This is a genomic window from Streptomyces sp. NPDC028910 (assembly GCF_055564955.1).
The window spans coordinates 1-57671 of sequence record NZ_JBVHVF010000003.1 but is presented as its reverse complement, the minus strand read 5'-3'; the positions used below and the strand labels follow the sequence as shown (position 1 = coordinate 57671).

The following is a 57671-nucleotide window of genomic DNA, read 5'->3' as shown; positions in this document are numbered from 1 at the left end:
AGCCTCGGCGGGCCGCTGATGTCGGTGGGCCCGGATAACCTCGTAGACGTGTCGTCCCTTGCGCTGTACCGCCGCTATCGCCCCGAGTCGTTCGCCGAGGTCATCGGGCAGGAGCATGTCACTGCACCGCTGATGCAGGCCCTGCGGAACAACCGGGTCAATCACGCGTACCTGTTCAGCGGCCCGCGCGGGTGTGGAAAGACCACCAGCGCGCGCATCCTCGCCCGGTGTCTGAACTGTGTGCAGGGTCCCACCCCCACCCCCTGCGGGGAGTGCCAGTCCTGCCGGGACCTGGCCAGGAACGGGCCGGGGTCCATCGACGTCATCGAGATCGACGCCGCCTCGCACGGTGGTGTGGACGACGCCCGTGACCTGCGGGAGAAGGCGTTCTTCGGGCCGGCGTCCAGCCGCTACAAGATCTACATCATCGATGAGGCCCACATGGTCACCTCGGCGGGCTTCAACGCCCTGCTGAAGGTGGTCGAGGAGCCGCCGGAGCACCTCAAGTTCATCTTCGCCACCACGGAGCCGGAGAAGGTGATCGGGACCATCCGGTCCAGGACGCACCACTACCCCTTCCGGCTGGTGCCGCCCGGGACCCTGCGCGAGTACCTGGCCGAGGTCTGCGGGCGGGAGGGCGCCCGGGTCGAGGACGGCGTGCTGCCGCTCGTCGTGCGCGCCGGCGCCGGGTCCGTGCGTGACTCGATGTCCGTCATGGACCAGCTGCTCGCCGGCGCCGCCGAGGACGGTGTGACGTATGCCATGGCCACCGCGCTGCTCGGGTACACCGACGGCTCGCTGCTCGACTCCGTCATCGACGCCTTCGCCGCCGGGGACGGGGCGGCCGCCTTCGAGGTCGTCGACCGTGTCGTCGAGGGCGGGAACGACCCGCGCCGGTTCGTCGCCGACCTGCTGGAGCGGCTGCGCGACCTGGTCATCCTGGCCGCCGTGCCCGACGCCGGGGAGAAGGGGCTGATCGATGCCCCCGCCGATGTCGTGGAGCGGATGCAGGCCCAGGCGTCCGTGTTCGGGGCCGCCGAGCTGTCGCGTGCCGCCGATCTGGTCAACACCGGGCTCACCGAGATGCGCGGCGCGACCTCGCCGCGGCTGCAGCTGGAGCTGATCTGCGCCCGCGTGCTGCTGCCCGCCGCCTTCGACGACGAGCGGTCCTTCCAGGCCCGCCTCGACCGGCTGGAGCGCAGCGGGGCCGCCACCTTCGCCGCCGCGCCCGCCATGGGGTACGTACCGGGGCCCGAGGCGCATGCCATGGCGCCCGCCGGTCCCGCTGGTGCGGCGGGAGGCGCCGCTGCCGCGCGTGCCGCCGCCGGGCCGGCTCCTGCCTCCGTGCCGGCTCCCGCGCCGGTACGGGCTCCCGCGCAGCCGGAGGCGCCGGTTCAGGCCACCCCCGCGCCCGCCGCACCCGCACCCGCACCCGCCCCCGCGGCCGGCCCCGCCCCCGGGGCGTGGCCCGGAGCCGCACAGCCCGGGGGCGGCGCCCCCGGTGCCTGGCCCGGAGCGGCCGCCCCGGCCGCCCCGGCCGCCCCCGCCCCGGCCGCCCCCGCCGCAGGGGCCTGGCCCAGCGCGGCCGCCCCAGGTCAGGGCGCCCCCGCACCGGCTCCGTCCGCCCCGGCCGCCGCCCCGGCTCCGGCCCCCGCCCCGGCCGCGGCACCCGCACCCGCCCCCTCCCCCGGCATGGCCGCCGGCGTCGGGCAGGTCCAGGCGATGTGGCCCGGCGTCCTGGAGGCCGTCAAGAACCGCCGCCGCTTCACCTGGATCCTGCTCAGCCAGAACGCCCAGGTCACCGGCTTCGACGGCACCACCCTCCAGCTCGGCTTCCCCAACGCGGGAGCCCGCGACAACTTCGCCAGCAGCGGCAGCGAGGACGTGCTCAAGGCGGTCCTTGCCGAGCAGTTCCAGGTCCACTGGAAGATCGACGCCGTGGTGGGCGGTGGCGGCCCGGCTCCCGTGGCCTCCTCCTCTTCCTCCTCCTACGCGGCTTCCTCCTCCTACGCGGCGCCGTCCGCGCCCGCCCCGGCCTACAGCCCGCCGCCCCCGTCGCCGTCCGCCCCCGCGCCCCAGCACCCGCAGCAGCCGCAGCAGCAGTCCCATCAGCCCCACCACCCCCAGCAGTCGGCTTCCGCCCCGCAGCCCCCCGTACAGCAGGCGCCCCCGCCCGTCGCCCCCGAGGACGACTTCGCGGAGGAGGACGATCCCGACCTCGTCGAGAGCGCCCTGACCGGACACGACCTGATCGTGCGCGAGCTCGGAGCCACGGTTGTGGAGGAATACACGAACGAGTAGCCACGCCTGGTTGGGTGGCCGCACGAAACCGGCCGCTCCGTCCCGGCTAGGCTGAGCAGCGTGAAGGTCCTCGTCATCGGCGGCGGCGCCCGCGAACATGCCCTGTGCCGCTCTCTGTCCCTCGACCCCGACGTCTCCGCGCTGTACTGCGCTCCCGGCAACGCCGGCATCGCCGAGGTGGCCGAACTCCGCCCGGTCGACGCCCTCGACGGCGCTGCCGTCGCCGCTCTCGCCACCCAACTCGGCGCCGGCCTGGTCGTCGTCGGCCCGGAGGCCCCGCTGGTCGCCGGCGTCGCCGACGCCGTGCGCGCCGCCGGTATCCCCGTCTTCGGCCCGTCCGCCGAGGCGGCGCAGCTCGAAGGTTCCAAGGCCTTCGCCAAGGACGTGATGGCCGCGGCCGGGGTCCCGACCGCGCGCAGCTACGTCTGCACCACCCCGGAAGAGATCGACGCGGCCCTCGACGCCTTCGGTGCCCCCTACGTCGTCAAGGACGACGGCCTCGCGGCCGGCAAGGGCGTCGTGGTGACCGAGGACCGGGCCGCCGCCCGCGCGCACGCGCTCGGCTGCGACCGCGTGGTCATCGAGGAGTACCTCGACGGCCCCGAGGTCTCCCTCTTCGCCATCACCGACGGCGTCACCGTGGTCCCCCTCCAGCCCGCACAGGACTTCAAGCGTGCCCTGGACGGCGACGAGGGCCCCAACACCGGCGGCATGGGCGCGTACTCCCCGCTGCCCTGGGCCGACCCGAAGCTGGTCGACGAGGTCATGGAGCTCGTCCTCCAGCCGACCGTCGACGAGCTCCGCCGCCGCGGCACCCCCTTCTCGGGGCTGCTCTACGCCGGCCTCGCGATCACCGGCCGCGGTACGCGGGTGATCGAGTTCAACGCCCGCTTCGGCGACCCCGAGACCCAGGTGGTCCTGGCCCGGCTACGCACCCCGCTCGCGAGCGTGCTGCTCAACGCCGCCAACGGCACCCTGGCCGACGAACCCCCGCTCGTCTGGAGCGAGGACGCGGCCGTCACTGTGGTCATCGCCTCCCACAACTACCCCGAGACCCCCCGCACCGGGGACCCGATCGAGGGGCTGGCCGACGTGGCCGCCGAGGACGCGCCCGACGCCTACGTGCTGCATGCCGGGACCCGGATCGAGGGCGAGGAGGTCGTCAGCGCGGGCGGCCGCGTGCTGTCGGTGACGGCGACCGGTTCTGATCTGGCGCAGGCCCGGGCGAAGGCGTATAAGGCGGTGGCGCGCATCCGGCTGGAGGGCTCGCAGCACCGTACGGACATTGCGGCCAAGGCGGCCGAGGGTCGCTGACCAGCGGCTCCGCAGACCCGCGGGCCCGGTGCGCAGTTTCTGCGCCCGGGCCCGCGGGCGCGTTCGCGTGCGATTGCATCCGGCCGCGTTCGAACGCACCCACCTTTACCCAAAGCCATTCCATCGGGTGATCGTCACCCCGTCTGCCTGACGTCCGGGCGAGCCCCAACTAGGGTGCGGCGCAAGCATTCCGGCACTTGGCCCACCGGCATTGCGATGTCAGTGGCGGGTGTCACAGTGGGGGAGTGAGCAATGCCGCCGCAGGGCAGAGGGGGTGAGGTCCGGCCGTGTCCGGAACCGGTTCGATCATGGAAGCTGGCGTGCCGTCCGCGCGTTCCCGCGCTCTGGCCGTGCTGCGCGTACGCAGCAGGGCCTTGGCCGTCGGGCTGCTGCCCGCCGCCCTCGCGGTGGTGCTGGTGGCCGCCCGGATGACGGGCCGGCTGGCCGCTGAGCCCTGGCCCGCCGTGACGCTCGTCGTGTGCGCGGTCGCCGCGCTGGTGCTGCTCGTCGGCGGGATCTTCGCCGCGGTGGTGCTGCGGGCGAGCCCCGCGGTGACGCCGACGGTGCCCCTGTCGGAGGCCGCCGCGCCCGATCTCTACCGGCTGGTGCGGGATCTGGCCGACCGGATGGACGTGCCGCCGCCGTCCGCGATAGCCCTCACGCCCGACTGCGACAGCTGGCTGGAGGACCGCGCGCACGCGGCCCACCGCCGAAGCGGCATATCCGCCGGTCCGGAGACCGAGCCGGGCGCGGCTCCCGTGCTGGTGATCGGCTCGCCGTTCCTGTGGTGGATGCGGGTCGCGGAGCTACGGGCGGTCCTCGCGCCGGTCGTCGCCGGTACGGGTCCCTCCGCGCACCCGGACATAGCCGACGCGCGCGGCTTCGTACGAGGTCTGGACGCGGCCGTGGACGTGGGCGGCCGGCGCGGCCTCGGCTGGATCGCCCCGCCGGCCAGGCTGCTGCTGCGGCTGTGCCGCACGGACGCGGCCGAGATGGAGCGCGGGGTGGCCGCGGCCGCCTCGGAGCGCGCACAGGGTGTGGACTACGGGCTGCGCATCGTCGCCCAGGAGCAGGTCGGCCTCGCCTATGCGGGCTGGGACCGGCTGCTGACCCGGGTCGCGCTGCCCGCCTGGCGGATGGGCCGCTGGCCGGCGCACCTCGACGCCGGGGTGGTCTCCGCGCTGACCGAGCTGTCCCGGCGGGACCGGCTGGCCGAGGGATTCACCTCCCGGCTCGGCGAGCGCCCCGCCTGCGACCTGCTGGAGCAGCCCGGCGTGGTCGACGAGGCGACCTCGCTGCTGGCCGCCCGGCTCTTCCACGGAGGTCCGGCCGAGCCCGGGCCGGATTGGTCCCCGGTGGACTGGGCGGCGTACCCGGAGGAGGTCGTCGACCGCAAATGGCGCACGGAGGCGGCCCGCCTGCACGCGGCGCTGGACGCCCTGGCCGTCCCGGCGGGCCTGCCGGCCGGCCCTTCGTCCCCCTCCGCCGACCCGGCCCCCTCCGCCGGCCCGGCCGCTTCAGCTGGGCCCGCCGGAGCCGGAGCCGCACCCCTCCCCGGCACGACGAGCACGGCCGGCACGACCGGCACGACGAGCACGACCGGCGCGTCCGAAGCGACCGGCACGTCCGGAGCGGCGGGATCCGCCGCGATCGCGACCGACGGCTCCCCGGCCCACCCCGCGTCACCGGCCCGCCCCGTGGACGGCTTCACCGGGCCCACGCTGGAGCGGGTGCTGGGCTACCTCACGGACCTCGCCGGCGAGGGCGCGGCCGGGGAGGCGCTGGCCGGACGGCTCAGCGGGGACCTGGCCCGCGAGGAGCGGGCCGCCGGTCCGGCCCCCGGCGTCGGGAAGGCGCGCGGCGCGGACGCCGTACCGCTGTTCCCGCTCCAGCCCCCGCGCACCGGCCGCGACCTGCTGGCCGACCACGTGACGGCGATGGTGTGCTGCGCGGCCGTGGACTCGGCCGGAGCCGCACCCGGGCTGGACTGGCTCGACGGGCCGGTCCTGCTGGTCGGCGGCGACCGCCGCTCCGACCTGGCCCCGCACGTGCTGTGCCTGGTCGAGGACGGCGATCCGGGACCTCTGCGGGACTGGCTGGCGGCCATCGGCGTCCGCCCCGAGAAGCCGGTCCGCCTGGTCTGAGGCGGCTCCCGGCCGCACCCCGGGAGAGCGATCGCTCGCACGGATAAGCGGATGCCATTGTTCCGGTCTCGTCAATTCGCGACGAACGGTGACGAAGTGCGTGCGTTATGTGATGTGCTGGGACCGGTCGCGGCTGGATGTCGGGGGAGCGAGGGAGGGGAGCGGTTATGGGTACGGACCAGATCCGGCGTTGGGAGTCAGGTGCGCTCGCGCACGCGGTGTCCGATCCCTTCGGACAGGGTCCCCTGCCCTGGTTCCGGGGCAGTGAGCTCTACTTCGACGACACCGGCCAGGTCGTTCCCTGGTACGTGGACCCGGCCGCCGCGGCCGCCGGCACCGGCCAGGTCCCCCGCCCCCGCGGCAACGGCGGTCCCCGCACCGCCGACGACGTGCACCGCCAGATCAAGGGCTTCGCCTCCACCGGCGCCGTGACCCCCGGCGAGGCCATCGACTTCCACATCACCGTCGACCCGCCCCAGCAGTTCTCCGTCGACGTCTACCGGATCGGCCACTACGGCGGCGACGGCGCCTCGAAGATCACCACGAGCCCCCGCCTCTCCGGCATCGTCCAGCCGGCTCCCCTCGCCGCCGACCGCACCGTCTCCTGCCACCACTGGTGGCTGTCCTGGCGCCTCCAGGTCCCGTCGTACTGGAGCGTCGGCGCGTACGTCGCCGTCCTCACCACCGCCGACGGCTACCGTTCCCACATCCCCTTCACGGTCCGCGACGACCACCCCGCCGACCTCCTGCTCCTGCTCCCCGACATCACCTGGCAGGCGTACAACCTCTACCCGGAGGACGGCCGCACCGGCGCCAGCCTCTACCACGCCTGGGACGAGGAGGGCCGGCTGCTCGGCGAGCAGGACGCGGCCGTCACCGTCTCCTTCGACCGCCCCTACGCGGGCGCGGGCCTGCCCCTCCACGTCGGCCACGCGTACGACTTCATCCGCTGGGCCGAGCGTTACGGCTACGACCTCGCCTACGCCGACACCCGCGACCTGCACGCCGGCCGCGTCGACCCCACCCGCTACCGCGGCCTGGTCTTCCCCGGCCACGACGAGTACTGGTCGGCCCCCATGCGTCGTGCCGCCGAGCGCGCCCGCGAGCACGGCACCTCGCTCGTCTTCCTCTCCGCCAACACCATGTACTGGCAGGTCGAGCTCTCCCCCTCCCCCTCCGGGGTCGACGACCGGCTCCTCACCTGCCGAAAACGCCGCGGCCCGGGCCGCCCCAGCCTGTGGCGCGAGGTCGACCGCCCGGAGCAGCAACTGCTCGGCATCCAGTACGCGGGCCGGGTCCCCGAGCCCGCGCCCCTGATCGTGCGCAACGCCACGCACTGGCTCTGGGACTCCACCGGCGCCGGCGAGAACGACGAGCTGCCGGGCCTGGTCGCGGGCGAGGCCGACCGGTACTTCCCGCGCACCCAGCTCCCCGAGCACCAGGACCGGATCCTGCTCGCGCACTCCCCGTACCTCGACGGCGAGGGCCACCGCCGGCACCAGGAGACCTCCCTCTACCGGGCGCCCAGCGGCGCGCTGGTCTTCGCCTCCGGCACCTTCGCCTGGTCCCCGGCCCTCGACCGCCCCGGCCATGTGGACGAACGGGTGCAGCGGGCCACCGCCAACCTCCTCGACCGGATCTGCAAGCGGGACTGAGCCGCGACCGAGCCGCGACCGAGCCGGGCCCGAAGCCGCGACCGAGCTGCAAGCGGGACTGAGCCGCGACCGAGCCGCGACCGAGCCGGGCCCGAAGCCGCGACCGAGCTGCGACCGAGCCGGGCCCGACCCGCCTCGCCGACACCCGACGTACGCCCGGCCGGCGCACGACAGGCACACGGCTGACCCACCCCTGTCCACAGGAGTGGGCCAAGGTGCGCGAGAATCGGGGTGCGCTCATACAGAACCACAGGGAGACCCCGTGTCCGGATTCGTCGAAAAGCCCGAGCCGGTTCAGGTTCCGGGCCTCGTCCACCTCCACACCGGCAAGGTGCGCGACCTCTACCGCGACGAGGACGGCCACCTCGTCATGGTCGCCAGCGACCGCATGTCCGCCTTCGACTGGGTGCTGCCCACCGAGATCCCGGACAAGGGCCGCGTCCTGACCCAGCTCTCCCTGTGGTGGTTCGACCAGCTCGCGGACCTCGTCCCGAACCACGTCATCTCCACCGAGCTGCCCGCCGGCGCCCCCGCCGACTGGGCCGGCCGCACCCTGATCTGCCGCAACCTGGAGATGATCCCGGTCGAGTGCGTGGCCCGCGGCTACCTCACCGGCTCCGGCCTCGCCGAGTACAACGAGACCCGTACGGTGTGCGGCCTCGCCCTCCCCGAGGGCCTCGTGGACGGCTCCGAGCTGCCCGCCCCGATCTTCACCCCGGCGGCCAAGGCCGAGGTCGGCGAGCACGACGAGAACGTGTCCTACGAGGAGGTCGCGCGCACCACCGGCGCCGAGACGGCAGCGATGCTGCGGCAGGCGACCCTGGCCGTCTACAGCCGCGCCCGCGATATCGCCCGCGAGCGCGGGATCATCCTGGCCGACACCAAGTTCGAGTTCGGCTTCGACCCGGAGGACCACAGCCTGGTCGCCGCCGACGAGGTGCTGACCCCGGACTCCTCCCGCTTCTGGCCGGCCGACCAGTGGGAGCCGGGCCGCTCGCAGCCCTCGTTCGACAAGCAGTACGTCCGCGACTGGCTGGCCTCCGCGGCCTCCGGCTGGAACCCGAAGAGCGAGCTTCCGCCGCCGGCCCTGCCGACGCAGGTCGTCGCGCAGACCCGCGCCAAGTACATCGAGGCGTTCGAGCGGCTCACCGGCCAGACCTGGTCGTAGACACGAAGAAGCCCCCGGTCGTGATGACCGGGGGCTTCCCCCTGCGGAGCGGACAACGAGACTCGAACTCGCGACATCCACCTTGGCAAGGTGGTGCTCTACCAACTGAGCTATGTCCGCATGCGCTCTAGCGCGGGATCCACTATACCCAACCTCGCTCGCGCGCGATGCGCACCGCGGTGTGCCGGTTCTCGGCCCCCAGCTTCGTCGCCGCCGAGGACAGGTAGTTCCGTACGGTCCCCTGCGACAGCGCGGCCCGCTCCGCGATCTCCGCGACCGGCGCCCCGTCCGCCGCGAATTCGAGCACCTCGGCCTCCCGGGCGGTCAGCGGCGAGTCCCCCGCGCTGATCGCGTCGGCCGCCAACTCCGGGTCCACATAACGGCCTCCCGCGTGCACGGTCCGGATCAGCTCCGCCAGCCGCTGCGCCGAGACCGTCTTCGGCGCGAAGGCCCGTACCCCCGCGGCCAGCGCCCGCTTCAGATGCCCGGGACGGCCGTGACTGGTCACGATCATGGTCTTGCAGCCGGGGAGCTCGGACCGCAGCGATGTGGCGACCGTCACACCGTCGGCGCCCGGCATCTGCAGGTCCAGCACGGCCACGTCCGGCCGGTGTGCCCGGGCCATCGCCAGTGCCTCGGGACCCGATGCCGCCTCCGCGACGACGAGCAGGTCCTCCTCCAGCGCGAGCAGCGCCGCCAGGGCCCCGCGGATCAGATGCTCGTCGTCGGCGAGCAGCACGCGTACGGGGCTCACGCCCGCACCTCCAGTCGTTGTACGGGGCTCACGCCCGCACCTCCAGTCGTTGCAGTTCCCGGTCCGGTATCTCCGCGCGCAGCCGGAACCGGCCGTCGCCCACCGGTCCCGCCTGCAAGGTCCCGTCCAGCGCCGCGAGCCGCTCGCGCAGCCCGGCCAGGCCCGAGCCCGGCGGCCCGGTGGGAGTCTCGGGCGCCCCGTCGTTCTCCACCACCAGCGTCACGGTGCCCGTCCGCGGGGCCGACAGCCGGATCAGGCAGCTGTGCGCGTCCCCGTGCCGCAGTACGTTCGTCGTCGCCTCGCGCACCACCCAGCCGAGCGCCGACTGGACCTCGGCGGGCAGCTCGCGTCCGGCCCGGAAGTCGACCCGGCAGTCCATTCCGGCTGCGCTGAGCACCCCGCGCGCGCCCTCCAGCTCCACCGCGAGGTCCGCCTCCCGGTAGCCCCGCACCACGTCCCGTACCTCCCGCTGGGACTCCTGGGCGATCCGCTGGACCTCGATCATCTGCTCCACCGCCTCCGGCCGCCCGCGCCGTGCCAGCTGCACCGCCAGCTCGCTCTTGAGTGCGATCACCGCCAGATTGCGGCCCATCACGTCGTGCAGATCACGGCCGAACCGCAGCCGCTCCTCCGCCACCGCGAGGCGCGCCTGGACCTCGCGTGCGCGGTCCAGCTCGTGCACCGTCCTCAGCAGCCAGGCGGAGAACCCGCAGGCCAGGGTCATCAGCAGGCTGACGAAGAAGACCCCGACCCCGTAGCCGAGGACCTCCGGGGCGGACGCCCCGGCGGCCAGCGCCACGCCCGCCGTGGCGGCCGCGGCACCGGGGGCCACCAGGACCATGTGACGGACCTTGGTCAGGTTCAGCGTCAGGGAACCGGTCGCGAAGCCCACCATGTTGATCACGAGGGCGGGCGCGACGCCTTCCTTCTCGATGACGCCCGTCGCGCGCAGGGCCAGCACGGTCACGCAGGTCATGGCCGTCAGCGCCAGCAGCGCCACCGTCAGCCGCACGGGGCGCTCACGGCGGCCCAGCACCCAGTCCAGCGCCCTGGAGGACAGCACTCCGCACAGCGCGACCTGGCTACCCAGCGGCAGGACCAGCGCGGCGGCGGCAGCGCCCCCGCCGGTCGGAGCCAGCCCGGCCAGGACCGCGAAGGCCTCGATCACCACGAAGAAGTGGAACGACCACCGGGTATAGAGCTCGACCTTCCCCGCACTGCTGCGGTTCTTCCACCACCCCGTCAGCTTCGACACGGTTCCCGTCCCCCGACTCGCTCTACCGGCGCGGTTCCCAGCGGAACCACCGCTGGACAGCAAACACGGTGATCACGATCCAGGCCAGCGCGCCCAGCTCGGCCCCCAGCAGCTCCCCGCTCTCCGCGCCCCCGCCCCAGCCGGCCCGCACGAGGGTCATCACCCCGCTCAGCGGCAGCAGTTCGCACACCGAGGCCACCAGGTGCGGCAGCGAGTCCATCGGCATGAACAGCCCCGACCCGAGCACGCAGGGCCATCGCCAGGTCCAGGCGCCGCCGTTCGCCGCCGGACAGCTGCTTGACGCGTACGGAGGACCGCGCGCCCAGACCGACCAGTTCCAGCACCTCCACCGCCGGGCGGGCGCCGGTGGTGACCCCGCCCCACATCCGGACGGTCTCGACCACCGTCAGGCCGGAGGGGAAACCGCCCTCCTGGAGCATGACTCCGGTGCGCGGGCGGACCGCGGCCCGCCGGGTGTACAGGTCGAGCCCGAAGACGCGGACCTGCCCGTCGCTCGGCGCGGCCAGGCCCTCCAGCAGTTCGACGGTGGAGGTCTTGCCGGCGCCGTTGGTGCCGAGCAGGGCGAAGATGTCGCCCCGCGCCACGGTGAAGGAGACGCCCCGCACGGCCTCGTAGCCTCCGGCGTAGCCGCGGCGCAGGCCCTCGGCTTCGATCACGGTCTCGGTCATGACCCAAGCCTCGCGGCGCCCGCGCCGGGCCGGCAGTGCGCGCTGTCATGGCCCCCGATGACATTTGTCAGGATGTCCACCGTCGCGCGCGCCGTGGAAACAACGCAGGAAACATCACGGGGAAACACGAAGAAGGCCCCGATCGCAATGATCGGGGCCTTCTGCATACAGAGCGGACGACGCGACTCGAACGCGCGACATCCACCTTGGCAAGGTGGTGCTCTACCAACTGAGCTACGTCCGCATGCAGTGCACTGCCGGGGCAGTGCGTGCATCACTCTACCCGATCCACCGGAGTGGTCGGAAAGCGATGCAGAGCGGGTGACAGGAATCGCACACTGCGCCTTCCCTCTGGAAGAGGGATGTTCTGCTACTGAACTACACCCGCACGACCTCGGAGGCTTCGACCTGCGGCCTGGCCCCTTGGCGTGATCCACACACTAGCCGACGGATGGGGGTGGATGGCAAATCGGCTCTCAGTGAGCCGCGTTGTAGGCCTCGTAGATCCTCTTGGGGATGCGGCCGCGCGGCGGCACGTCGTACTGGTTCGACCGGGCCCAGGCCCGCACGACCGCCGGGTCCGGCGCGACGGAGGTGTGCTTGAAGGCCTTCCCCGAGCGGGACTGGCGGCGGCCGGCGGCCACGAAGGGGGCCAGGCTCTTCCGCAGTTTCTTTGCGTTCGCCGCATTGAGGTCGATCTCGTACGACTTACCGTCCAGAGCGAACACGACCGTTTCCGCCGCTTCCCCGCCGTCGATGTCATCGGAGAGCGTGACTACTACGCGCTGCGCCACGGATATCGGTCCCTTCGTGCGACGTCGCCGCCTGTTGACGTGCGGCGATGTCGCCTGTGTGGATGTTTCGGGGCAATGCATCTTTCACCGGGAATCCCGGGTGTTTCCTTTGTACCCCGATTCCCATTGCAATGCGAAGCCCAGTTAATTATCTCCGCGTGTCCCGCCGCAATCCCGGGCGCGTGGTTTTCCGGGGGATTTTGCGAAGCGTTGGTGAAGCCGAAACGGCCCGGTGATCAAGGCAGCGGGATATCTACCCGCGTAGAAATTTTGGCCGGGTACGCTGAGGGAACCGCCTTCGCACCAACCACCACACGGGAGTGCCCGATGGCACGCGTCGTAGTCGACGTCATGCTCAAGCCGGAGATCCTCGACCCCCAGGGCCAGGCGGTGCAGCGTGCACTGCCGCGCCTGGGCTTCGATGGGATCGCCGACGTCCGCCAGGGGAAGCGCTTCGAACTGGAGGTGGAGGGACCGGTCGACCAGGCCGCCCTCGACCGCATCCACAAGATGGCCGAAACGTTCCTCGCCAACACCGTCATCGAAGACTTCACCGTGAAGGTCGAGGCCTGACGGTGACCACTCGCATCGGAGTCGTCACGTTCCCCGGAACGCTCGACGACCGTGACTCGCTGCGCGCCGTCCGCCTCGCGGGGGCCGAGCCCGTCTCGCTGTGGCACCGCGACAAGGACCTGCACCAGGTCGACGCGGTCGTCCTCGCGGGCGGCTTCTCCTACGGGGACTACCTGCGCGCCGGGGCCATCTCCCGCTTCTCGCCGGTGATGGAGACCATCATCGAGCAGGCCAAGGGCGGCATGCCCGTCCTGGGCATCTGCAACGGCTTCCAGGTCCTCACCGAGGCCCACCTGCTGCCGGGGGCGATGCTCCGGAACAACCACCTGCACTTCATCTGCCGCGAACAGAAGCTGCGGGTGGAGAACGCGGAGAGCGCGTGGACCGGCGACTACACCGCCGGCCAGGAGATCTCCGTACCGCTCAAGAACATGGACGGCCGCTACGTCGCCGACGAGCGCACGCTCGACGCACTGGAGGCCGAAGGTCGCGTGGCCTTCCGATACCTGGACGGGAACCCGAACGGCTCGCTGCGCGACATCGCCGGCATCACCAACGCCGCGGGCAACGTCGTCGGTCTCATGCCGCACCCCGAGCACGCGGTCGAGCCGCTGATCGGGACCGGCGGCACCGACGGCCTCCCGTTCTTCACGTCGGTCCTGAAGAAGCTGGTCAGCGCATGAGCCTCGACACCGTCAAGAACGCCACCGAAACCCCGGACGCCTCCCAGCCGTGGAAGGAGCTCGGCCTCAAGGAGGACGAGTACGCCCGCATCCGGGAGATCCTCGGCCGCCGCCCCACGGGCGCCGAGCTCGCCATGTACTCCGTCATGTGGTCCGAGCACTGCTCGTACAAGAGCAGCAAGGTCCACCTGAAGCAGTTCGGCGAGAAGGTCCCGCAGAACGACGCCATGCTCGTCGGCATCGGCGAGAACGCCGGCGTCGTCGACGTCGGCCAGGGCTACGCGGTCACCTTCAAGGTCGAGTCGCACAACCACCCCTCGTACATCGAGCCCTACCAGGGCGCGGCCACCGGCGTCGGCGGCATCGTCCGCGACATCCTCGCCATGGGCGCCCGCCCGGTTGCCGTCGTGGACCCGCTGCGCTTCGGCGCGGCCGACCACCCCGACACCAAGCGCGTCCTGCCGGGCGTCGTCGCGGGCATCGGCGGCTACGGCAACTGCCTGGGCCTGCCCAACATCGGCGGCGAGGTCGTCTTCGACGCCTGCTACCAGGGCAACCCGCTGGTCAACGCCGGGTGCATCGGCGTGATGAAGCACGAGGACATCCACCTCGCCAAGGCATCGGGCCCCGGCAACAAGGTGATCCTCTACGGCGCCCGCACGGGCGGCGACGGCATCGGCGGCGTCTCGATCCTGGCCTCGGAGACCTTCGAGTCCACCGGCCCGGCCAAGCGCCCCGCCGTCCAGGTCGGTGACCCCTTCCAGGAGAAGCTCCTCATCGAGTGCACCCTGGAGATCTTCAAGGAGAAGCTGGTCGCCGGCATCCAGGACCTCGGCGGCGCCGGGCTCTCCTGCGCCACCAGCGAGCTGGCCTCCGCCGGTTCCGGCGGCATGCGGGTCGAGCTGGACACCGTCCCGCTGCGCGACGCGACGCTCTCGCCCGAGGAAATCCTCATGAGCGAGTCGCAGGAGCGCATGTGCGCAATCGTCGAGCCGCGGCACGTCGAGCGCTTCATGGAGATCTGCGAGAAGTGGGACGTCATCGCCACCGTCATCGGTGAGGTGACCGACGGCGAGCGCCTGGAGATCTTCTGGCACGGCGAGCAGATCGTGGACGTGCCCCCGGGCACCGTCGCCCACGAGGGTCCCGTCTACCACCGCCCGTACGCCCGCCCCGAGTGGCAGGACGCGCTCCAGGCGGACGACGCGAACAAGCTGCCGCGCCCGGCCACCTCGGCCGAACTGCGCGCGCAGGTCCTCGCACTGGTCTCCTCCCCGAACCAGGCCTCCAAGTCCTGGGTCACCGACCAGTACGACCGCTTCGTGCAGGGCAACACCGTCCTGGCGCAGCCCGAGGACGCCGGCATGGTCCGCATCGACGAGGAGTCCAACCTCGGCGTGGCCATGGCCACCGACGGCAACGGCCGCTTCGCCAAGCTCGACCCGTACACGGGCGCGCAGCTGGCACTGGCCGAGGCGTACCGCAACGTCGCCGCGACCGGCGCCAAGCCGCTGGCGATCTCCGACTGCCTGAACTTCGGTTCCCCCGAGGACCCGGGCGTCATGTGGCAGTTCGCCGAGGCCTGCCGGGGCCTGGCGGACGGCTGCCTGGAGCTGGGCACCCCGGTGACCGGCGGCAACGTCTCCCTCTACAACCAGACGGGCGACGCCGCGATCCACCCGACCCCGGTCGTGGCGGTCCTCGGTGTGATCGACGACGTCAACCGCCGGACGCCGATGGCGTTCGCGGAGGCCGGCCAGCTGCTCTACCTGCTGGGCGACACGGCCGAGGAGTTCGGCGGCTCGGCCTGGTCCCAGGTCGTCCACGACCACCTGGGCGGCATGCCGCCGAAGGTGGACCTGGGCCGCGAGAAGCTGCTCGGAGAGATCCTGATCTCCGCCTCGCGCGACGGCATGATCGACGCCGCGCACGACCTGTCCGACGGCGGCGTGATCCAGGCGCTCACCGAGTCCTGCCTGCGCGGCGGCAACGGCGCGCGGATCGTGGTGCCCGAGGGCCTGGACGCCTTCACCTTCCTGTTCTCCGAGTCCGCGGGCCGGGCCATCGTGGCCGTCCCGCGCAGCGAGGAGCTCCGCTTCACCGACATGTGCGGTGCGCGGGGCCTGCCGGTCACCCGCATCGGTGTGGTGGACGGCGAGGAGATCGAGATCCAGGGCGAGTTCACCCTCCCGCTGGCCGAGCTGCGCGAGGCCCACGAGGCGACGATCCCGGCCCTGCTGGCCTGATCGCGCTGTCGCTGTACGAGGCCCCGTCCACGGTGTGGGCGGGGCCTCGGTGTTTCGTCGGCGGTGTTCACCGTGCTCCTCGGCCCGGAAACCGCATAAGGTCGCCGCATGCCGCCCGCCAGGAAGAAGCCGCGTACCTACGACCCCGCCAGGATCCGCGCGGCCGTCACCGCGCAGTTCGCGCATGTCGGCGAAGCCGTACGGGAGTTGGGGCCCGAGCAGCTGGCGCGGCCCAGCGGGCTCGGGGAGTGGACCGTCGCCGATCTCGCGGCGCACGTCGTCTGGATCGCCGACTCGCTGGCCGGCGGCCTCGACCGGCCCCCCGCCGTCGTCGCCGAGCTCTCGGCGGTCGAGTGGCCCTTCGCCACCGCCTCCCTCGCCGGGAAGATCTCCGAAGCCGCCCGGGAGGCCCTCAGCGAGGGCCCGCTGCCCGAGCTCTACGACGCGGCAGCCGGCCGGATGGCCGAGGCGCTCGCGGCCAATCCGGGCGGTGACCGGGTGCTGACCCTGTGGATCGGGGACATGACCCTGGCCGACTTCCTGGTCACCCGCATCGTCGAGCTGGTCGTGCACACCGACGACCTGAACCGGGCCGCCGGACTGGACATCCCCTTCGACCGCCAGGCCCTCGCGGCCTGCACCCGGCTGCTCGCCGACGCCCTGGCGCTCAAGGCGCCGGGCGGTTCGGTCGAGGTACGGATCCCGCCCTTCGCGGTGGTCCAGTGCATCGAGGGGCCGCGCCACACCCGCGGTACCCCGCCGAACGTCGTGGAGACCGACCCGCTGACATGGATCCGGCTCGCGACCGGCCGTACGGGATGGGCCGAGGCACTCGACGGGGCGCGGGTCAGTGCCAGCGGAGAGCGGGCCGACCTGTCGGCGCTGCTCCCGCTGATGGGCTGAGGAGGGCGTCTCCTCGGCATCAGGGGCGGAACCGTCCAGGCGCCGGCCCCGTCCCAGGAGCATGCGTACCTTCCGGCACGTCCACGCCCCCGCGGGGCTGGCCCTCGTCCTCGCGCTCGCCCTGGCCGGCTGCGGCCGGACCGTGGAGAGCGGCGGCGCCCCGCTCCCCGAGGTGACGGGTTCCTGGGCCGTCGAGTCGGTGACCACCGGCGGCCGCACCCTGCACGCCCCGGAGGCCGCCCGCGTCGACATCGAGCAGGACCAGGCCAGGGGCAACTACGGCTGCAACGGCTTCAAGGCGGGGGTCGTCCTCGACGGCTCCTCCGCCCTGACCGTCACACCCGGCCCCACGACCGCCATGGCCTGCGAGGACATCGAATTCGAGACGGTCTTCGCCAAGCTGTTCCAGGGCCGGCTGACGATCGACCGGGGGCCCGAGCGGCTCACCCTGAAGGCCGCCGACGGGAGCACCATCGCCATGACCGCGAGGCCCCCGGTCCCGGACGCCCCACTCACCACGACCGAGTGGACCGTCGACGCCCTGATCAGCGGCGAGAGCGTGTCCTCCCTGCCCGCCGAGGCCGCCGGCAAGGCCCGGTTCACCCTCGCCGGCGACTCCACGGCGAGCGGCAGCCTCGGCTGCAACCGGTTCAGCGCCAAGGCCACCATCGACGGCCCCTCGGTCACCTTCGGGCCGCTGACCACGACCCGGATCGCCTGCGAGGGCCCGGCGGGCGAGGTCGAGCGGACGCTGACCGAGCTCTTCGGCAGCGGCCCGCTCACCGCGAAGATCGAGGGCCGCAACCTCACCCTCACCGCGTCCGACGGCAAGGGCCTGACCGCCGAGGCGGCCTCCGCCGCCGAATGACCGCGTACCGGTCGACCACGGCTCCCGGATACCGGTACCGATACCGATACCGATACCGAAGGGTACGGTCACCCTGTGTGCTGTGAGATTTCCCGGGCGTCCCCAATTCGGACCAGTGGTCGATCTCGCCTACACTCGGAAGCGTGCCTCGTGGTGATGGACGACTCAACCACGACCTGCTCCCCGGCGAAAAGGGCCCCCAGGACGCTTGCGGCGTCTTCGGTGTCTGGGCTCCGGGTGAAGAGGTCGCCAAGCTCACCTACTTCGGACTGTATGCCCTGCAGCACCGTGGACAAGAGTCCGCGGGAATCGCTGTGAGCAACGGTTCCCAGATCCTCGTCTTCAAGGACATGGGCCTCGTTTCCCAGGTCTTCGACGAAACCTCTCTCGGCTCGCTCCAAGGTCATATCGCGGTCGGTCACGCCCGCTATTCGACCACCGGCGCCTCCGTCTGGGAGAACGCGCAGCCCACTTTCCGCGCGACCGCCCACGGCTCCATTGCCCTGGGTCACAACGGCAACCTGGTGAACACCGCCGAGCTCGCCGAGATGGTCGCCGACCTCCCCCGTCAGGACGGCCGTGCCACCCAGGTGGCCGCCACCAATGACACCGACCTGGTCACCGCCCTGCTCGCCGGCCAGACCGACGACGACGGCAAGCCCCTGACCATCGAGGAGTCGGCCGCCAAGGTCCTCCCCAAGGTCAAGGGAGCCTTCTCGCTCGTCTTCATGGACGAGGGGACCCTCTACACCGCCCGTGACCCGCAGGGCATCCGCCCGCTGGTCCTCGGCCGCCTGGAGCGCGGCTGGGTGGTCGCGAGCGAGACCGCCGCCCTCGACATCTGCGGCGCCAGCTTCGTCCGCGAGGTCGAGCCGGGCGAGCTCATCGCGATCGACGAGAACGGCCTGCGGACCTCCCGGTTCGCGGAAGCAAAGCCCAAGGGCTGTGTCTTCGAGTACGTCTACCTGGCGCGCCCGGACACCGACATCGCCGGCCGCAACGTCTACCTCTCGCGTGTCGAGATGGGCCGGCGCCTCGCCAAGGAAGCCCCCGTCGACGCCGACCTGGTGATACCGACGCCGGAGTCCGGCACGCCCGCCGCAGTCGGATACGCCGAGGCCAGCGGGATTCCGTACGGCTCCGGCCTGGTCAAGAACGCCTACGTCGGCCGGACCTTCATCCAGCCCTCGCAGACGATCCGCCAGCTCGGCATCCGGCTGAAGCTCAACCCCCTCAAGGAAGTCATCCGCGGCAAGCGCCTGGTGGTCGTCGACGACTCGATCGTCCGCGGCAACACCCAGCGCGCCCTCGTCAAGATGCTCCGCGAGGCCGGCGCGGCCGAGGTCCACATCCGGATCTCCTCGCCGCCGGTGAAGTGGCCGTGCTTCTTCGGCATCGACTTCGCCACCCGGGCCGAGCTGATCGCCAACGGCATGACGGTCGACGAGATCGCCACGTCGCTGGGCGCGGACTCGCTCTCGTACATCTCGCTCGACGCGATGGTCGAGGCGACCACCATCCAGAAGCCAAACCTCTGCCGGGCCTGCTTCGACGGCGAGTACCCGATGGAGCTTCCGGACCCGCAGCTCCTGGGCAAGCAGCTGCTGGAGACCGAGCTGGCCGGTGGCACGGACGCCGCCGACGCCCTCCGTCGTCCGTAGGCCCTGCTCGATCCGGCTCAACCTGCGCACGGCCCTGTCTTTCATGCAGCTTCTCCCAGGGCCGTGCAAACACACGCAGTAACGACACGAAAGCTCTCTCCTGTCATGACAGAGAAGACCACCGGTGCCAGCTACGCAGCCGCAGGCGTGGACATCGAAGCGGGAGACCGCGCCGTCGAACTGATGAAGGAGTGGGTGAAGAAGACGCAGCGCCCCGAGGTCCTCGGTGGCCTCGGCGGCTTCGCCGGCCTCTTCGACGCCTCCGCCCTCAAGCGCTACGAGCGCCCGCTGCTCGCCTCGGCCACCGACGGCGTCGGCACCAAGGTGGACATCGCTCGCCAGCTCGGCGTGTACGACACCATCGGCCACGACCTGGTCGCGATGGTCATGGACGACATCGTCGTCTGCGGTGCCGAGCCGCTCTTCATGACCGACTACATCTGCGTCGGCAAGGTCCACCCCGAGCGTGTCGCCGCCATCGTCAAGGGCATCGCCGAGGGCTGTGTCCTCGCCGGCTGCGCCCTGGTGGGCGGCGAGACCGCCGAGCACCCCGGCCTGCTGGGCCCGGACGACTTCGACGTGGCGGGTGCCGGTACGGGTGTCGTCGAGTACGACCGCCTGCTCGGCGCGGATCGCATCCGTACGGGTGACGCCGTCATCGCGATGGCTTCGTCCGGCCTTCACTCGAACGGGTACTCGCTGGTCCGGCACGTCCTCTTCGACCGGGCCGGGATGTCCCTGGAGCAGCACGTCGACGAGCTCGGCCGCACCCTCGGCGAGGAACTGCTGGAGCCCACCAAGATCTACTCGCTGGACTGCCTGGCACTCACCCGTACGGCCGAGGTGCACGCCTTCTCGCACATCACCGGCGGCGGCCTCGCGGCGAACCTGGCCCGGGTCGTCCCGGACCACCTGCACGCCACGGTCGACCGTACGACCTGGGCCCCCGGCGCCGTCTTCGACCTGGTCGGCAAGGCCGGGCAGGTGGAGCAGCTGGAGCTGGAGAAGACCCTGAACATGGGCGTCGGCATGATGGCCGTCGTGCCCGCCCACTCGGTGGACGCGGCGCTGACCGCGCTGGCCGACCGGGGTGTCGACGCCTGGGTCGCGGGAGAGGTCGAGGACCGCGGCGACCGCACCGAGGGCGCGACCCTGACCGGTTCCTACGCGAGCTGAGCAGCACTGAAACCCGGCCCGGGGCTATGCCCTGGACCGGGTTTCAGTCTTTGTCCTGCTCGTGCAGACGCCTCAGAACGTCAAGCGCCGCGACGCTGTGCCGACGGACCGGACTCTTCGTCCTCGTCGTCGTCATCGCTGTTGTACAGATCCGCGTACTTGGCGTACGGGTCGTCGTCGTCCAGATCGTCATCGACTTCGACCGGCTCGCTGATAGGCAGCGGCTCTGTCGGCGATGCGCCCAGCTCATTGGCCAGACGCGAGAGGTCAGTCCCGCCGCTGTTGTACTTCAGCTGGCGGGCGACCTTTGTCTGCTTGGCCTTGGCCCGGCCGCGCCCCATGGCTCGACCCCCTCGGTGACGGGGCTCGACGGCCCCAGAGTCTGACACGCGTTCATGGTTCGGAGCGGGCTCTCCGTGGAGAGACCGTCCGTAGGGGTTTAACGGTACCTGCTTCCGCGGCCATACGGTACGCCGCCCGCATGACGCGCCCCGGTGCAGAACCAGCAAGGCGCCCCGTCCTCGCTGGTCAACCGCGATTTTAACCTTTTCCTGGCGGGCGACCCGCCGAAGCGCAGTGAGTTCCGTCTCGCCGCGCCCCGGCGGGCACGCCCCGGGTCCCGGGAGGGCCTAGAGCGCGCGGGCGGCGCGGGCGTCCGCCATCCGCTGCTCGGCGATCCGGTCGGCCGCCGCGGCCGGCGGGATCCCGTCCGCCTTCGCACGAGCGAATATGGCGAGGGTGGTGTCGAAGATCTCCGACGCCTTGGCCTTGCACCGGTCGAAGTCGAAGCCGCGCAGCTCGTCGGCGACCTGGATCACCCCGCCCGCGTTGACCACGTAGTCCGGGGCGTAGAGGATCCCGCGGTCCGAGAGGTCCTTCTCGATGCCCGGGTGGGCGAGCTGGTTGTTCGCCGCGCCGCACACGATCGTGGCGGTCAGCGCCGGCACGGTGTCGTCGTTCAGGGCGCCGCCGAGCGCGCAGGGGGCGTAGATGTCCAGGCCCTCGACGCGGATCAGCGCGTCCGTGTCGGCGACCGCGGTGACCTTGCCCGGGTGCTTGTCGAGGATGCGGCGCACCGACTCCTCGCGGACGTCCGTGATCACGACCTCGGCGCCGTCCTCCAGCAGGTGCTCGACCAGGTAGTGGCCGACCTTGCCGACGCCGGCCACGCCGACCTTGCGGCCGCGCAGCGTCGGGTCGCCCCACAGGTGCTGGGCGCTGGCGCGCATGCCCTGGAAGACGCCGAAGGCGGTGAGGACCGAGGAGTCGCCGGCGCCGCCGTTCTCGGGGGAGCGGCCGGTCGCCCAGCGGGTCGCGCGGGCCACCACGTCCATGTCGGCCACGTAGGTGCCGACGTCGCAGGCGGTCACGTAGCGGCCGCCGAGGGACTCCACGAAGCGGCCGTAGGCCAGCAGCAGTTCCTCCGTCTTCAGGACGTCCGGGTCGCCGATGATGACGGCCTTGCCGCCGCCGAGGTCGAGGCCGGCGAGGGCGTTCTTGTACGACATGCCGCGCGAGAGGTTCAGCGCGTCGAGGACGGCCTCCTCGTCCGAGGCGTACGCGTGGAAGCGCGTGCCACCGAGGGCGGGGCCCAGGGCGGTGGAGTGGATCGCGATGACGGCCTTCAGGCCGGTGGCTCGGTCCTGGCACAGCACGACTTGCTCGTGGCCGCCTTGTTCCGTACGGAACAGGGTGTGCAGGACGCCGTCGGTCATTTCGGTCACGGTGGTGACTCCCATGGGAGAGATGCGGCGGAAAGACGCCCGCCCTGCGGGTGGGGGAGGGCGTGCTGGGAGCAGCGTAAGACCTGCGGGGCGTCCTTAGGCCACCTGTCCGGGGATCGGAACACTCCCGGAGTACGACCGGCTCCCGCTGCCCTGCCGGAGGGGCCCCGGAGGTGAACCGAGCCCTCAAAGGGGGGAGTACGAGAGCGTGAGCGAATCCCCCGATCCCCTGCTGCCCTCCGCGCGCTCGGCGCCGACCGTCCCGTACGCCTCCTACCTGCGCGTCTACGAGCCCCTGGCGGCCTTCCCGGAGCCGGAGCGCACGTACTGGGCCGACTACGCCCGGCGCGAGGTGACCCCGACCGCCCAGGACGAACTGCGCCGGTCACTGGCGGACTTGGTACGGGTGCCCGTGGTGGCGGTGCCGGCGCAGGAGAGCGCGGACGCGTTCACGGCGGAGGTCGACGGGGTGCTGCTCGTCTGCCCGTGGCGCACCCGGCTGCGCGGCTGGCTGGCGCTCCAGGAACTGGTCGAGTGGTTCCCGCGCCCGGTACTGGACGCGGCGCTCCCGCCGGCGGTGCGCCGGCGGGCGGCCGAGGACTACGAGCGCTGGCGCGAGCGGAACCCGGACGCGCGCCCCTGGATCCGTACGGGGGTGTGGCAGGTCCCGCTGCGCTGGTTCGTGCTGGTGGCGGACGAGGAGCGGGAGTACCGGCCGGGCGAGCGGCTGCGCTACCGGACGCCGATGGTGCAGGCGCGGCGGCGGCTCGCCCGGGGCTTGCGGACCCTGCGCGACGCGGAGGGGTACGGGATGCTCGCCGACGGGCTGGTCGAGGTCGGCAGCTGGCTGGAGGAGTTCCACCCGCGGTCGATGGTCGAGCTGGACTACGGGGGGCTGCTGCACGCGCTGCCGGCGGACCAGCTGGCGGACGACCGGTCGGCCGGGGACCTGGCGGCGGGGATCGCGGCCCTGCGGGCCGGGGACACCGTGGGGGCGGCCGAGGCGTACGGGGAGCTCGCGGAGCGGTGGCGCGCGGTCCGGGAACGACTTTTCGCGAATTAGTCCTGAAGACGGGTGTGGCTTTTTTCCGGCTCGGAGGCGCCCGTACGTACCGTGCCGTATCGGTCGATCGAGTAATAATGGCTGATCAGAGCTTGGATCATGGCATTTGGGGCGTAGTGCCAGGACCTACGTCCCGATACGGGCCATTGGCCCAAGCGTGACGGACCGCACTAACCACACCCTTGCGCCCTTCCCCTACCCTCGTGCCAAAATAGGACAAGGAGTCCGGGGAGGGTTCCTTCCGCCCAACTAAGGGCGGAATGCTCAGCATTGCACGCTACGGGGGGTCTGACGACTCCTGATCGCTCTGTGACTGATCGTCACAGTGGGGTGACTGTCCGTTATGGGACGGTCCATCGGCTTCCGCCGCTGATGAACACCTCGGAGGGCAATTCCGTCGGTTTGGCCGTCGAGGCTGGACGGATGGTGTAGTTGTAGTGCCGAGGACAAGCCGTTCGTCCTATAACCGACTCGGCCCGCGTATGTCCATTTCGGGCAACGCGGGCCAAGGTGCAGAATTTAGAGGAAAGAACCGAGATGGTTCGGTTCTCCCGAGGAGGCCGCTCATGACCGCTCGCACCCCTGATGCCGAGCCGCTGCTGACCCCGGCTGAGGTTGCCACGATGTTCCGCGTGGACCCGAAGACGGTCACCCGCTGGGCCAAGGCTGGCAAGCTCACGTCCATCCGCACCCTGGGTGGACACCGCCGATACCGCGAGGCCGAGGTTCGCGCACTGCTCGCGGGAATTCCGCAGCAGCGCAGCGAGGCCTGAGGTCCCGCAAACACCCCGCTTTAACGGGTCTGTATCGGGTCCCCCAATCCGATGAAACCCACATGGCTTCATACGACCGGTCCTGCCCCAACAGGTTCACCGGTCGTTCGATCGCGCTGGACTCCGCCGGGTCCAGCGCGATCTTTTTATGCCCAGGTCAGGGCGGTCTCGGGCGCGCGCAGGGCACTGGCGGGGTAGGTGCCATTGCACATATTAAATCGAGCGGGCGTAGGGATGCGATAAAAGCACGAGTCTCAAAAACTCGTGCGGTGACTCCCGTCACAGATGATCACTCTTGTATATCCGGTAATGCACCCCGTAAAGGGGATGTGCGTCGGGGGCCGCATCACGCGAACGGGGGATTCTGGATGAAGGCGGCCCACCGGCCCCCACGAGCCGGCCACCGGCGACCTGGGGTGGTCCGCTGACGGGTCGAGGTGCGTCCGAGGCGGTCGGATGCGGGCCGGAGCGGTCCAGGGGGCGTTCAGGGCCGCCCACGGGCGGACACGGCGACAGGGGCCGGTCACGAGCTCCGGACGGGCCCGGGCCCCGCGCCCGCCCCGGCGGTGTCCCGCCAACGCATCAGGGCCCGCATCCCCTGGGGGATACGGGCCCTGACGTTTCTGCGAACCTGACGGGACTTGAACCCGCGACCTCCACCTTGACAGGGTGGCGAGCTAACCAACTGCTCCACAGGTCCTTGATCTGCGGCCGCTCGGCGGCTGCGAATCAGACTGTACCGCAGCTCAGGGGGTGCAGTCGAACCGATCACGGGGCCGCCGCGTCCACCGCCTTCACGATCCGCTTGTCGGAGATCGGGTACGCCGTCCCGAGTGCGTGCGCGAAGTAGCTGACGCGCAGCTCCTCGATCATCCAGCGGATGTCCGTGACCGTGGACGGGACCGGCCGCCCCTTCGGCAACTGCTCCAGCAGCCAGGCGTACTCGTCCTGCATCTCGTGGACCTTCTGCATGCGCGTGGTGTCGCGCTGGACGCCCGTGGGCATCTGCTGGAGCCGCCGGTCCGCCGCCACCAGGTAGCGCATGAGGTCCGGCAGCCTGCGCAGCCCGGTGAGCGTCACGAAGCCGGGCGGCACGAGGGCCGCCAGCTGCGTCTTGACGTCCTGGATGTTCGCGACCAGCGCGAGGCTGCTCGTGGCCTTCAGGCGGCGCTCACAGGCCTGCCAGGCGGCCAGCACCTGCTGCACCTGCCCGATCGTGCGCACGGTCGTGTCCACCAGGTCGGCGCGGACCGCCTCGTAGAGCTTGCGGAAGCCCGCCTCGTCCCACGCCGGGCCGCCGTGGTCGGCGATCAGCTTGTCGGCCGCCGCGGTCGCGCAGTCGTCGAACAGCGCCTGGATGGAGCCGTGCGGGTTCCTGGACAGGGCCAGCTTCTGCTGGTTGGTCAGGTGGTCCGAGGCGAACTTCGCCGGATTCACCGGGATGTTCAGCAGGATCAGGCGCCGGGTGCCGAGCCACATCGCCTGCTGCTGCTCCGCCTCGGTGTCGAAGAGCCGTACGGAGACGCTCGCACCCTCGTCCACCAGCGCCGGGTACGCCTTCACCGGCTGCCCGGCGCGCCGGGTCTCGAAGACCTTGGTCAGCGTGCCGATGGTCCAGTCCGTCAGCCCGGTCCGCTCCACCGACTCCCCGCCCGCCCGCTCGGCGGTGGCCGCGGCGGCCTTGGACAGGGCCTGGTGGGCCTTGGGCTTCAGCCGCAGCCGCAGCGCCTCCAGGTCCTTGTCCTCGGCGATCTTCTTGCGGCGCTCGTCGACGATCCGGAAGGTGATCTTCAGGTGGTCCGGGATCCGGGTGAGGTCGAAGTCCTCGGCGGAGACCGGGACCCCGACCATCCGCTGGAGCTCGCGCGCCAGGGTGGCCGGCAGCGGCTCCTGCGGCGTCTGATTGCCGCCGGAGGCCGACGGCACCGCCACCTGCAGGAAGCGGGTCGCGAAGTTCGGCGCGGGCACGTAGTGCCGGCGGATCGGTTTCGGCAGCGAGCGGATCAGCTCGGTGACGACCTCCTCCCGCAGGCCCGGGATCTGCCAGTCGAAGCCCTCGTGGGTGACCTGGTTCAGCACCTGGAGCGGGATGTGCACGGTCACGCCGTCCGCGTCCGCCCCGGGCTCGAACTGGTAGGTCACCCGGAACTTCAGCTGTCCCTGCCGCCAGGTGTCCGGGTAGTCGGCCTTGGTGACCCCGGCCGCCTTCTCGGTCAGCAGCATCTCCCGCTCGAAGTCGAGGAGTTCGGGCTCCTCGCGCTTCTTGTGCTTCCACCAGGAGTCGAAGTGCGCCCCGGAGACCACGTGTTCGGGGATCTTCTGGTCGTAGAAGTCGAAGAGGGTCTCGTCGTCCACCACGATGTCGCGGCGCCGGGCCCGGTTCTCCAGCTCCTCCACCTCGGTGAGGAGCTTGCGGTTGTCGGCGTAGAACTTGTGGTGGGTCCGCCAGTCGCCCTCGACCAGCGCGTTGCGGATGAACAGCTCGCGCGAGACCTCGGGATCGATCCGGCCGTAGTTGATCTTCCGCTGGGCGACGATCGGTACGCCGTACAGCGTGAGCTTCTCGTACGCCATCACGGCCGCCTGGTCCTTCTCCCAGTGCGGCTCGCTGTACGTGCGCTTGATCAGGTGCTGGGCCAGCGGCTCCACCCACTCGGGTTCCACCTTGGCGTTCACCCGGGCCCACAGCCGCGAGGTCTCCACCAGCTCGGCCGACATCAGGAACCTGGGCTGCTTCTTGAAGAGCGAGGAGCCCGGGAAGATCGCGAACTTGGCACCGCGGGCACCGAGGTACTCGTTCTTGTCGGTGTCCTTCAGGCCGATGTGCGAGAGCAGACCGGCCAGCAGGGAGATGTGGACGTGCTGCTCGGGGGCGTCGGCCTCATTGACGTGGATGCCCATGCCCTTGGCGACCGTACGAAGCTGCGAGTAGATGTCCTGCCACTCGCGGATGCGCAGGAAGTTCAGGTACTCCTGCTTGCACATCCGGCGGAAGGAGGAGGAGCCGCGCTCCTTCTGCTGCTCGCGGACGTAGCGCCACATGTTCAGGAACGAGAGGAAGTCGCTGGTCTCGTCCTTGAACCGGGCGTGGTTCTGGTCGGCCTGGGTCTGCTTGTCCGAGGGCCGCTCGCGCGGGTCCTGGATGGACAGGGCCGCCGCGATGACCATGACCTCGCGGACGCAGTTGTTCTTGTCGGCCTCGATGACCATGCGGGCCAGCCGGGGGTCCACCGGGAGCTGGGAGAGCTGGCGGCCCATCGGCGTGAGCCGCTTCTTCGGATCCTTCTCCGCCGGGTCCAGGGCCCCGAGCTCCTGGAGGAGCTGGACGCCGTCGCGGATGTTGCGGTGGTCCGGCGGGTCGATGAAGGGGAACTTCTCGATCTCGCCGAGGCCGGCCGCGGTCATCTGGAGGATGACGGAGGCCAGGTTCGTCCGCAGGATCTCGGCGTCGGTGAACTCGGGACGGGCGTTGAAGTCGTCCTCGGAGTACAGCCGGATGCAGATGCCGTCGCTGGTACGGCCGCAGCGGCCCTTGCGCTGGTTGGCGCTGGCCTGCGAGATCCGTTCGATCGGCAGGCGCTGCACCTTGGTGCGGTGGCTGTAGCGGGAGATCCGGGCGGTACCCGGGTCGATCACGTACTTGATGCCCGGGACGGTCAGGGAGGTCTCGGCGACGTTCGTGGCCAGGACGATCCGGCGGCCCGTGTGCTGTTGGAAGACGCGGTGCTGCTCGGCGTGCGAGAGGCGGGCGTAGAGCGGGAGCACCTCGGTGAACTTTAGATTCCGCTTGTTCAGGGCGTCCGCGGTGTCGCGGATCTCGCGCTCGCCGGAGAGGAAGACCAGGATGTCGCCGGCGCCCTCGGACTGGAGCTCGTCCACGGCCTCGCAGATGGCCGTGATCTGGTCGCGGTCGCTGTCGTCGCCCTCCTCCTCCAGGAGGGGCCGGTAGCGGACCTCGACCGGGTAGGTGCGCCCGCTGACCTCGACGATCGGGGCGTCCTCGAAGTGCCGGGAGAAGCGCTCCGGGTCGATGGTCGCCGAGGTGATGATCACCTTGAGGTCGGGGCGCTTCGGCAGCAGCGTGGCCAGGTAGCCGAGCAGGAAGTCGATGTTCAGGGACCGCTCGTGGGCCTCGTCGATGATGATCGTGTCGTAGGCGCGCAGCTCGCGGTCGGTCTGGATCTCGGCGAGCAGGATGCCGTCCGTCATCAGCTTCACGAAGGTCGCGTCCGGGTCCACCTGGTCGGTGAAGCGGACCTTCCAGCCGACCGTCCGGCCGATCTCGGACTTCAGCTCCTCGGCGATCCGCTCCGCGACGGTGCGCGCCGCGATCCGGCGGGGCTGCGTGTGCCCGATGATGCCCCGGACGCCCCGGCCCAGCTCCATGCAGATCTTGGGGATCTGCGTGGTCTTGCCGGAACCGGTCTCGCCCGCGACGATCACGACCTGGTGGTCGCGTATCGCCTCGGCGATCTCGTCCTTCTTCTGGCTTACGGGCAGGTTCTCGGGATACGTGACCTCCGGCATCCGCGAGGCACGGCCGGCCAGTCGCTCGGCGGCCTTCGCGGCCTCCGCGGCGATCTCGTCGAGCACGGCCTGCTTGGCCTCGGGCTTGCGGATGCGGCGGGCGCCCTCGAGGCGGCGGCCGAGGCGGTGCGCGTCACGGAGGGAGATCTCACCGAGAAGCGTCTGCAGGGCGGCGAAGGAAGTAGACATACCTGGTCGAGGATCTCACCTGGGCCCTCCGGGTGGCGAACGCATTTGTCGGGCGGACCCGTACCATTTCGGGACGAGTCCGCCGGCCGTACGAGTGAGAGGCAGCCCACCTTGTCCCGCCCCCGCCGCGTGTGCTGCCTGCTCGGCGTGGTCCTGGTGGCGGTGGTCCTCGCGGTGATCCCGGTGCTGGCCGGCGCCGCCACGGCCCGCCCGGCCGGGCTGACGGGCGGCCCGACGGCTGGCCCGACGGCCGGACTGACAGCCCGGCTGACGGCCGCGGCGGCGCAGCCCGCGGCCGGGGCCCCGGGCCTGATCCCGGCCCGGGCCGGCGGTGGCGGCGGCCCGGCGGCGCCGGTCCCCGTGGCGTTCGCCGACCGCGGTGGGCCGGCCTGCGCACCGGTGGCTCCCGATCACGGCGGCGTCCCCGCCGTCCCGACGCGGGCCGCGGGCGAGCACGCGCAGCTCCCGCCGGCGCGGACGGTGCCCGAGGGGGCGCGGCCGCACGGAACGATGCCCGTACCGGTCCTCGTACGCGGTCCCGACCGGCCGGCGCCCGGCCCGCTGGAGCTGTCCGTGATGCGGGTTTAGCCGGTGGCTCCCCACCGGTCCCCGCCTCACCACCCGCAGCACTGGAGCACCCGCATGTCCTCTCCCAAGACCTCCACGAAGCCCCTGCTGATCTCCGCCGGGGTCGCCCTCGCCGCGATCACCCTCGGCATCGTCTCCTGGCAGGCCACCGCCCCCGCCGAGAAGGGCTCCGCCGGCTCCGCGACCGCGGTCGCGCCCCGGACCGACCCCTCCGCCGAGCTCAGGGCACTGGCCCGCCGCGAGTCCGGCGACAAGCTCGCCGTCGGCCGCGCCGACGCGCCCGTGGTGCTCATCGAGTACTCCGACTTCAAGTGCGGCTACTGCGGCAAGTTCGCCCGGGACACCGAGCCCGAACTGGTGAGGAAGTACGTCGAGGACGGCACCCTGCGCATCGAGTGGCGCAACTTCCCGATCTTCGGCGCCGACTCCGAGGCCGCCGCCAAGGCCGCCTGGGCGGCCGGGCAGCAGGACCGCTTCGCCGCCTTCCACGCCGCCGCGTACGCCGACGGCTCGAAGGAGAAGGGCTTCGCCGAGCCTCGGCTCGTGGAGCTGGCCCGCGAGGCCGGGGTCCCCGACCTGGAGCGCTTCAAGACGGACATGGCCGGCGAGCAGGCCGCGGCGGCCCTGAAGCGGGACCAGGAGGAGGGCTACCGCATCGGCGTGACCTCCACCCCGTCCTTCCTGGTCAACGGCAAGCCGATCGCCGGAGCCCAGCCGCTCGACGCCTTCACGGCCGCCATCGCCACGGCCGAGGCGGCGGCGCGGCCGTGACCGACATCGGATACCTGGCCGCCCTGCTCGGCGGCCTCCTCGCCCTGCTCAGCCCCTGCAGCGCGCTGCTGCTCCCGGCCTTCTTCGCGTACTCGATCGACTCCACCTCGCGGCTGCTGGCCCGCACCGGGATCTTCTACGCGGGCCTCGCGAGCACCCTCGTACCGCTGGGGGCCGCCGGTTCGTACGCCGGACGGTTCTTCCACGGCAACCGCGACCAGCTCGTCCTGGCCGGCGGCTGGCTGATCATCGCGCTCGGGCTCGCGCAGATCCTGGGCCTGGGCTTCGCCCCCAAGCGGATCTCGGAGCTGTCGGGCCGGATCCGGCCGACCACCGCGCTGTCGGTGTACGCGCTCGGCGCGGTCTACGGGCTGGCGGGCTTCTGCGCCGGGCCCATCCTGGGCAGCGTCCTGACGGTCGCGGCGGTCAGCGCCAGCTCCGTCTACGGCGGCCTGCTGCTCGCGGTGTACGCGCTGGGGATGGCCGTACCGCTGTTCCTGCTGGCCCTGCTGTGGGAGCGGTTCCAGCTGGGCGGGCGGCGCTGGCTGCGCGGGCGGGCCCTGACGGTGGGCCGCTTCGAGCTGCACACCACCTCGCTGCTGTCCGGGCTGTTCTTCATCACCCTGGGCGCGCTGTTCCTCGCCTACGACGGCGCGAGTGCGCTGCCGGGGCTGCTGGACGTGGACGACTCGTTCGCGGTGGAGCAGTGGGTCGGGTCGCTGGCCGACGCGGTCCCGGACTGGGCGCTGCTCGGGCTGGTCGCGGCGGGGGCGGCGGCCGTCGGCCTGGTGCAGTGGCGCCGCAGGGCGCGGACGGCGGCCGAGGGGATGACCGAGGGGATGACCGAGGGGGAGTAACCGCAGAAGGCCCCGTCCGGGGGACGGGGCCTTCTCGATGGTGGCTGGGGCCGGGGTCGAACCGGCGACCTATCGCTTTTCAGGCGATCGCTCGTACCAACTGAGCTACCCAGCCACGAAGCCGTTTCCGGCTTCAGCGATCCTGACGGGACTTGAACCCGCGACCTCCACCTTGACAGGGTGGCGAGCTAACCAACTGCTCCACAGGACCTTGTAGTGTGCGAGACCAAGTCTTGCACACGGTAACGCGTACCCCCAACGGGATTCGAACCCGTGCTACCGCCTTGAAAGGGCGGCGTCCTGGGCCACTAGACGATGAGGGCTAAAGGCCCGCCTGGGCGCTTTCCAGCGCGTCGGGGACGTGAGAAGCATATGGGATCCGGGCAGCTATCGCCAAAACGGTTTCCGCCGGGGGGAGAATGGCCCGGTGCTGGAGATGACGCGCGAGGAGTTCGAAGAGCTCGTCGCAGAGGCCCTGGACCGGATCCCGCCGGAGCTGACGCGGCTGATGGACAACGTGGCGGTGTTCGTCGAGGACGAACCTCCCGCCGACGACCCCGAGCTCCTCGGACTGTACGAGGGGACTCCGCTGACGGACCGCGGTGAGTGGTACGCCGGGGTGCTGCCGGACCGGATCACCATCTACCGGAATCCCACGTTGCGGATGTGCGACGACCGGGAGAGCGTGGTCGCCGAGACGGAGGTCACCGTGGTGCACGAGATCGCCCACCACTTCGGGATCGACGACGACCGGCTGCACGCGCTGGGGTACGGGTGACCCGACCGGTCCCCGGCGCCGAGGCGATCGACCCCGACGTCGACCTGCACGTACCCGCCCAGCGCGCCGAACCCCGGGGCCGGGTGCTCGCGGCGGTGGCGGCGGGAGGGGCGGTCGGGGCCACGGCGCGGTACGGGGCCGGCCTGCTCTGGCCGACCGGACCCGGGGCCTTTCCGTGGGCGACCTTCTGGATCAACGTGACCGGCTGTGCGCTGATCGGCGTACTGATGGTGCTGATCAGCGAGGGCGGTCGGACCGCGCCGCATCCACTGGTGCGGCCCTTCGCCGGGGTCGGGGTGCTCGGCGGCTTCACCACCTTCTCCACCTACGCGGTGGACTTCTCGCGGCTCCTGGACGAGGGGGAGGCGGGGACCGCGCTGGCCTACGCCGGGCTCACGGTGCTGGCGGCCCTGGGCGCGGTGTGGGCGGCGGCCTCGGTGACCCGGCTCGCGGTCCGGGGGCGCGGGTGAACTGGCTCCTGGTGGTGGCGGGCGCGGTCGTGGGCGCTCCGCTGCGGTACGTGACGGACCGCGCGGTGCAGGCGCGGCACGATTCGGTCTTCCCCTGGGGCACCTTCGTGGTCAACGCGGCCGCGTGCCTGGTGCTGGGGGTCCTGACGGGCGCGGTGCTGGCCGGGGCCTCCTCCTCGCGGTGGGAGCTGCTGCTGGGGACCGGGCTGTGCGGGGCGCTGAGCACGTACTCGACGTTCTCGTACGAGACGCTGCGGCTGGCCGAGCGCGGCTGGACGTTCCTGGCGGCGGCGAACGTGGTGATGTCGGTGCTGGTCGGGCTGGGTGCGGTGCACCTCGGGTCGCAGGTGGCGCGGCAGCTGTTCGCCTGAGGGCGTGTCCCTTACGGGTCAAAGGGAGTTGGGCACATTGACCCGCTCATGCGGACCGCTCACCCCCAGGCTCCGGAGGTACCCCCGTGCGCCAGTTGTCCGCTTCCCTCCGGCTGGCCGTCACCGCGCTCGCGGTCGCGGCGACGGCCGGCTGCATGAGTGTCGGCGAGGACGCGGCGAAGCCCGGGCCGTCCGCATCGGCGGACCGCGAGGGCGGCGCCGCGGGCAGGGGCTCCACGACCGGGAAGGGCTCCGGGGTCCACGGCAACGGACACGGCGCGAAGGACGGTACGGGGAACCAGGACGGCAAGCCCAAGGAGGACGGCAAGGCCTCCGGCGCGACCGGAGCCTCGCCCGGTCCGGGCGCGCCGAGCGGTCAGCCGGGTGTGCCCGCGCCGTCGGCGGGACCGGGCGGCGGAGCGGGTGGGCAGGGCCCCCAGGAACCGCCTGCCGGGGGCTCGGGCGGGTCGGGCGGGTCGGGCGGAGCCGGTGGTTCCGGTGGTTCTGGCGGCTCCGGTGGCGGCGGTTCGAGCGGCGGGCAGCAGTCGGCCAGTCCGACTCCGCAACCGCCGGCCACGACGCCCCCTGTGACGGAACCCACGCCGACTCCGTCAAGTCCGCAGCCCGAGCCCACCACCCAGCCGGCCCCGCAGGCCTAGGCCCGGCCCGGTCTCCGGGGTGCGGTCAGGCGGCGGAGCGAGACGTCTTCGCAGGTCAAAGGCGTTTTGGTCGGACCGGCTTGCCAGACCCCGGGGAGGGTGCGTATGGTTATAGATCGTTTGATCCCATTGCCCGGCGCCGAATCCGAAGAGCGCCGTGTGGCGCGTACTCTCCCTAGCCGTGGCTGACCGCATTGAGGCGGTCGATTTGCGATTCACGGAGTTTGGGCGCGTGCCGAGACTCCGGAAGGTTTCGCATTTCGCATGTCCATTTCCAGTTCTGACCGTTCCGTCATGCCCGAGAACGACTCCAACGAGATCATCGACGCCGAGGCCCTTGTGGTCACCGAGGCCATCGAGGCCGCAGAGGCGAACGAGATCATCGAGGCCCTCGAGGCCGACGTGACGACCGACGAGTCCCTCGAGGACTCCATCGAAACCGACACGGACTTCGACACCGACGCTGACGCTGACGCGGAGCCCACGATCACCTTCGGCGACCTCGGTCTGCCCGATGGCATCGTGCGCAAGCTCGCCCAGAACGGCGTCACCGCCCCCTTCCCGATCCAGGCCGCGACCATCCCGGACGCCCTGGCCGGCAAGGACATCCTCGGCCGTGGCCGCACCGGCTCCGGCAAGACCCTCTCCTTCGGTCTGCCGACCCTGGCCTCGCTGGCCGGCGGTCACACCGAGAAGAAGAAGCCCCGCGCCATCATCCTCACGCCGACGCGTGAGCTCGCGATGCAGGTCGCGGACGCCCTCCAGCCCTACGGCGACGTGCTCGGCCTGAAGATGAAGGTCGTCTGCGGCGGTACCTCCATGAGCAACCAGATCTTCGCTCTGGAGCGCGGTGTCGACGTACTCGTCGCCACCCCGGGCCGTCTGCGCGACATCATCAACCGTGGCGCCTGCTCCCTGGAGAACGTCAAGATCGCCGTCCTCGACGAGGCCGACCAGATGGCCGACCTGGGCTTCCTGCCCGAGGTCACCGAGCTGCTCGACCAGATCCCCGGCGGCGGCCAGCGCATGCTCTTCTCCGCCACCATGGAGAACGAGATCGGCACCCTGGTCAAGCGCTACCTGTCCAACCCGGTCACCCACGAGGTCGACAGCGCCCAGGGCAACGTCACGACCATGACGCACCACGTGCTCGTCGTGAAGCCGAAGGACAAGGCGCCGGTCACGGCCGCCATCGCCGCCCGCAAGGGCCGCACCATCATCTTCGTCCGCACCCAGCTGGGCGCCGACCGCATCGCCGAGCAGCTCGTCGAGGCCGGCGTGAAGGCCGACGCGCTGCACGGCGGCATGACGCAGGGCGCCCGTACCCGCGTCCTCGCCGACTTCAAGGACGGCTACGTCAACGCGCTCGTCGCCACCGACGTCGCCGCCCGCGGCATCCACGTCGACGGCATCGACCTGGTCCTGAACGTGGACCCGGCCGGTGACCACAAGGACTACCTGCACCGCTCGGGCCGCACCGCTCGCGCCGGCAAGTCCGGTGTCGTGGTCTCCCTCGCGCTGCCGCACCAGCGCCGCCAGATCTTCCGCCTGATGGAGGACGCGGGCGTCGACGCCTCGCGTCACATCGTCCAGGGCGCAGGCGCCTTCGAGCCGGAGGTCGCCGAGATCACCGGTGCCCGTTCGCTGACCGAGGTCCAGGCCGACTCCGCGAACAACGCCGCCAAGCAGGCCGAGCGCGAGGTCGCCGAGCTCACCAAGCAGCTGGAGCGACTGTCGCGCCGTGCCGTGGAGCTGCGCGAGGAGGCCGACCGCCTGGTCGCCCGTTCCGCGCGTGAGCGCGGCGAGGACCCGGAGGCCGCTGTCGCCGAGGTGGCCGAGGCCGCCGAGGCCGAGGTCGCGGCTGCTGCCGCCGCCGCTGCCGCCGAGCTGGCCGCGCAGGAGCGCCGCGAGGAGCAGCGCGCCCAGCGCGACGACCGCGGCAACTTCGAGCGTCGTGACAACCGCGGTGGCGACCGCGGTGACCGTGGCGGCTTCCGCCGTGACGACCGCGGCGACCGCGGTGACCGCGGCGGCCGCCCCTCCGGTGGCTTCAACCGTGACGACCGTGGTGGCGACCGTGGTGGTTTCCGCCGTGACGACCGTCCGTCGGGTGGTTTCCGTTCCGGTGGTGACCGTCCGGCCGGTGGTGGCTTCCGTCGTGACGAGCGTCCGTCGGGTGGCTTCAACCGCGATGACCGTGGTGGCGACCGTGGTGGTTTCCGCCGCGACGACCGTCCGTCGGGTGGCTTCCGCTCCGGTGGTGACCGTCCGGCCACGGGCAACGGCACGTACAACCGTGACGACCGCACCTCCGGCGGCGGCTTCCGCTCCGGCGGCGGCGACCGCCCGTTCAACCGCGACCGTCGTGACGACCGTCCGTCCGGTGGTTTCCGCTCCGGCGGCGCCGGTGACCGTCCGTACGGCCGCCGCGACGACCACCGCCCGTCCGGATCCGGTTCCACCGGTGGCTTCGGCGGCCGCCGCGACGACAAGCCGCGCTGGAAGCGCAACGGCTGATCGCTGCTGAGCTGAACCCCTGAGAAGGGCCCGTACGGCACCCAGGTGCCGTACGGGCCCTTTCTCGTGGCGGCGGGGGCCAGAGCCCTCGGTCTCCCCCAGCGCCCCGGAAACTGACGCGACGTGACAAGGCCTCGGGACGCGACAGGCCGGTCGGTCGATACCCGATCGGCTGACCGGCGAGGTCCGGCTATGCTCTGGGGTGAGCACGTGGAGGGCCATTAGCTCAATTGGCAGAGCAGCGGACTTTTAATCCGTTGGTTGTCGGTTCGAGTCCGACATGGCCTACCGCTCGCGGGCCGAGGCGAAGCCTCTGACCTGGCGCTGAGCGCCCCTTCCGGTTCCGGCCGGACGGGGCGCTCAGTCGTTCCCGGTCCCGTGGGCGAGCGGACGCACGGCCGTACGGCTTCGACACCCTCGGCCTGACCGAGGTGCACGCCACCGTGGCCGCTCCCAACACGGCCTCCCTGACCCTGCTGCACCGCATCGGCTTCGCGCACGTCTGGGACGTCCAGGAGGACGACGGCACCACCACGCGCGTCCTGACCCGGCGGCTTCGTTCGCACCCCCCGGCTTCGGGCCGGTTTTAAGGCTCTGACCTGCGGTGATGTCGATCTGCGGGCGGGGTGGCGGTTAATTGGCGGAGGACTCCCCCCGGATGGCGTAGAGTTGTGTTTACCGACGCGGGGTGGAGCAGCTCGGTAGCTCGCTGGGCTCATAACCCAGAGGTCGTAGGTTCAAATCCTGCCCCCGCTACTCAGTACGAAGGCCCGGTTCCCCTTGGGGAACCGGGCCTTCGTCGTGTCCCGCACGTCGCACGTTACGGAGTGTGAGGGAAGGGGCGCTCTGCGCGAGATGATTGACGGACCGTCACTTTTCAGACGTGGCTGGAAGGGTGGGGGAGTCGTCTGATCTTTGCCCGAGTTGATCCGTTTATGTAGGGAAAAGGCCTGGCCAGAGCTGGTCAGGGAGTGGCCGATTGGCGCTAACGATCAATCGGGGGAGCTTGGAATCACTCCCCTACGTCTATTACCTTTCGATAACGCAGCGCGGTCGTCCCAGCCGTCGCAAGAGACGGCACCGTGCGCGTGCGCGTCAATGCGCGTCGATGAGGAGTGTGCCCCGGTGGCCTCCAACTTGCCTGCCCCTGAAGGCATCGAGATCCAGGAGCCGCCCACCGCGGGTGCCTGGGGCGAGTGGAATCCCACCGAGGATTCGGTCCGTCCCGTCCGCGGCAAGCACCGGGTCGCCAAGCAGCGCGGAGGACTCGCGCGCAGCTCCACCGTCCTCGGCGTCGGTGTCATCGCGGCGGTGGGCGCCAGCGGTATCGCCACCGCACAGGACCGGCCCCAGGTCGCGATATCCCTGCCGTCCCTGCCCGATCTGATGTCCGGGGACAAGGAGCGGCAGGAGGACGGCGGTCTGGGTGCGGCGGCCGCGAAGACGGGCATCATCGCGCAGCAGTCCGACCGGGGCGCGGACGCCGGCGAGGCGCTGCGCAGCCGCATCCTCCAGCAGGCCGAGTCCCAGCAGGACGTCGCCGAGGCGAAGGCCCGGGCGCAGGCCGAGCAGGCCGCGCAGCAGGCCGCCGCCCAGGAGGCCAAGGCCAAGCTGGAGGCGGCCCGCACGGCGGCCGAGGAAGCGAAGGCGCAGGCCGAGGCGAAGGCTGCGGAAGAGGCCGAGGCCGCCAGGAAGGCCGCCGAGGCGAAGGCCGAGCAGGAGGGCCTGGCCAAATCGGCCGGAAGCTACTTCCTGCCCACCTCCGCCTACACCCTCACGTCGCACTACGGGGACTCCGGCTCCATGTGGTCCTCCGGCTACCACACCGGCCTGGACCTCGCGGCCCCGACCGGCACCCCGGTCAAGGCCGTGGCCGCCGGAAAGATCACCTCGGCCGGCTGGTCCGGCGCGTACGGCTACCGGATCGTGCTGGAGCTGGAGGACGGTACGGAGATCTGGTACTGCCACCTCTCCTCGATGTCGGTGACCTCGGGTGCGGTCGCCGGCGGCGAGACCATCGGCCGCGTCGGCGCCACCGGCAATGTCACCGGGGCCCATCTCCACCTGGAAGTACGCAAGGGTGGCTCGACGATGGACCCGCTGGCGTGGCTGAACTCCAAGGGCCTGAACGTCTGAGCTCCGGCTCCGCCCATCGCGGCAGGGGTACTCCGGCCGGTACTCCGGCCGGCGCGGCGGCGTCGGCGGACACGGCCGAAGCCGAGGCCGAAGCCGAGGCCGAGGAGGCCAGAGGGTCGAACCACGGCGGAAGCAGCTCCTCCATGACCGCCGCCCGGGCCAGCGCGGGGCCCGCCGTCGCGCGGTGCTGCCACAGCCGGTGCAGCAACTCCCGCTCCCGCCCGGCGAAATCCGGCTCGCGCACCGGGCCGCCGCGGCGCGCCCGGTTCCGTAGCAGAGCCAGGGCGGCCGCGTCCGCCTCGTACCGCGCGACCGCGCGTCCGGCGGCCCGGCCCCCGCTGCGCCGGGCCAGGGCGCGGGCCAGCGACCGGGCCGGCATCGAAGCCAGGGCCGGCACCTCGGCGGGGCCGAGCCAGCCGGCGGCCGCGTAGAGGGCCAGCTCCCCGGCGACGGCCCGCAGCCGGCCGCGCCGTATCCGCACCGCCAGCCACACCAGCAGCCCGAACACCGGAACCATCACGCAGCCGTAGACCACGTAGAAGCCGTACTCCCCGAGCCGCGAGGAGCCGTTCCACAGCGCGTGCATGCCCATGGCCAGCGCCAGGCCCAGCAGCGGCAGGCACATCCGGCGCGAACGGCGGACGCTGAGCGCGGCCGCGCCGAATCCGAGCCCTGTCAGCACCGTGAACAGCGGGTGCGCGAACGGAGACAGCACTATCCGCACGAAGAAGGTCGCCGCCGTCAGCGACTCCAGTACGCCGGTGCCCTCGGCCAGGTCCTCACCGAAGGCGTTGCCGAGGTAGAGGATGTTCTCGGTGAAGGCGAAGCCCGTGGCGGTGAAGCCGGCCACCACGAAACCGTCGGCGGGGCCGGTGAAATGGCCTCTCCGGAACACGAACACCAGCAGCAGGGCCGCCGCCTTGGCACTCTCCTCCACCACCGGCGCGATGGCCACGGAGCCGAGCTGATCGGCCTCGGAGGGGTCCGCGGTGGCCGCGGCTATCCACTGGGTGGCGAAGTTGTTGGCCAGTATCGCGATCAGCGCCGCGGTGCAGGCACCCCAGCCGAAGCAGAACAGCAACTGCGGCCAGGGCGCGGGCGCGGCCCGGCCGAGCCACCGGAAGGCCGCCATGAGCGGCGCCACCGGCAGCAGGGCCAGACCGAGACCGACGAAGAACCCGGGGGTGCCGGTCTCCTCCCGCACGAGTTCGAGGATCGCGATCCCGGTGACGGCGAGCAGGGCGAGGAGCACGCCCGTACGGACCGTGCCCGACGGACGTGCGAGCACATGGCGGAGCGCTCGGAACACACCATGACCCTAGCGAGCCGGTCTGACACGCGCCGTGACGTTGTCAGTTCTCCCTGCGCCGGAAGAGCAAGTCGTGTACGACGTGGCCCTTGTCGAGGCCCTGCCCCTCGAAGCGGGTGAGCGGCCGGAAGGCGGGGCGCGGGGCGTAGCCGCCGTCAGGCTGGGTGTTCTCGAAGTCCGGGTGCGCGGTGAGCACTTCGAGCATCTGCTCGGCGTACGGCTCCCAGTCGGTCGCGCAGTGCAGTACGGCCCCGGGCGCCATGCGGGTGGCGGCCAGGGTGAGGAACTCGGGCTGGATCAGCCGGCGCTTGTGGTGGCGGGCCTTGGGCCAGGGATCCGGGAAGTACACGCGGATCCCGGCCAGGGACTCGGGCGGCAGCATCTCGCGGAGCAGGATGATGGCGTCGCCGTTGGCCACGCGGATGTTGCTGAGTCCGCCCCGTTCCGCGAGGGCGAGGAGGTTGCCCTGCCCGGGGGTGTGCACGTCGACGGCGAGGATCCCGGTGCCGGGGTCGTCGGCGGCCATCTGGGCGGTGGCCTCGCCCATGCCGAAGCCGATCTCCATGACGACGGGGAGGCCGTCGAAGAGCTCCTTGAGGTCGATGACCCGGTGGCCGTCGATGTCCAGGCCCCAGGTGCCCCAGAGGCGCTTGAGGGCCTCGCCCTGGCCGGTGGTGACCCGGCTGCGCCGGGGCTGGAAGCTCCGGATCCGCCGCTCGTGGTGCGAGCCGGCCGGATCGGGCGAGGGCCCGTCGGGGAAGCGGGGCTCGGTGCGCCACTTGGGTGGCACGTACGAGTTCGCCTTCGGCGCGGCGTCCGGGAGGCTGGGCGGCTGGGGGTTTAGGGACTCAGACACAATGCGTCGATTCTACGACGGGGGCTGTCGGCGCCGCTGCGCGGAGCTGGTCCCCACCCCGCCCCGCCCTTCCGCCGTTCCCCGGGCTCTGCCCGGACCCGGTCCTCAAACGCCGGACGGGCTGAAGGATTCAGCCTCGCCGGCGTTTGAGGCGCGGGGTCTGGGGCGGAGCCCCAGGAAACGGAGAAAGGGCGGGGCGGGGACCAGTTCCGCGCAGCGGCGACCCTGCACCCCCGACTGGAGGGTCAGGACGAGCCGAGGCCGCGAAGGACGCGGGCGGCGATCTCGCGGCCGATCGGGAGCGAAGCGGTCGCGGCGGGCGAGGGGGCGTTGAGCACGTGGACCGTGCGCGGGGCGTCGCGGATCAGGAAGTCGTCCACGAGGGTGCCGTCCCGCAGCACGGCCTGCGCGCGGACCCCGGCAGCGGCGGGGCGCAGGTCCGCCGGGGTGACCGCCGGCAGCAGGCGCCGTACCGCCCGGGTGAAGGCCTGCTTCGACAGCGAGCGGTGGATCTCGCCCGTCCCGTACCGCCAGTGCCGTGCGGCCATCCGCCAGGCTCCCGGCCAGGCGAGCTCGTCCGCGAGGTCCCGGGGGCGCACCGTCGACCAGGCGTAGCCCTCGCGGGCCAGCGCGGGCACGGCATTGGGGCCGACGTGGACGCCGCCGCCGATCCCCCGGGTCAGGTGCACCCCGAGGAAGGGGAACGCCGGGTCGGGCACCGGGTACACCAGCCCCCGGACCAGTTCCGGACGGGCCAGGTCGTAGTACTCGCCCCGGAAGGGGATGATCCGCATGCCCGGGTCGTCTCCGGCCAGGCGGGCGATCCGGTCGCACTGGAGGCCCGCGCAGTTGACCAGCATCCGCGCCCTGACCACCAGGCCGGACGTGGTGCGGACCGCCACCGCCGACGCGCGGCGGGAGATCAGGTCCACCGCGCCGCCGTAGACGATCTCCGCGCCCGAGGACTCCGCCAGCTGGGCGCTCACCCGGCCGTAGTCCACGATCCCGGTGCTGCCGACGTGGATCGCGGCCAGCCCGCGCACCTGCGGCTCGTACTCCGCGATCTGCGCCGGGCCCAGCTCGCGCACCGGGATGCCGTTCTCCCGGCCGCGCTGGACCAGGGCGTGCAGCCGCGGCAGCTCCTCGCGCTCCGTGGCGACGATCAGCTTGCCCGTCACCTCGTGCGCGATGCCGTGCTCCGCGCAGAACTTGACCATCTCGGCGGCGCCGCGCACCGCGAAGCGCGCCTTCAGCGATCCGGGGCGGTAGTAGATCCCGCTGTGGATCACCCCGCTGTTGCGGCCCGTCTGGTGCCGGGCCGGACCGGCCTCCTTCTCCAGGACGACCACCCGGGTCCCCGGAGCCAGACGCGACAAGGCGTGCGCCGTCGACAGGCCGACGATCCCGCCGCCGATCACCAGCACATCGCAGTCCACGCCGCCGCCCACGCTGACACCTCCCACCCCTGCATACTGCACCCCGTCACCGACAACGCGGCTACGCGGCCCCCGGAAGACAGGCCTTACGCCGGCGTCACCAACAGCGGCCGGGCCCGCTCGCGCAGCTCCGCGACGCGCGGTTCGTCCCCGTACGGTTCCAGGCGGTGCAGCAGGTCCCGTACGTATTCGGTCGTCCGCGCCGAGGAGATCCGGCCCGCCACCTCCACCGCCCGGGTGCCCGCCGCGCACGCCGCGTCGAGGTTGCCCGACTCCAGCTCGGCGACCGCGCTCACCACCAGCCGCAGCCCGTGCGACCGTACGTACTCCTCGGTGGGCCGGGACAGCGCCTGCTCGGTGAAGCGCCGTACCTGCCGGGGGAGTTTGAGGTCCCGGTAGCATTCCGCCGCGTCCGCCGCGAAACGGTCGTACGAGTAGAAACCGAGCCAGGTCGGATCCGGGTCGCCTTCCCGGGCCCGTTCCAGCCAGCCCTCCGCCGCCCGCAGCGCCGCTCCGGCGGCCACCGAATCGCCCGCCTTCGCGTGCGCCCGCGCCTCGACCAGCCGGAAGAAGCTCATCGTGCGGGCGGTGGCCAGGCCGCGGTTGCGTTCGACGGCGGCCTGCGCGAGGTCCACGCCCTCGTCCGGGAAGTCCCGGTAGGTCGCCTGCAGGGACATCGAGGCCAGCACGTAGCCGCCGAGCGGTACGTCCGCGGCCGCGCGGGCGAGGCGCAACGCCTGGATGTAGTAGCGCTGGGCCGCCTCCTGCTGACCGGTGTCGAAGGCCATCCACCCGGCCAGCCGGGTCAGTTCGGCGGTTGCGCCGAACAGGGCGCGGCCCACCTCGTCGGTGTACGAGCCGAGCAGCAGCGGCGCCGCGTCCACCCGCAGGCACTCGGGGACCATCGACGAACGCCAGTCCCCGCCGCCGTACTTGGAGTCCCAGCGGCGCGCGTCCTCGGCGGCCTCGCGCAGCTTCGTCACGTCGCTGTGTCCTACGCGCTGCCCGTGGTCGCGCGGCGTTTCGGCGCCGGGCTGGGCGGGCACAACCGTGGACGGCGGGCCTGTCATGGGTCCCGTCGCCGGTCCGGTCGTACGGCCTTCCGGGGAGGGCCGGGGACCTGGTGCCGGTGCCTCGTGCGCCGGCGCCGAGGCCGGCGTCCCGTGCGCCAGAACGTCGTGAGCCGAGGGGGTCGCAGGTACGGGGCTCTGGCCCGCGGGGTGCTGGCCCGCGGGGTGCTGGACAGCCGGGTCGTGGCCCACCGGGTGATGGGCCGTCGGCTTGGGGGCCGTGCCCGCCGGTTCGCGTGCCACCGAGCCGTCAGCGGGAGATATCAGCCAGCGCGAGGCGGGCGTCGCGTAGGCGGCCACCGAGAACGAGCCCGCGAGCGACTGCCAGATCCCGCCACCGCCTCGCCGGCCGGCGAGGTCGAGCCGGTAGAGGTCGGTGGCCGAGCGCACCGCCGCGCCGACATCGCGCGGGAAGGCCAGGCCGACCTCGGGCGCGGGGTCCGCGTCCGCCAGCCCGATCTCGTGCAGCGGCACCGGCCGCCCCAGCTTCGCGCCGATGGCGGCGGCGATCAGGTGCGGGGCGGCGCCCTGCGGCACCATCCCCTTCGACACCCACCGGGCCACCGACGTCTTGTCGTACCGAAGCGTCAGGCCGCGCTGCGCGCCGAGGTCGTTGACCCGCCGGGCCAGCCCGGCGTTGCTGATGCCCGCGAGGGCGAGGACGGCGCCGAGCTTCTCATTGGGCTCGCGGAGCTCCCTGGACATGCGCCACCCCTCGTCACACGCGGAACGCATACGCCGCCGGGGCATAGGCGCCCGGCATTTCGTAAACCCAGCGTAGTTCCCCGCCTCCCAAGCGTTAAGGCCCTTACTTCCGTATGGCGGGATTGTTGTCCGTTTGCACAGTCCGCTCCGGGCCCGGAGCCGGGGCGCACGTGTCAGCGCGTGCTCCGTCCGTGTGGCCGTGCGCCCGCCCGTGCGCTCTGGCCGGTGCCCGGACCCGGCGATTCGATGTGCGGTGCGTGGGTCGGCCCGCTGCGCGGATCGGGCGGGTCGGGGGATGCCGCTACCTCAATCCCCGCGGGTGGCGGAACGGTCCGGGGGGCGCATTCCGCCTCCCGTACCGCGCCCCCGCGCCGGGCACCGACGGCACAGGAGGGCCCTTCCGGCGGCCGAAGAATGGCTGAAAGCGACCTATGGGGCGGTGGGAACGGAACGCCAAATACCGCGTTGCCGGGGCGTGTTCGTTTGCATGTGCGCCCCCTTTAACCCCTCCCGCACGCCTGTCCCGTGGCAGCATGGACCCGAGCCACCCGGGGTCCCGCCGACCGCGCCCTCAGCGCCGTTCGTGCTGCCCGTGCCCCGGTCATGTGCCCACAGGCTGGGGAGGCGGCGGTGCGCTGGTTGGTGGGTTGGAGCAGTATCGCCGCGAGCTTCGGCACGGCCGGCCGGGTCTCCGGCCCGGGCTCCGGCCCGGGCTCCGGCCAGCGCGGATACGACCCCGGCGGTGCCCCCCTGCGCGGCGGCATCGCGGACGCCGCCCATCCCGGCGACCCCGGCGCGGACGCCGAACGCACCGTCCACCCCGTCGGCGCACAGCTGCTGTGGGGAGACCCCGACCCCCTCTGGGCCGTCGGCGACTGGCGCCCGGACGAGATCCGCACCCTCACCGCCGACCCCGCCGACCCGTTCACCCGGCTCGCTGTCCTCGGCTGCTGCGGCGCGACCGACGCCGAGCTGCGCCGTGCGCTCTACGCCGCCCGCGGCGGTGCGCTGCGCCACCTCACGCAGTGGTCCGGCAGCTACACCGCCGTCGTCCAGACCGGCCGCCGGATCACCGTCGTCGGCGACCTCGCGGGCGCCCGGCCCGTCTTCTACACGCCCTGGGCGAGCGGCACCGCGTACGCCACCGCCGCCCTCCCGCTCGCCGACCTCATCGAGGCGCAGCTCGACATCGGCCATCTCGCCGCCCTGCTGGCCTGCCCCGACAGTCCGGAGGCACTGGGCGACGGCACACCGTACGCCGGGGTCCGGCGCATCCCGCCCGGGCACGCGCTCATCCTGCGCGAGGGCTCCCGCGAGATCACCGGCTACGAGCAGGTCGCCTCCCTCGCGGTGGCCGCCCCCGAGGCCGATCCGGAGCGCGCGGTGGAGGGCGTACGGGAAGCGTTGGTGGATGCCGTGCGCGCCCGGCTCACGGCGCCCCGGCATGCTCCCGACGCCGTACCGCCGTACGATCCCGGCCCCGTACCGGGCATGGGCCCCGCCGACCGGCGCGCGGCCCGCGGCGCCCCGGCCCCCGGGGTGGGCGCGGACCTCTCCGGCGGCAGCGCCTCCGCGACGCTGGCGCTGCTGGCGGCCGGCCTGCCCGGGGCCCCGGGCACCCTGGCGAGCCCCGCCGGGGCGCGGCTGCTGGCGGTCACCTTCAACGACCTGGCCACCCCGCAGGGGCGCGAGGCCGAGATGGAACGGGCCAGGGCCATCGCGGCCGACCCGCGGCTGCACCACGTCGTGGTGGCCGCCGCCGAGGAGGCCCTCCCGTACGCCGAACTCGACGGCCCGCTGACCGACGAGCCCGGCCCCTCGCTGGTCTTCGCCGCCCGCGAGCGGCGCCGGCTGGCCGCGGGCTCGGCCGACCACTTCACCGGCCACGGCGCCCGCCAGGTCCTCGACGCCCACCCGGCCCGCATGGCCGACCTCCTGATGGACCGCCGCCGGCGCCACCTGCTGCGCCCGGTGGCGGCGCTGGCCCGCTCGGCCTCCGCCTCCGGCGCCTCCGGGGAGTCCCTGCTGGTGCCGCTCACCGTGTACGCGGCGGCCCGAAGACTTGCCCGTACGACGTACCGCGCGGGCATGGAAGCCGCCGCGGCCAGGCTCCGCGAGGGCGGGGTCACCGAGCGCGCCTCCGGTCCGGTGGACGCTTCCCTCGCCGCCCTGACCTGGTCCCGGCCGGGCCCGGCGGCGGGCTGGCTGACGGGCGAGGCGCTGGCGGAAGTATCGATCCGTCTGACGGCCGCGGCCGGCCGGCCCCCGCTGTCGCTGCGCCCGGGGGAGGCCCGCGCCCGCGCGCTGCTGGCCCGGCACGCCGCCGACCACCGGGTCTTCGAACAGGCCGTGGAGGTCCGCAGCCAGCGCCTGCACGCCCCGTTCCTGGACAACCAGGTCGTACGGGCCGCCCGCGCGCTGCCCGAGTCCCTGCGCGTCCAGCCCGGGGCCCGGGCCGCGATCCTGCACAGCGTGCTGGCTTCGGCCGGGGTGCGCGAGCTGCCGCCGGGCTGGGGCGCCACGGCCCACACGCCGAACGAGACGGCGACGCGGCTGGGGCTGCGGGCCGCCCTGGGCGAGCTGCTGGACCTCTTCGACTCCCCGCTGCTCGCGGACGCCGGCCTGATCGAGGCCCGGGTCGTACGGCAGGCCCTGCTCGACGCAGCGGACGGGCGCCCGGTCGCGCTGGACGGGCTGGCCGAACTCGTCTCCATGGAGCTGTGGTTGCGCCGGCTGCTGGCGCGCCGCGGCACGTGCTGGACGGGCACCTCCACGGCCCGGCGCCGCGCGGTGCCGGAGGGAGTCCCGGTGCACCGCCCGGCGCTGTCCTGAGGTCCTGACGTCCTCAGGTCCTGACGTCCTCAGGTCCTGACGTCCTGAGGTCCTGACGTCCTGGGTCCTGACGTCCTGGGGTCCTGACGTCCTGACGTCCTCGCTCAGGCGCCGAGCACCAGGGCGGTCGCGATCGCCGGGCCGAAGGCGCCGCCCAGCAGGTAGCAGAGGGAGAACAGGCCGATGGCCGTGGGGCGCTGGGCATCGGGCGCGCTCGACGCGGCGTACGTCGACAGCACGGCGTTGGCCCCGGTCGCGGCGAACACCGCGCCCATGGTGGCGGCCAGCAGCAGCGGGCCCCGGCTCGCGCACGCCGCGAGCACCGCGCCCAGCGCGCCGATCCCGACCAGGACCGTACGTACGGCCGCCCGGCCCATGCGCGCCGAGGCCGCCGCCAGCAGCCAGGACAGCGCGGATCCGGTGAGCAGGGCCACGAGCTGACCGGCCCCGGCGGCGCCGACGTCCCAGCCGGCCCGGTCGGAGAGCAGCCGGGGCACGGCGAACAGCAGGGTGAAGTACGAGGCCGACAGCGCCAGGGCCAGCAGCGCGGAGCCGAGGAAGAGGGGCCTGCGGACCAGCGCGGCCGGGACGAAGCCGTCGGGGCGCCGCCGTACGTGGAGCGCGAGCAGCGCGGCGGCGACGGCCGCCGAGCCGAGGGCGGCGGCCGGTGCGTGGGGCAGCAGGACCAGGGCCGTGGCGAGCGCCGTCAGCAGCCCCGCGCCGCGTGCGTCGAACCTGCCCCGCGGCGCGGCCGCCGGAGCCGTCGCGTACCTGCTGACCGCGGGCAGCGCGAGGAGCGCGACCACGGGCACCGCGAGCGAGAGCCGCCACGACACGGCCTGCGAGAGCTGTGCGCCGAGGAGCGGACCGGACGCGCCGAGCATGCCGAAGCCCGCGCTGATGACGCCCATGCGGCGGGCCGATCCGGCCAGGCTCATCGCGGCCGCCACCAGACCGGCGCTGCCGGCGGCCTGGGCGGCGCGCCCGAGGAGGGTGAGCGGCAACCACGGGGACGCGGCGAGGAGCAGCGTGCCGCCCAGGACGAGGACGCCGCTCAGCCGGAGCACCGCCCGCAGACCGCGGCGCCGCAGCAACCCGGCCAGGAGGGGCGTACCGACGGCCATGGCCCAGGCGAAGGCGACGACGAGCCAGGCGGCGGTCGAGGCGGCCACCCCGAGGGAGCGCGCCATGTCCGGAAGGATCAGGACGGGCGCGTTGGCTCCGGCGGCCATGGGGGTGGCGAGCAGGGCCAGCCAGAACACGGGAACGAGGCCGGGGCGGGGGCGGGGGGCCGGGCCGGCGTCCGGGCGGCTGCCGGCACCGGCCGCGGTGGTGGTGGCGGCTGTCGTGGTGGTCATCAGGGCGCCCGCTCCGATCCATCTCAAGATTCACAATCTCAACGTTGAGATAAAATCAGGACGGCCTCTCAACGTCAAGTGTCTCAACGTTGAGATATCCTCGCTCTGGACGGAAAGAGATGAGGACGACATGAGCGACGCGGTGGACGCGATCGTCGGCCAGTGGGCAGAGGAGCGCCCCGACCTGGCGGCCGGCCTGTGGCCCGTCGAAGTGCTGGCCCGGATCCAGCGGATGAACCGGCTCCTCGACAAGCACCTCAAGGCCTTCGCGGCCGAGCACGACCTGGAGTTGGGCGAGCTCGACATCCTCTTCACCCTCCGCCGGTCCGGCCCCCCGTACGCGCTCACCGCCGGCGCCCTCATCCCGGCCGCCATGGTGACCTCCGGCGCCATCACCAACCGCATCGACCGCATGGAGGCCAAGGGCCTGGTCGAGCGGGTGCGGGACGGCCAGGACCGCCGCACGGTCCGGATCCGGCTGACCGAACAGAGCCTCACGCTCACCGAGTCGCTGATCGCGGACCACCTGCGCCACTACGCGGACCTGCTCGCCCCGCTGGACCCGGCCACCTGCGCCACGGTCGCCCAGGCCCTGCGCACCCTCCTGGAGGCAGGCGGAGACACCTCGATCGCCTAGTGCTGTGACCGGTCCGGGCGGTCTTCGCGGGTCAGCCCGGATTGTCTGGTGCATGGGGTCTCCCCAGGCGCGTGCACGAGATCGCCCATCGCACGAACAACAACTCCTGGCGCGGGCCGACGAGGAGGCCGACCGGTACGGCGGGATGTACGACGTCAGCACCTTCGCCCGGCTCCTCTCGGCCCTGCTCGCCCTCCAGCGCGGCGACGCCGCCGCGGCCCGCGGCGAATGCGAGCGCGCCCGCGCCCGGGCCGAACGGATCACGGCGGCGAGGACGGCGTCGACGACGAGCGCTTCCCGGCCGAAATGGCCGAGGCGGCCGCCCTGATGCTGCCCGACGCCGACCGGCCCGCCGCGGCCGTACGGGCCCTCGCGGCGGCCACCGCCTGGCGCGCGGGCCGTCCGCGCTCGGTCCCCGGGAGCCGCGCCGTGGACGGCCTCCCGGACCGGACCCGCACCCTGCTGGGACCGGCCCGCTACGCCCGGGAGGAGCCCGTCAGCACCGCCGTCACCCCAGCCGAATTCGCCGCGGCCGAACTCACCGCCGCGCTCACCGGCAGCTGATCACGGCGTCGGCCCAGCTCGCCAGCGTCGGCAGGCTGCCCCGCCCCGCCTTCTCCACCACCAGCCGCAGCCGCTCGCGCCCGGCGAGGGAGACCTCCACGGCCGCCGCGGGATCCTCGTACCCGAGGGCGGCGGACTGCCACAGCCGCTGCTCGTCGGCGTACACCGAGAACCGCACCGAGCCGTCCGTGAACCTCGACAGGCCGTCCACCCCGGCCCGCGCCGAGAAGGCGCTGCACTGCCGGTTCAGCGCGATCTCCACCGAGGAACGCGAGTTCACGGTGATCCCGTGCGCGAACCTCCGGTCGCCCACCTGCAGCCCCCAGCGCTGCCACACCCAACTGCTGCGCCAGGTCTGCACCTCCGGACCGCTGTGGTCGCCGTAGACCGAGTGACCGAGCCGGACCAGCTGGAACCCCTGCGGCGGCTTCGGCGTAGGCGGCGGACTCGGCTTCGCCGAAGGCCTGGTCGGGGACGGCAGGGGCGCGGGCTTCGCCCGGCTCGGCGAGGGCGAGGGCGATGCCGTGGGCGGCGCGGGAGCGCGGGAGGCCGGAGCCGAGGGCGTCGGTCCCCGCCGCGGCGGTACGGAGACTGGTGCGACCGGCTCCTCCCCAGGCGGGCTCGGCTCCGCCGAGGGCGAGGCGGGAGCATCCGGCACCACCGGCGCCGCCACCCCGGGCGCCGGCTTCGCCCGGGCCTGCGGCTCGGCATCGTCCCCGGTCAGCGCGAACACCACCCCGGCGGCCGCGGCCACCGCGATCCCGGCGGCGATGGCGGCCTTGGCCGGCAGCCCGAGCCCCTCGGAAGCCAAGGCGCCCCCGGCGGTCCCGGCCCCCGACCCGGCGGCCGCACCCCCACCCGCGGCCCCGGCGGTCCCGGCCCCCGCGGCCGACCCACCGGCGGCAGCCGCCGCGGCCCCCGCCCCGCCCGCGGCGACGGCCCCACCGGCCACCACCCCGGCGGCCTTGGCGGCGTACCCGGCGGCGAACCACCCGATGACCGCGACCGGAAGCAGCGCCGGAATGCCCGCGTTGACATCCTTGAGCTCCCCGGCGGCCAGCCGGCACTTCGCGCACTCCTCCAGGTGCTTGCGCAGCCCCCGCTCCGCCCGCATCCGCAGCCCGCCCCGCGCATAGGCGCCCAGCCGGTCCGAGTACCGCGCGCAGTCGCCGCCCGCACTCAGCGCCGCACTCACATGGGCCTGCAGATAGGCCTGCTTGAGCCCTTCCCGGGCGCGACTGGCCAGCACCGCAGTGGCGTTGGCACTCAGCCCGAACAGCGGCGCGATCGCGCTCGGGGACGCCTCCTCGACGGTGGTGTGCCACAGCACGGCCTGCCACCGCTCGGGCAGGCTCCGGAAGGCCTGCATGGCCAGCGACTGCTCGGCCTCGTGCATCGCCCGTACGTCCGCGCCCAGTTCGAGCGTGTCGTCCCCGGCCAGCCCCGCCAGCCCGGCTCCGCTCTCCGCGCCCGTGGCCGCCTGCTCCGCGAAGACGGCGAAGTCCTCGACGAGGTGCTCCCGCTTGGCGGTCTGCGCCCAGGTCGCGGCGACCCTGCGTACGGTGGTCAGCAGGTAGGCCCGCACCGACTGGTCCGGCCCGGCCCCGCCCCGTACCGCCTGCAGGGTCCGCGCGAACACCTCGGCGGTCAGGTCGTCAGCGGTGTGCCCGTCCCGGCAGCAGGTCCGCGCGTAGCGCCGTACGGCATCGGCATGACGACGGAACAGCTCTTCGTACGCTCCGTCGTCACCGCCCCTCATCCGGGCGATCAAGTCCCCGTCGGAGGGCGGCAGCTCGCTCCCGGTGCCCCCGGGTCCGGAAGAGCCCGAGGAGCGTGCGTGCCGCCCGCCCGGCTCGCGTTGGGCCGGCACCTGTCGGGCGGGCAGGCTGCCCGCCCCCACCTCGCTGCCGGCGCCACCGAGTGGCTCTTCCCGCCCGTCAACGCCCATCGTGGAAGCCCCCGCACGACACACTCAACCGGTACACCGATCAAGCGTGTCACACGGCGGACGCGCGTCGAGCCCCTTTCGCCACCATCCACTCATCCGGGCACAATGCGGCGAATCCCCTTACCGATCCCCGCCCGCCGGCCGAGGTCACACCGTCCGGGAACGCAGCCCCTCGAGCAGGATGTCGAGCAGCCGGGTCGACGCCGCCGCCTGCTGCGCCGGGTCGGGCAGCGCGGGCGCCGCCGTCGCTATCACCAGCAGCACATCGGCCACCGTGACATCGGCACGCAGCTCACCGGCCTCCCGCGCGCGGTGCACCAGCCGGCCCACGACCTCCAGCAGCGCACCCGCACCCGCGTCGTCCGAGGGCTCGTCCTCGGCCGCGCTCCGTGCGCCCACGACCCGCAGTTCGGGAGTCCCGGCGGCCACGACGGCCTGGCGCTGGTGCGGAACCCGCGCCTCCTCCGCGTCCCCGGCCCCGTCCTCGCCGTCCTCGCCGGCCGCGCCGACCCGCAGCACCTGCGGCGGCAGCAGCCGCCCGGCGCCCGAAGCCACGGAGGTGCGCAGGAAGCGCGACAGCGCCTGCCACGGCTCCTCCTCCTGCCCCAGTGCGGTCCTGGCCTGCTCGGTCAGCCGCGCCGTCTCCTCCTCGGCTATCCGCCGGACCAGGACGTCCTTGCTCGGGAAGCGCCGGTACACGGTGCCGACACCGACCCGGGCGCGCCGCGCCACATCCTCCATCGGAGCTCCGTAGCCCAGCTCGCCGAAGACCTCTCGGGCCGCTCGCAGGACGTGCTCCAGGTTGCGCTGGGCATCGACGCGCAGCGGCGTGGACCGGCCTACGCCGTGCGTGGTGCCGCCCGCGATACCGCGACCGTTGCTCTCGACCGAGAGTGCGGTCACAGAACCATGGAAATCGGAAATGTTCATATGTTTCCCCCGGTAATCATTTGTCTCCCCCCGGAGACACTCCCCGCCTTCATGTCGAGGGGGCCACGGTCTCGGGCCCGGTCCTACTCCTCGACGAGATACGAACATAGTTGAGCCAGAGTCAATTCAGAAGAGGCAGCCCCGGACGGACCACCGCCCGATCGGAGCATTCACCCCCACTTTTCCGTTCCATGCTCTCGGAACCAAGCATTCCGCACCCTCTGACCTGCGGACTTCCGCTGCCGCCAGAGGTCCTCTTCCACCCCGCCCCAGCACCCCCTCCGGTCACACAATTTGTCGTGCCTGTGGACAAACTCCCGGCCACGTTGCGTCATGGGATGGTGAAGGCTGCTAACTCCCGGGGCACGGCCCCCGGTACCCCGCCCCGCACGCGCATCCTGATCGTCGGCGGCGGCTACGTCGGCATGTATACGGCGCTCCGGCTCCAGCGAAAGCTGAGAGCCGGCGAGGCCGAGGTCACGGTGATCGCCGCCGAGCCCTACATGACGTACCAGCCCTTCCTCCCCGAGGCGGCCGCCGGCGCGATCTCACCCCGGCACGTCGTGGTCCCGCTGCGCCGTGTCCTCGGCAAGTGCCGCATCGTCATCGGCGAGGCCCAGCGCATCGACCACTCCAAACGGACCGTGACCGTCGCCACCCTCGCCACCGACGACGAGGGCACCGGCCCCGTCGAGATGGAGTACGACGAACTCGTCCTCGCGCCGGGCTCCATCTCCCGCACCCTCCCCATTCCGGGACTCGCCGACTACGGAATCGGATTCAAGACCGTCGAAGAGGCCATCGGCCTGCGCAACCACGTCATCGAACAGATGGACATCGCCTCCTCCACGCGCGATCCCGCCCTCCGCGACGCCGCCCTCACCTTCGTCTTCGTCGGCGGCGGCTTCGCCGGCGTCGAAGCCCTCGGCGAGCTGGAGGACATGGCCCGCTACGCGGCGCGGTACTACCACAACATCAAGCCCGAGGACATGAAATGGGTCCTCGTCGAGGCCAGCGACCGGATCCTCCCCGAAGTCGGCCCCGACATGGGCGTCTACACGGTCCGCGAACTGCGCAGCCGCAACATCGACGTCCGCCTGGAGACCCGGCTCGAATCCTGCGAGAACCGCGTCGCCGTCCTCAGCGACGGCGCCCGCTTCCCCACCCGCACCGTCGTATGGACCGCCGGTGTCAAGCCGCACCCGATCCTGGCCGCATCCGACCTGCCCAAGAACGAACGCGGCCGCCTGGCCTGCACCTCCTTCCTCACCGTCGAGGGAGTCGAGCACGCCTGGGCAGCGGGCGACGCCGCCGCCGTCCCCGACATCACCGCGGGCGAGAAGGGCCGCGAATGCGCCCCCAACGCCCAGCACGCCGTCCGCCAGGCCAAGGCCCTCGCCGACAACCTCCTCGCCGCCCTGCGCGACGAGGTCCTGACCGAGTACGCCCACAAGTACGCCGGCTCCGTCGCCTCCCTCGGCCTCCACAAGGGCGTCGCGCACGTCTACGGCCGCAAGCTCAAGGGCTACCCCGCCTGGTTCATGCACCGCGCCTACCACCTCAGCCGCGTCCCCAGCTTCAACCGCAAGATGCGAGTCCTCGCCGAATGGACCCTCTCCGGCCTCTTCAAGCGCGAGATCGTCTCCCTGGGCTCCCTCGAACACCCCAGGGCAGAATTCGAACTGGCCGCAGGAGCCGGCCCCAAGAATGCTCCCCCTCCCCCCGCCCCCAACCCCCCGAAGAACAGCCAGGGCTGACGTTGTCAGTGCGGTCGGCCACACTGGACGTGTGACCATAGGTGGGCTCACACCTGCACAGAGTGACATCGTCCAGTCAGCGACCGCCCACGAGCGACACAGCGACCACTCGCGACACCACGAGGCTTGAACGCAGTGAACTTCACGCGCTGGAGCGCCCGGTTTCCCGGAACGCAGCGCCGCGCCGCCGCCCGGACCGAACATGCCGCCGCCCAGGCCAAGCGGGGTGAAGGCGCGGTCCCGGCAGCACGCGGCGGCCGCGCCGACCCCGGAACCGAGCGGTCCACGCCCGGCGCCGACGGCCACCCCGCCGACCCCACGGTCTCCGGCACCGGCAGCGGCACCGGCAGCGGCGCCGGCCGTGGCGCCGGCCGTGGCACCGGCACCGGCACGACCCCAGGCGGGCGGACCGGCGTCCTCGCCGCCGTGCCCTCCCTCGACGAGCTCTCCGTACGCGAGGTCCTCGGCCGGCTCCCGGCCCTGGTCGCCCTCGTCCACGGCCCCGAGCACCGCGTCGCCTACGTCAACGACGCCTACACCGCCGGCTTCGGCGCCCGCACCCCCGGCGCCCCCGCCCACGAGGCCCTCCCCGAACTGGGCGAGCTCGGCCTGCTCCCGCTCCTCGACCAGGTCCAGCGCAGCGGCAAGTCCCGTACCGCCAAGAACCGCACCGCACCGGGCGGCAGCAGCTCGTACACCGTCACCTGCACCCCGGTGGAGTTCCCCAAGACCGACACCGGGAGCGACCCCGACCCCCACCACACCGGGGTCCTGATCCACCTCGCCGACGTCACCGACCACGCCGAGGCCGTCGAGCGGCTGCGCGCCAGCGAGCGCCGCCAGCGCGAGGCCGCCGTCACCCTGCAGCGCTCCCTGCTCCCACAGGAGCTGGAGCAGCCCGACGACCTGCGCGTCGCCGCCACCTACCAGCCCGGCGGCACCGAGGCCGCCGTCGGCGGCGACTGGTACGACGTCATCACCCTCGGCGCCGGCCGCACCGCCCTCGTCATCGGCGACGTCATGGGCCGCGGGGTCCGCGCCGCCGCCGTCATGGGCCAGTTGCGCACGGCCGTCCGCGCCTACGCCCGCCTCGACCTGCCCCCGCACGAGGTCCTCCAGCTCCTCGACGGCCTCGCCGCCGAGATCGACGCCAGCCAGATCGCCACCTGTGTGTACGCCGTCCACGACCCCAACGAGGGCCTGCTCGCGTACGCCTCAGCCGGTCATCTCCCGATCCTGGTCCGCGACGAGGACGGCACCGTACGCAGAGCCGCCGACCCCACCGGCCCGCCGCTCGGCACCGGCGGCTGGCTGCACACCTCGGGCACCATCGCCCTGGGCCCCGGCTCCACCGCCGTTCTCTACACCGACGGCCTGGTCGAACGCCGGGGCGAGGACATCGACGAGGGCGTCGCCGCCCTGGAACGCGCCCTCTCCGGCGCCCAGGGCACCCCGGCCGTCATCTGCGACCGCCTGATGCGCGCCCTCGGCGTGGACGCCGATCACGACGACGACGTCGCCGTGATGGTCCTCCAGCAGCCCGCCCGCACCGGCGCGGACGCCGAGCTCTTCCACAACGCCGCCCTGGAACTCCTCGGCGGCGTCGAAGCGGCCCCCCGCGCCCGCGCCTTCGCCCAGGGCGTCCTCGCCTCCTGGCGCTTCCCGGTCGAGCTGTGCGACCTCGGAGTCCTGGCCGCGAGCGAGCTCGTCGCGAACTCCCTCCAGCACGGCACGCCGCCCATGCGCCTGAGGCTGCGCCGCACCGACCGCCGACTGATCATCGAGGTCACCGACGGGGACGACCACCTCCCGCGCCGCCGCCGTGCCGAACCGGCCGACGAGACCGGCCGCGGCATCTCGATCATCGCCACCATCGCGTCCTCCTGGGGCTCCCGCCGCACCCCGGGCGGTGGCAAGGCCGTCTGGTGCGAATTCGCCCTGCCGGACAAGTAGCCGGACACGCGGAAGGCCCCGATCCACAAGGACCGGGGCCTTCCGCGCATCCGAAAGTCCCTACGGACGCACACGCACCTACGCACCTACGCGCATACGCACCTACGCGTGCACGGGCTCCTCGGCGCCCGCCCTGACCACGACGGCCGGACCGCCCTGCGCCACGACCCGGCTCGCCAGCCACGGGTTGTCCTGCACCGCGCTCAGCCGCCCGCCGAGCCGCAGCGCCAGGCCGGCGATCCCGAGCGACACGAGCACGAAGACCCCGATGTAGAGCATCGGAACGCCCGCACCGAGCGGCACCCCGAGCGGCCCCAGCGCCAGCGCCATCTGCTTGACCAGCGCGAAAGCCGAGTTGTACTGGCCCACCGAACCCTCGGGCGCGAGGTCGGCCACCAGCGGCGCCAGGGTCGGCGACAGCATGGCCTCGCCGATGCCGAAGAGCGCGTACGTGGTGATGAACGCGGCGGCGGCCATCACGGCGCTGCCGTGCCCCAGACCCGAAAACCCGGCGATGACCCACGCCACGGTCCAGATCAGCCCGACGAGCGCGATCACACGGGACCGGCGGCGCCTCTCGACCAGCTTGAGCACGACGAACTGCGCGACGACGATCGCACCGGTGTTGGCGGCGAGCGCGAAACCGAGCGTGGACGGGGAGATCCCGGCGGCCTCGGTACCGAAGGCGGCCAGACCCGACTCGAACTGCCCGTAGCAGGCGAAGAACACCACGAAGCCCAGCACACACAGCTGCACCATGGCCTTGTGCCGGAGCAGCCGCTTCCAGCCGCTGCCGCCCGCCTGGGACGGGTCCTTCGGCACGGCGTCCTTGATGCTCGGCACGTGCGGCATCCGCACGGTCGCGACGACCCCCGCCAGCACCAGGAACATCACGGCCTCGATGCCGAACAGCAGCGTGAAGCTGCCAGGCCGGCTCTCGTCGACGATCTGGCCACCGAACAGGCCGCCGATGCCGAGGCCCAGGTTCTGCATGAAGAACTGAAGGGCGAAGGCACGGGTCCGGGTGGACGGCGTGGAGCACCACACGATCATGGTGGCCAGCGCCGGCTGCATCACGGCCTGCCCGGCACCGAGAGCCAGTGCGGACAGCAGGATGGGCACGAGGCCGGTGGAGAGCCCGAGCGAGAGCGCGCCGACCGAAGCGGCGACGGCCGCACCCATCACCACGGGGACCGGACCGCGCCGGTCGATGGCCCGACCGGTGAAGGGCAGCGCGACGAGAGCGCCCAGGGCGAACGCCACGAACGCGCTCGTGGCGGCCATGGAGCCCAGATCTCGCACCTGCGCCACATAGATGTAGAGGAACGGAACCGTGAAGCCGATGCCGAACGCGGTCAACGCGTTCCCGGCCTGGATCCGCCGCATCGCAGCGCCCATCACCTTGGTCACTTCTCACCTGCCTTGAGAGCCGAAGACTGAAGACTTCAGAACTTCATACCTAAACTTCGATGCTTAACTCTACACACCGAAGGAGTTAGACGCCAACGGGTTCGTGCGATACTTCGACCCATGGGTGACACCCCCGACGGCACTACGCCCGTCCACGAGCCGAGCCTCGATGAGCAGATCGCCGTCTACCAGCGCGAGTTCCAGGACCTCGACCCCCAGGTCGAGAAGGTCGTATCGGCACTGAGCCGCCTGAACCGCCGCATGAACGTCGCGTACGGACGCCAGACCGCGGCCCTGGGCATCAGCAACGCGGAGTGGGAGGTCCTCAAGGCCCTCGTCATCTCCGGCGCCCCCTACCGGATGGGCCCGAGCGAGCTGGCGAAGCAGCTGGGCCTCACGCCGGCGGCGATGACCCACCGGATCGACCGCATGACCGCGGAGGGACTGGTCACCCGCGAACGGGACGAGTCCAACCGGGTCCGCGTGATCGTGGAGCTCACCGACGAGGGCCGCAGCAAGTGGCTGGACGCGATGCGTGCGGCCACGGTGTTCGAGGAGGACCTGCTCCAGGACCTCTCCACTGCGGAACGCGGGGTGCTGGGCGACATGCTCACCCGGCTGCTGGACCGCGTGGAGGACCTCCAGTCCCCCAGCTGACCACGGAGGTTGACACAACCTCCGTGGATCCGTAAGGTTCTTCGAGTTGTCCCAGAGCCGGAAGGTTGTGGCGACAACGAATCCCGCCGCCTCGTTGCGGCACCCAACTCAGCACGATCTCCCACTGGGAACGAATTCGGCATGCCCGAATTCATTTCCGAAGGCCGATTATGAATCGCCGGGCAAATCCACTAGAGTTCGGGAGTCGGAAGGGCCCAACAGCCCGGAAGGCAAAACCCGCTGACTGGGAGTCAGGCCCGAAAGAGTCTGATAGAGTCGGAAACGCAAGAACAGAACGAAAGCCCGGAGGAAAACCCGCGAGGGTGAGTACAAAGGAAGCGTCCGTTCCTTGAGAACTCAACAGCGTGCCAAAAATCAACGCCAGAAGTTGATACCCCGTCCACTCCGGTGGATGAGGTTCCTTTGAAAAAGACCTGTAGGGCTCCGGTTTCGGGGTGCTTGCAGGCAAGAACACAGCGAGGACGTTGTGGCGCGTCGGTCTTATTCCGACCTGACGTGCCCGCTCTAAGTGTGTGTGCACCCGATTACGGGTAAACATTCATGGAGAGTTTGATCCTGGCTCAGGACGAACGCTGGCGGCGTGCTTAACACATGCAAGTCGAACGATGAAGCCCTTCGGGG

At 72.2% G+C, this 57671-nt stretch carries 44 protein-coding genes, 9 tRNA genes, 1 rRNA gene and 3 pseudogenes; 34 read left to right on the top strand and 23 right to left on the bottom strand.

Translation table 11 applies throughout. The annotated features are described in order from the left end of the window. Positions 1-48: 48 nt before the first annotated feature. The 5 genes from ACZ4TV_RS05065 to ACZ4TV_RS05045 all read left to right on the top strand — a co-directional run bounded on the left by ACZ4TV_RS05065 (position 49) and on the right by ACZ4TV_RS05045 (position 8582). Positions 49-2301, top strand: a complete 2253-nt coding sequence (locus ACZ4TV_RS05065) for a DNA polymerase III subunit gamma and tau (RefSeq protein ID WP_468130817.1) — start codon at positions 49-51, stop codon at positions 2299-2301. 60 nt (positions 2302-2361) lie between these two features. Further along, positions 2362-3615 carry a phosphoribosylamine--glycine ligase gene (gene purD, locus ACZ4TV_RS05060; RefSeq protein WP_468130815.1) on the top strand — a complete coding sequence of 418 codons (1254 nt, stop codon included), beginning with the start codon at positions 2362-2364 and terminating at the stop codon, positions 3613-3615. A gap of 308 nt (positions 3616-3923) precedes the next feature. Next, positions 3924-5759: a M48 family metalloprotease gene (locus ACZ4TV_RS05055; protein ID WP_468130813.1), complete on the top strand. Its 1836-nt coding sequence runs from the start codon at positions 3924-3926 to the stop codon at positions 5757-5759. A gap of 167 nt (positions 5760-5926) precedes the next feature. Next, a complete protein-coding gene (locus ACZ4TV_RS05050; protein ID WP_468130811.1) occupies positions 5927-7414 on the top strand; it encodes a N,N-dimethylformamidase beta subunit family domain-containing protein in 1488 nt (495 codons plus the stop codon). 262 nt (positions 7415-7676) lie between these two features. Further along, a complete protein-coding gene (locus tag ACZ4TV_RS05045; RefSeq protein ID WP_468130809.1) occupies positions 7677-8582 on the top strand; it encodes a phosphoribosylaminoimidazolesuccinocarboxamide synthase in 906 nt (301 codons plus the stop codon). Positions 8583-8629: 47 nt separating this feature from the next. On the opposite strand, the gene ACZ4TV_RS05040 is transcribed toward ACZ4TV_RS05045, so the two are convergent. From ACZ4TV_RS05040 to ACZ4TV_RS05005, 8 genes and pseudogenes are all read right to left on the bottom strand, one after another. After that, positions 8630-8702, bottom strand: a tRNA-Gly gene (locus ACZ4TV_RS05040). A gap of 22 nt (positions 8703-8724) precedes the next feature. After that, on the bottom strand, positions 8725-9336 hold the full coding sequence (locus ACZ4TV_RS05035) for a response regulator transcription factor (RefSeq protein ID WP_468130807.1): 612 nt from the start codon (positions 9334-9336) through the stop codon (positions 8725-8727). Positions 9337-9364: 28 nt separating this feature from the next. Then, positions 9365-10591, bottom strand: coding sequence for a sensor histidine kinase (locus ACZ4TV_RS05030; RefSeq protein WP_468130805.1), 1227 nt, complete (start codon positions 10589-10591; stop codon positions 9365-9367). Between the two features lie 22 nt (positions 10592-10613). Next, a pseudogene (locus ACZ4TV_RS05025) lies at positions 10614-10835 on the bottom strand (ABC transporter permease); the annotation flags it as partial. Then, positions 10810-11280: pseudogene (locus ACZ4TV_RS05020) on the bottom strand (ATP-binding cassette domain-containing protein); the annotation flags it as partial. The pseudogenes ACZ4TV_RS05025 and ACZ4TV_RS05020, both read right to left, overlap by 26 nt. A gap of 171 nt (positions 11281-11451) precedes the next feature. Next, a tRNA-Gly gene (locus tag ACZ4TV_RS05015) sits at positions 11452-11524 on the bottom strand. A gap of 72 nt (positions 11525-11596) precedes the next feature. Continuing rightward, positions 11597-11668 (bottom strand) — tRNA-Gly (locus ACZ4TV_RS05010). An 88-nt stretch (positions 11669-11756) separates the two neighbouring features. After that, positions 11757-12074, bottom strand: coding sequence for a histone-like nucleoid-structuring protein Lsr2 (locus ACZ4TV_RS05005; RefSeq protein ID WP_468130803.1), 318 nt, complete (start codon positions 12072-12074; stop codon positions 11757-11759). A gap of 327 nt (positions 12075-12401) precedes the next feature. On the opposite strand from ACZ4TV_RS05005, the gene purS reads away from it, so the two are divergent. The 7 genes from purS to purM all read left to right on the top strand — a co-directional run bounded on the left by purS (position 12402) and on the right by purM (position 20184). Then, positions 12402-12647, top strand: a complete 246-nt coding sequence (gene purS, locus ACZ4TV_RS05000; RefSeq protein WP_042801325.1) for a phosphoribosylformylglycinamidine synthase subunit PurS — start codon at positions 12402-12404, stop codon at positions 12645-12647. A gap of 2 nt (positions 12648-12649) precedes the next feature. Then, positions 12650-13330 (top strand): phosphoribosylformylglycinamidine synthase subunit PurQ, encoded by a 681-nt coding sequence (purQ, locus tag ACZ4TV_RS04995; protein ID WP_468130802.1) that lies wholly within the window; start codon positions 12650-12652, stop codon positions 13328-13330. Then, positions 13327-15576, top strand: a complete 2250-nt coding sequence (purL, locus tag ACZ4TV_RS04990; RefSeq protein WP_468130801.1) for a phosphoribosylformylglycinamidine synthase subunit PurL — start codon at positions 13327-13329, stop codon at positions 15574-15576. Before purQ ends, purL begins: the two co-directional genes overlap by 4 nt. 108 nt (positions 15577-15684) lie before the next feature. Then, on the top strand, positions 15685-16479 hold the full coding sequence (locus tag ACZ4TV_RS04985; protein WP_468130799.1) for a maleylpyruvate isomerase family mycothiol-dependent enzyme: 795 nt from the start codon (positions 15685-15687) through the stop codon (positions 16477-16479). Positions 16480-16540: 61 nt separating this feature from the next. Further along, positions 16541-17347, top strand: a complete 807-nt coding sequence (locus ACZ4TV_RS04980) for an META domain-containing protein (protein ID WP_468130797.1) — start codon at positions 16541-16543, stop codon at positions 17345-17347. Positions 17348-17490: 143 nt separating this feature from the next. Then, positions 17491-19008: an amidophosphoribosyltransferase gene (purF, locus tag ACZ4TV_RS04975; RefSeq protein ID WP_468130795.1), complete on the top strand. Its 1518-nt coding sequence runs from the start codon at positions 17491-17493 to the stop codon at positions 19006-19008. 105 nt (positions 19009-19113) lie between these two features. Further along, entirely contained in the window at positions 19114-20184 is a 1071-nt protein-coding gene (gene purM / locus ACZ4TV_RS04970; RefSeq protein WP_468130793.1) for a phosphoribosylformylglycinamidine cyclo-ligase, read from the top strand. Positions 20185-20264: 80 nt separating this feature from the next. Here purM and ACZ4TV_RS04965 read toward each other — a convergent pair whose 3' ends face one another. After that, positions 20265-20525: a DUF3073 domain-containing protein gene (locus ACZ4TV_RS04965; protein WP_031141582.1), complete on the bottom strand. Its 261-nt coding sequence runs from the start codon at positions 20523-20525 to the stop codon at positions 20265-20267. Positions 20526-20813: 288 nt separating this feature from the next. Next, entirely contained in the window at positions 20814-21923 is a 1110-nt protein-coding gene (locus tag ACZ4TV_RS04960; protein WP_468130791.1) for a Leu/Phe/Val dehydrogenase, read from the bottom strand. Positions 21924-22116: 193 nt separating this feature from the next. Between ACZ4TV_RS04960 and ACZ4TV_RS04955 the strand changes: the two genes are divergently transcribed. Further along, entirely contained in the window at positions 22117-22971 is an 855-nt protein-coding gene (locus ACZ4TV_RS04955) for a DUF8083 family protein (RefSeq protein ID WP_468130788.1), read from the top strand. A 566-nt stretch (positions 22972-23537) separates the two neighbouring features. Next, complete coding sequence (gene bldC / locus ACZ4TV_RS04950; RefSeq protein ID WP_003949541.1) at positions 23538-23744, top strand: developmental transcriptional regulator BldC; 207 nt, start codon at positions 23538-23540, stop codon at positions 23742-23744. Positions 23745-24370: 626 nt separating this feature from the next. Here bldC and ACZ4TV_RS04945 read toward each other — a convergent pair. Both ACZ4TV_RS04945 and hrpA read right to left on the bottom strand, forming a co-directional pair. Further along, positions 24371-24444 (bottom strand) — tRNA-Asp (locus ACZ4TV_RS04945). Between the two features lie 68 nt (positions 24445-24512). Beyond that, positions 24513-28460 (bottom strand): ATP-dependent RNA helicase HrpA, encoded by a 3948-nt coding sequence (gene hrpA / locus ACZ4TV_RS04940; protein ID WP_468130786.1) that lies wholly within the window; start codon positions 28458-28460, stop codon positions 24513-24515. Between the two features lie 111 nt (positions 28461-28571). Between hrpA and ACZ4TV_RS04935 the strand changes: the two genes are divergently transcribed. The 3 genes from ACZ4TV_RS04935 to ACZ4TV_RS04925 are packed head-to-tail and all read left to right on the top strand — an operon-like array spanning position 28572 to position 30676. Continuing rightward, positions 28572-29048, top strand: a complete 477-nt coding sequence (locus ACZ4TV_RS04935; protein ID WP_468130784.1) for a hypothetical protein — start codon at positions 28572-28574, stop codon at positions 29046-29048. Between the two features lie 54 nt (positions 29049-29102). Continuing rightward, a complete protein-coding gene (locus ACZ4TV_RS04930; RefSeq protein ID WP_468130782.1) occupies positions 29103-29819 on the top strand; it encodes a DsbA family protein in 717 nt (238 codons plus the stop codon). Continuing rightward, positions 29816-30676 carry a cytochrome c biogenesis CcdA family protein gene (locus ACZ4TV_RS04925; RefSeq protein WP_468130780.1) on the top strand — a complete coding sequence of 287 codons (861 nt, stop codon included), beginning with the start codon at positions 29816-29818 and terminating at the stop codon, positions 30674-30676. Before ACZ4TV_RS04930 ends, ACZ4TV_RS04925 begins: the two co-directional genes overlap by 4 nt. A gap of 38 nt (positions 30677-30714) precedes the next feature. Here ACZ4TV_RS04925 and ACZ4TV_RS04920 read toward each other — a convergent pair. The 3 genes from ACZ4TV_RS04920 to ACZ4TV_RS04910 all read right to left on the bottom strand — a co-directional run bounded on the left by ACZ4TV_RS04920 (position 30715) and on the right by ACZ4TV_RS04910 (position 30999). After that, positions 30715-30791, bottom strand: a tRNA-Phe gene (locus ACZ4TV_RS04920). Positions 30792-30813: 22 nt separating this feature from the next. Beyond that, positions 30814-30887, bottom strand: a tRNA-Asp gene (locus ACZ4TV_RS04915). Between the two features lie 39 nt (positions 30888-30926). Then, positions 30927-30999, bottom strand: a tRNA-Glu gene (locus ACZ4TV_RS04910). A gap of 104 nt (positions 31000-31103) precedes the next feature. Between ACZ4TV_RS04910 and ACZ4TV_RS04905 the strand changes: the two genes are divergently transcribed. The 9 genes and pseudogenes from ACZ4TV_RS04905 (at position 31104) to ACZ4TV_RS04865 (ending at position 37607) form a co-directional block, all read left to right on the top strand. Further along, positions 31104-31454 carry a metallopeptidase family protein gene (locus tag ACZ4TV_RS04905; protein ID WP_468130777.1) on the top strand — a complete coding sequence of 117 codons (351 nt, stop codon included), beginning with the start codon at positions 31104-31106 and terminating at the stop codon, positions 31452-31454. Further along, positions 31451-31924 carry a FluC/FEX family fluoride channel gene (locus ACZ4TV_RS04900; protein ID WP_468130775.1) on the top strand — a complete coding sequence of 158 codons (474 nt, stop codon included), beginning with the start codon at positions 31451-31453 and terminating at the stop codon, positions 31922-31924. The genes ACZ4TV_RS04905 and ACZ4TV_RS04900 overlap by 4 nt, the downstream gene beginning before the upstream one ends. Then, positions 31921-32295, top strand: coding sequence for a fluoride efflux transporter CrcB (gene crcB, locus ACZ4TV_RS04895; protein ID WP_468130773.1), 375 nt, complete (start codon positions 31921-31923; stop codon positions 32293-32295). The genes ACZ4TV_RS04900 and crcB overlap by 4 nt, the downstream gene beginning before the upstream one ends. Before the next feature lie 86 nt (positions 32296-32381). Further along, entirely contained in the window at positions 32382-32954 is a 573-nt protein-coding gene (locus tag ACZ4TV_RS04890) for a hypothetical protein (RefSeq protein WP_468130771.1), read from the top strand. A gap of 294 nt (positions 32955-33248) precedes the next feature. Continuing rightward, positions 33249-35471 (top strand): DEAD/DEAH box helicase, encoded by a 2223-nt coding sequence (locus ACZ4TV_RS04885; protein WP_468130769.1) that lies wholly within the window; start codon positions 33249-33251, stop codon positions 35469-35471. A 215-nt stretch (positions 35472-35686) separates the two neighbouring features. Continuing rightward, positions 35687-35759, top strand: a tRNA-Lys gene (locus tag ACZ4TV_RS04880). 113 nt (positions 35760-35872) lie between these two features. After that, positions 35873-36061, top strand: a pseudogene (locus ACZ4TV_RS04875) (GNAT family N-acetyltransferase); the annotation flags it as partial. A 92-nt stretch (positions 36062-36153) separates the two neighbouring features. Beyond that, positions 36154-36227 (top strand) — tRNA-Met (locus tag ACZ4TV_RS04870). A gap of 369 nt (positions 36228-36596) precedes the next feature. Beyond that, the gene (locus ACZ4TV_RS04865) at positions 36597-37607 is read left to right on the top strand and encodes a M23 family metallopeptidase (RefSeq protein ID WP_468130767.1); all 1011 of its coding nucleotides are present in this window, start codon (positions 36597-36599) and stop codon (positions 37605-37607) included. Here the strand turns inward: ACZ4TV_RS04865 and ACZ4TV_RS04860 are convergent. The 4 genes from ACZ4TV_RS04860 to ACZ4TV_RS04845 all read right to left on the bottom strand — a co-directional run bounded on the left by ACZ4TV_RS04860 (position 37516) and on the right by ACZ4TV_RS04845 (position 42983). Next, positions 37516-38916, bottom strand: a complete 1401-nt coding sequence (locus ACZ4TV_RS04860) for a PrsW family intramembrane metalloprotease (RefSeq protein WP_468130765.1) — start codon at positions 38914-38916, stop codon at positions 37516-37518. The two genes, ACZ4TV_RS04865 and ACZ4TV_RS04860, sit on opposite strands and share 92 nt — an antisense overlap. A 43-nt stretch (positions 38917-38959) precedes the next feature. Continuing rightward, a complete protein-coding gene (gene trmB, locus ACZ4TV_RS04855; protein WP_468130763.1) occupies positions 38960-39772 on the bottom strand; it encodes a tRNA (guanosine(46)-N7)-methyltransferase TrmB in 813 nt (270 codons plus the stop codon). Positions 39773-40017: 245 nt separating this feature from the next. After that, complete coding sequence (lhgO, locus tag ACZ4TV_RS04850) at positions 40018-41250, bottom strand: L-2-hydroxyglutarate oxidase (RefSeq protein ID WP_468130761.1); 1233 nt, start codon at positions 41248-41250, stop codon at positions 40018-40020. A 44-nt stretch (positions 41251-41294) separates the two neighbouring features. Further along, positions 41295-42983 (bottom strand): sporulation protein, encoded by a 1689-nt coding sequence (locus ACZ4TV_RS04845; RefSeq protein ID WP_468130759.1) that lies wholly within the window; start codon positions 42981-42983, stop codon positions 41295-41297. 630 nt (positions 42984-43613) lie between these two features. On the opposite strand from ACZ4TV_RS04845, the gene ACZ4TV_RS04840 reads away from it, so the two are divergent. Further along, positions 43614-45815 (top strand): asparagine synthase-related protein, encoded by a 2202-nt coding sequence (locus tag ACZ4TV_RS04840; RefSeq protein ID WP_468130757.1) that lies wholly within the window; start codon positions 43614-43616, stop codon positions 45813-45815. A 104-nt stretch (positions 45816-45919) separates the two neighbouring features. Here the strand turns inward: ACZ4TV_RS04840 and ACZ4TV_RS04835 are convergent, their stop codons facing one another. After that, complete coding sequence (locus tag ACZ4TV_RS04835) at positions 45920-47173, bottom strand: MFS transporter (RefSeq protein ID WP_468130755.1); 1254 nt, start codon at positions 47171-47173, stop codon at positions 45920-45922. Positions 47174-47303: 130 nt separating this feature from the next. Here ACZ4TV_RS04835 and ACZ4TV_RS04830 point away from each other — a divergent pair, with 130 nt between their 5' ends. From ACZ4TV_RS04830 to ACZ4TV_RS04820, 3 genes are read left to right on the top strand one after another with little or no spacing between them, the layout of a single operon-like run. Then, on the top strand, positions 47304-47810 hold the full coding sequence (locus tag ACZ4TV_RS04830) for a MarR family winged helix-turn-helix transcriptional regulator (protein WP_468130753.1): 507 nt from the start codon (positions 47304-47306) through the stop codon (positions 47808-47810). Between the two features lie 52 nt (positions 47811-47862). Beyond that, the gene (locus ACZ4TV_RS04825; RefSeq protein WP_468130751.1) at positions 47863-48138 is read left to right on the top strand and encodes a hypothetical protein; all 276 of its coding nucleotides are present in this window, start codon (positions 47863-47865) and stop codon (positions 48136-48138) included. Beyond that, positions 48117-48374, top strand: coding sequence for a hypothetical protein (locus tag ACZ4TV_RS04820; RefSeq protein WP_468130749.1), 258 nt, complete (start codon positions 48117-48119; stop codon positions 48372-48374). Before ACZ4TV_RS04825 ends, ACZ4TV_RS04820 begins: the two co-directional genes overlap by 22 nt. Here the strand turns inward: ACZ4TV_RS04820 and ACZ4TV_RS04815 are convergent. Together ACZ4TV_RS04815 and ACZ4TV_RS04810 are read right to left on the bottom strand one after the other, a co-directional pair. After that, complete coding sequence (locus tag ACZ4TV_RS04815; protein ID WP_468130747.1) at positions 48361-50322, bottom strand: sigma-70 family RNA polymerase sigma factor; 1962 nt, start codon at positions 50320-50322, stop codon at positions 48361-48363. The two genes, ACZ4TV_RS04820 and ACZ4TV_RS04815, sit on opposite strands and share 14 nt — an antisense overlap. A gap of 147 nt (positions 50323-50469) precedes the next feature. Next, positions 50470-51252: a TetR/AcrR family transcriptional regulator gene (locus ACZ4TV_RS04810; protein ID WP_468130745.1), complete on the bottom strand. Its 783-nt coding sequence runs from the start codon at positions 51250-51252 to the stop codon at positions 50470-50472. Positions 51253-51590: 338 nt separating this feature from the next. Between ACZ4TV_RS04810 and ACZ4TV_RS04805 the strand changes: the two genes are divergently transcribed. Both ACZ4TV_RS04805 and ACZ4TV_RS04800 read left to right on the top strand, forming a co-directional pair. Continuing rightward, positions 51591-53009 (top strand): NAD(P)/FAD-dependent oxidoreductase, encoded by a 1419-nt coding sequence (locus ACZ4TV_RS04805; protein WP_468130743.1) that lies wholly within the window; start codon positions 51591-51593, stop codon positions 53007-53009. Positions 53010-53144: 135 nt separating this feature from the next. Continuing rightward, entirely contained in the window at positions 53145-54962 is a 1818-nt protein-coding gene (locus ACZ4TV_RS04800; RefSeq protein WP_468131442.1) for an ATP-binding SpoIIE family protein phosphatase, read from the top strand. 102 nt (positions 54963-55064) lie between these two features. Here ACZ4TV_RS04800 and ACZ4TV_RS04795 read toward each other — a convergent pair whose 3' ends face one another. After that, complete coding sequence (locus tag ACZ4TV_RS04795; RefSeq protein WP_468130741.1) at positions 55065-56372, bottom strand: MFS transporter; 1308 nt, start codon at positions 56370-56372, stop codon at positions 55065-55067. 120 nt (positions 56373-56492) lie between these two features. On the opposite strand from ACZ4TV_RS04795, the gene ACZ4TV_RS04790 reads away from it, so the two are divergent. After that, positions 56493-57029 (top strand): MarR family winged helix-turn-helix transcriptional regulator, encoded by a 537-nt coding sequence (locus tag ACZ4TV_RS04790; RefSeq protein ID WP_069921218.1) that lies wholly within the window; start codon positions 56493-56495, stop codon positions 57027-57029. A 558-nt stretch (positions 57030-57587) separates the two neighbouring features. Then, positions 57588-57671: ribosomal RNA gene (locus ACZ4TV_RS04785) — 16S ribosomal RNA — on the top strand; the annotation flags it as partial.

Coding starts and splice junctions, on each gene's coding strand:
- ACZ4TV_RS05055 (WP_468130813.1), top strand. CDS start 3,924: ATGGAAGCTGGCGTGCCGTCCGCGCGTTCCCGCGCTCTGGCCGTGCTG.
- ACZ4TV_RS05050 (WP_468130811.1), top strand. CDS start 5,927: ATGGGTACGGACCAGATCCGGCGTTGGGAGTCAGGTGCGCTCGCGCAC.
- purS (WP_042801325.1), top strand. CDS start 12,402: ATGGCACGCGTCGTAGTCGACGTCATGCTCAAGCCGGAGATCCTCGAC.
- purL (WP_468130801.1), top strand. CDS start 13,327: ATGAGCCTCGACACCGTCAAGAACGCCACCGAAACCCCGGACGCCTCC.
- ACZ4TV_RS04985 (WP_468130799.1), top strand. CDS start 15,685: ATGCCGCCCGCCAGGAAGAAGCCGCGTACCTACGACCCCGCCAGGATC.
- ACZ4TV_RS04980 (WP_468130797.1), top strand. CDS start 16,541: ATGCGTACCTTCCGGCACGTCCACGCCCCCGCGGGGCTGGCCCTCGTC.
- purM (WP_468130793.1), top strand. CDS start 19,114: ATGACAGAGAAGACCACCGGTGCCAGCTACGCAGCCGCAGGCGTGGAC.
- ACZ4TV_RS04965 (WP_031141582.1), bottom strand. CDS start 20,525: ATGGGGCGCGGCCGGGCCAAGGCCAAGCAGACAAAGGTCGCCCGCCAG.
- ACZ4TV_RS04960 (WP_468130791.1), bottom strand. CDS start 21,923: ATGGGAGTCACCACCGTGACCGAAATGACCGACGGCGTCCTGCACACC.
- bldC (WP_003949541.1), top strand. CDS start 23,538: ATGACCGCTCGCACCCCTGATGCCGAGCCGCTGCTGACCCCGGCTGAG.
- hrpA (WP_468130786.1), bottom strand. CDS start 28,460: ATGTCTACTTCCTTCGCCGCCCTGCAGACGCTTCTCGGTGAGATCTCC.
- ACZ4TV_RS04930 (WP_468130782.1), top strand. CDS start 29,103: ATGTCCTCTCCCAAGACCTCCACGAAGCCCCTGCTGATCTCCGCCGGG.
- ACZ4TV_RS04885 (WP_468130769.1), top strand. CDS start 33,249: ATGCCCGAGAACGACTCCAACGAGATCATCGACGCCGAGGCCCTTGTG.
- ACZ4TV_RS04845 (WP_468130759.1), bottom strand. CDS start 42,983: ATGTCCAGGGAGCTCCGCGAGCCCAATGAGAAGCTCGGCGCCGTCCTC.
- ACZ4TV_RS04835 (WP_468130755.1), bottom strand. CDS start 47,173: ATGACCACCACGACAGCCGCCACCACCACCGCGGCCGGTGCCGGCAGC.
- ACZ4TV_RS04830 (WP_468130753.1), top strand. CDS start 47,304: ATGAGCGACGCGGTGGACGCGATCGTCGGCCAGTGGGCAGAGGAGCGC.
- ACZ4TV_RS04825 (WP_468130751.1), top strand. CDS start 47,863: ATGGGGTCTCCCCAGGCGCGTGCACGAGATCGCCCATCGCACGAACAA.
- ACZ4TV_RS04820 (WP_468130749.1), top strand. CDS start 48,117: ATGGCCGAGGCGGCCGCCCTGATGCTGCCCGACGCCGACCGGCCCGCC.
- ACZ4TV_RS04815 (WP_468130747.1), bottom strand. CDS start 50,322: ATGGGCGTTGACGGGCGGGAAGAGCCACTCGGTGGCGCCGGCAGCGAG.
- ACZ4TV_RS04810 (WP_468130745.1), bottom strand. CDS start 51,252: ATGAACATTTCCGATTTCCATGGTTCTGTGACCGCACTCTCGGTCGAG.
- ACZ4TV_RS04805 (WP_468130743.1), top strand. CDS start 51,591: ATGGTGAAGGCTGCTAACTCCCGGGGCACGGCCCCCGGTACCCCGCCC.
- ACZ4TV_RS04790 (WP_069921218.1), top strand. CDS start 56,493: ATGGGTGACACCCCCGACGGCACTACGCCCGTCCACGAGCCGAGCCTC.